This window comes from Primorskyibacter aestuariivivens, assembly GCF_028023675.1.
Lineage (GTDB): Bacteria > Pseudomonadota > Alphaproteobacteria > Rhodobacterales > Rhodobacteraceae > Marinovum > Marinovum aestuariivivens.
In genome coordinates this window covers 57,084-109,830 of sequence record NZ_JAQIOZ010000018.1, presented here as the reverse complement: position 1 = coordinate 109,830, position 52,747 = coordinate 57,084, and the positions used below count along the sequence as shown (strand labels likewise).

51 protein-coding genes (1 of these 51 running past the window's edge) are annotated in these 52,747 nt (G+C 62.8%); 28 read left to right on the top strand and 23 right to left on the bottom strand.

The window, feature by feature from the left end; translation table 11 throughout:
• The 3 genes from PGB28_RS17110 to PGB28_RS17100 all read left to right on the top strand — a co-directional run.
• Positions 1–233 (top strand): IS3 family transposase (locus PGB28_RS17110; protein ID WP_271422744.1); only part of this gene is annotated, 233 nt, incomplete at its 5' end.
• 33 nt (positions 234–266) lie between these two features.
• Entirely contained in the window at positions 267–1,697 is a 1,431-nt protein-coding gene (locus tag PGB28_RS17105) for a cache domain-containing protein (RefSeq protein ID WP_271422743.1), read from the top strand.
• On the top strand, positions 1,694–2,332 hold the full coding sequence (locus tag PGB28_RS17100) for a response regulator transcription factor (RefSeq protein ID WP_271422742.1): 639 nt from the start codon (positions 1,694–1,696) through the stop codon (positions 2,330–2,332). Before PGB28_RS17105 ends, PGB28_RS17100 begins: the two co-directional genes overlap by 4 nt.
• 9 nt (positions 2,333–2,341) lie before the next feature.
• Here PGB28_RS17100 and amrB read toward each other — a convergent pair whose 3' ends face one another.
• Positions 2,342–3,751, bottom strand: coding sequence for an AmmeMemoRadiSam system protein B (gene amrB, locus PGB28_RS17095; protein WP_271422741.1), 1,410 nt, complete (start codon positions 3,749–3,751; stop codon positions 2,342–2,344).
• A 527-nt stretch (positions 3,752–4,278) separates the two neighbouring features.
• Here amrB and PGB28_RS17090 point away from each other — a divergent pair.
• Together PGB28_RS17090 and ilvN are read left to right on the top strand one after the other, a co-directional pair.
• Positions 4,279–6,033 carry an acetolactate synthase 3 large subunit gene (locus PGB28_RS17090; protein ID WP_271422740.1) on the top strand — a complete coding sequence of 585 codons (1,755 nt, stop codon included), beginning with the start codon at positions 4,279–4,281 and terminating at the stop codon, positions 6,031–6,033.
• An 85-nt stretch (positions 6,034–6,118) separates the two neighbouring features.
• A complete protein-coding gene (gene ilvN / locus PGB28_RS17085; protein WP_271422739.1) occupies positions 6,119–6,679 on the top strand; it encodes an acetolactate synthase small subunit in 561 nt (186 codons plus the stop codon).
• A gap of 198 nt (positions 6,680–6,877) precedes the next feature.
• Here the strand turns inward: ilvN and PGB28_RS17080 are convergent, their stop codons facing one another.
• On the bottom strand, positions 6,878–7,240 hold the full coding sequence (locus tag PGB28_RS17080; RefSeq protein WP_271422738.1) for a hypothetical protein: 363 nt from the start codon (positions 7,238–7,240) through the stop codon (positions 6,878–6,880).
• Positions 7,241–7,476: 236 nt separating this feature from the next.
• On the opposite strand from PGB28_RS17080, the gene PGB28_RS17075 reads away from it, so the two are divergent.
• From PGB28_RS17075 to PGB28_RS17065, 3 genes are all read left to right on the top strand, one after another.
• Positions 7,477–8,304: a helix-turn-helix domain-containing protein gene (locus PGB28_RS17075; RefSeq protein WP_271422737.1), complete on the top strand. Its 828-nt coding sequence runs from the start codon at positions 7,477–7,479 to the stop codon at positions 8,302–8,304.
• Positions 8,305–8,419: 115 nt separating this feature from the next.
• Positions 8,420–9,577 carry an aromatic ring-hydroxylating oxygenase subunit alpha gene (locus tag PGB28_RS17070; protein ID WP_271422736.1) on the top strand — a complete coding sequence of 386 codons (1,158 nt, stop codon included), beginning with the start codon at positions 8,420–8,422 and terminating at the stop codon, positions 9,575–9,577.
• A complete protein-coding gene (locus PGB28_RS17065; RefSeq protein WP_271422735.1) occupies positions 9,574–9,786 on the top strand; it encodes a hypothetical protein in 213 nt (70 codons plus the stop codon). The genes PGB28_RS17070 and PGB28_RS17065 overlap by 4 nt, the downstream gene beginning before the upstream one ends.
• Positions 9,787–9,816: 30 nt before the next feature.
• Here the strand turns inward: PGB28_RS17065 and ccmE are convergent, their stop codons facing one another.
• The 6 genes from ccmE to PGB28_RS17035 all read right to left on the bottom strand — a co-directional run bounded on the left by ccmE (position 9,817) and on the right by PGB28_RS17035 (position 18,070).
• Positions 9,817–10,260, bottom strand: coding sequence for a cytochrome c maturation protein CcmE (ccmE, locus tag PGB28_RS17060; RefSeq protein ID WP_271422734.1), 444 nt, complete (start codon positions 10,258–10,260; stop codon positions 9,817–9,819).
• 13 nt (positions 10,261–10,273) lie between these two features.
• Positions 10,274–11,299 (bottom strand): N-acetyl-gamma-glutamyl-phosphate reductase, encoded by a 1,026-nt coding sequence (gene argC, locus PGB28_RS17055; RefSeq protein WP_271422733.1) that lies wholly within the window; start codon positions 11,297–11,299, stop codon positions 10,274–10,276.
• Positions 11,300–11,350: 51 nt separating this feature from the next.
• Positions 11,351–12,163, bottom strand: a complete 813-nt coding sequence (locus tag PGB28_RS17050) for a glutamate racemase (RefSeq protein WP_271422732.1) — start codon at positions 12,161–12,163, stop codon at positions 11,351–11,353.
• A gap of 6 nt (positions 12,164–12,169) precedes the next feature.
• Positions 12,170–13,048 carry a lysophospholipid acyltransferase family protein gene (locus PGB28_RS17045; RefSeq protein WP_271422731.1) on the bottom strand — a complete coding sequence of 293 codons (879 nt, stop codon included), beginning with the start codon at positions 13,046–13,048 and terminating at the stop codon, positions 12,170–12,172.
• 262 nt (positions 13,049–13,310) lie between these two features.
• Positions 13,311–14,594 (bottom strand): NAD(P)H-dependent oxidoreductase, encoded by a 1,284-nt coding sequence (locus tag PGB28_RS17040; RefSeq protein WP_271422730.1) that lies wholly within the window; start codon positions 14,592–14,594, stop codon positions 13,311–13,313.
• A 32-nt stretch (positions 14,595–14,626) separates the two neighbouring features.
• Entirely contained in the window at positions 14,627–18,070 is a 3,444-nt protein-coding gene (locus PGB28_RS17035) for an indolepyruvate ferredoxin oxidoreductase family protein (RefSeq protein ID WP_271422729.1), read from the bottom strand.
• A gap of 168 nt (positions 18,071–18,238) precedes the next feature.
• Between PGB28_RS17035 and PGB28_RS17030 the strand changes: the two genes are divergently transcribed.
• On the top strand, positions 18,239–19,138 hold the full coding sequence (locus tag PGB28_RS17030; protein WP_271422728.1) for a LysR family transcriptional regulator: 900 nt from the start codon (positions 18,239–18,241) through the stop codon (positions 19,136–19,138).
• 256 nt (positions 19,139–19,394) lie between these two features.
• On the opposite strand, the gene PGB28_RS17025 is transcribed toward PGB28_RS17030, so the two are convergent.
• The 5 genes from PGB28_RS17025 to PGB28_RS17005 all read right to left on the bottom strand — a co-directional run bounded on the left by PGB28_RS17025 (position 19,395) and on the right by PGB28_RS17005 (position 26,361).
• On the bottom strand, positions 19,395–20,144 hold the full coding sequence (locus PGB28_RS17025; RefSeq protein ID WP_271422727.1) for a maleate cis-trans isomerase family protein: 750 nt from the start codon (positions 20,142–20,144) through the stop codon (positions 19,395–19,397).
• A gap of 3 nt (positions 20,145–20,147) precedes the next feature.
• The gene (locus PGB28_RS17020; RefSeq protein ID WP_271422726.1) at positions 20,148–21,272 is read right to left on the bottom strand and encodes a M24 family metallopeptidase; all 1,125 of its coding nucleotides are present in this window, start codon (positions 21,270–21,272) and stop codon (positions 20,148–20,150) included.
• Positions 21,269–22,306 (bottom strand): pyridoxal-phosphate dependent enzyme, encoded by a 1,038-nt coding sequence (locus PGB28_RS17015; protein WP_271422725.1) that lies wholly within the window; start codon positions 22,304–22,306, stop codon positions 21,269–21,271. Before PGB28_RS17015 ends, PGB28_RS17020 begins: the two co-directional genes overlap by 4 nt.
• A 69-nt stretch (positions 22,307–22,375) precedes the next feature.
• Complete coding sequence (locus PGB28_RS17010; RefSeq protein WP_271422724.1) at positions 22,376–24,781, bottom strand: YbcC family protein; 2,406 nt, start codon at positions 24,779–24,781, stop codon at positions 22,376–22,378.
• A 14-nt stretch (positions 24,782–24,795) separates the two neighbouring features.
• Positions 24,796–26,361, bottom strand: a complete 1,566-nt coding sequence (locus PGB28_RS17005) for a proton-conducting transporter transmembrane domain-containing protein (protein WP_271422723.1) — start codon at positions 26,359–26,361, stop codon at positions 24,796–24,798.
• A 115-nt stretch (positions 26,362–26,476) separates the two neighbouring features.
• Between PGB28_RS17005 and PGB28_RS17000 the strand changes: the two genes are divergently transcribed.
• The 9 genes from PGB28_RS17000 to grxD all read left to right on the top strand — a co-directional run bounded on the left by PGB28_RS17000 (position 26,477) and on the right by grxD (position 34,189).
• Positions 26,477–27,367, top strand: a complete 891-nt coding sequence (locus PGB28_RS17000) for a LysR family transcriptional regulator (RefSeq protein WP_271422722.1) — start codon at positions 26,477–26,479, stop codon at positions 27,365–27,367.
• A 51-nt stretch (positions 27,368–27,418) separates the two neighbouring features.
• Positions 27,419–28,162, top strand: coding sequence for a 5-oxoprolinase subunit B family protein (locus PGB28_RS16995; RefSeq protein ID WP_271422721.1), 744 nt, complete (start codon positions 27,419–27,421; stop codon positions 28,160–28,162).
• On the top strand, positions 28,159–29,172 hold the full coding sequence (locus PGB28_RS16990; protein WP_271422720.1) for a 5-oxoprolinase subunit C family protein: 1,014 nt from the start codon (positions 28,159–28,161) through the stop codon (positions 29,170–29,172). The genes PGB28_RS16995 and PGB28_RS16990 overlap by 4 nt, the downstream gene beginning before the upstream one ends.
• A 102-nt stretch (positions 29,173–29,274) precedes the next feature.
• Positions 29,275–30,165, top strand: coding sequence for a DMT family transporter (locus PGB28_RS16985; RefSeq protein ID WP_408636275.1), 891 nt, complete (start codon positions 29,275–29,277; stop codon positions 30,163–30,165).
• Positions 30,166–30,252: 87 nt separating this feature from the next.
• The gene (gene purL, locus PGB28_RS16980; protein ID WP_271422748.1) at positions 30,253–32,412 is read left to right on the top strand and encodes a phosphoribosylformylglycinamidine synthase subunit PurL; all 2,160 of its coding nucleotides are present in this window, start codon (positions 30,253–30,255) and stop codon (positions 32,410–32,412) included.
• A gap of 17 nt (positions 32,413–32,429) precedes the next feature.
• The gene (locus PGB28_RS16975) at positions 32,430–33,284 is read left to right on the top strand and encodes a hypothetical protein (protein WP_271422718.1); all 855 of its coding nucleotides are present in this window, start codon (positions 32,430–32,432) and stop codon (positions 33,282–33,284) included.
• A gap of 74 nt (positions 33,285–33,358) precedes the next feature.
• The gene (locus PGB28_RS16970) at positions 33,359–33,589 is read left to right on the top strand and encodes a BolA/IbaG family iron-sulfur metabolism protein (RefSeq protein WP_271422717.1); all 231 of its coding nucleotides are present in this window, start codon (positions 33,359–33,361) and stop codon (positions 33,587–33,589) included.
• Between the two features lie 4 nt (positions 33,590–33,593).
• Entirely contained in the window at positions 33,594–33,830 is a 237-nt protein-coding gene (locus tag PGB28_RS16965) for a hypothetical protein (protein ID WP_271422716.1), read from the top strand.
• On the top strand, positions 33,827–34,189 hold the full coding sequence (gene grxD / locus PGB28_RS16960) for a Grx4 family monothiol glutaredoxin (RefSeq protein WP_271422715.1): 363 nt from the start codon (positions 33,827–33,829) through the stop codon (positions 34,187–34,189). Before PGB28_RS16965 ends, grxD begins: the two co-directional genes overlap by 4 nt.
• Positions 34,190–34,274: 85 nt before the next feature.
• On the opposite strand, the gene PGB28_RS16955 is transcribed toward grxD, so the two are convergent.
• On the bottom strand, positions 34,275–34,679 hold the full coding sequence (locus PGB28_RS16955) for a cell division protein ZapA (protein WP_271422714.1): 405 nt from the start codon (positions 34,677–34,679) through the stop codon (positions 34,275–34,277).
• On the bottom strand, positions 34,679–35,206 hold the full coding sequence (locus tag PGB28_RS16950; RefSeq protein ID WP_271422713.1) for a hypothetical protein: 528 nt from the start codon (positions 35,204–35,206) through the stop codon (positions 34,679–34,681). Before PGB28_RS16950 ends, PGB28_RS16955 begins: the two co-directional genes overlap by 1 nt.
• A gap of 213 nt (positions 35,207–35,419) precedes the next feature.
• Here PGB28_RS16950 and tkt point away from each other — a divergent pair, with 213 nt between their 5' ends.
• On the top strand, positions 35,420–37,441 hold the full coding sequence (tkt, locus tag PGB28_RS16945; protein ID WP_271422712.1) for a transketolase: 2,022 nt from the start codon (positions 35,420–35,422) through the stop codon (positions 37,439–37,441).
• Positions 37,442–37,871: 430 nt separating this feature from the next.
• On the opposite strand, the gene PGB28_RS16940 is transcribed toward tkt, so the two are convergent.
• From PGB28_RS16940 to PGB28_RS16925, 4 genes are all read right to left on the bottom strand, one after another.
• A complete protein-coding gene (locus PGB28_RS16940) occupies positions 37,872–38,813 on the bottom strand; it encodes a TerB family tellurite resistance protein (RefSeq protein WP_408636273.1) in 942 nt (313 codons plus the stop codon).
• Entirely contained in the window at positions 38,810–39,298 is a 489-nt protein-coding gene (locus tag PGB28_RS16935) for a hypothetical protein (protein ID WP_271422710.1), read from the bottom strand. Before PGB28_RS16935 ends, PGB28_RS16940 begins: the two co-directional genes overlap by 4 nt.
• Positions 39,299–39,464: 166 nt before the next feature.
• Positions 39,465–40,154 carry an RES family NAD+ phosphorylase gene (locus PGB28_RS16930; protein ID WP_271422709.1) on the bottom strand — a complete coding sequence of 230 codons (690 nt, stop codon included), beginning with the start codon at positions 40,152–40,154 and terminating at the stop codon, positions 39,465–39,467.
• Positions 40,151–40,540, bottom strand: a complete 390-nt coding sequence (locus PGB28_RS16925; RefSeq protein WP_271422708.1) for an MbcA/ParS/Xre antitoxin family protein — start codon at positions 40,538–40,540, stop codon at positions 40,151–40,153. Before PGB28_RS16925 ends, PGB28_RS16930 begins: the two co-directional genes overlap by 4 nt.
• A gap of 168 nt (positions 40,541–40,708) precedes the next feature.
• On the opposite strand from PGB28_RS16925, the gene bmt reads away from it, so the two are divergent.
• Positions 40,709–41,725, top strand: coding sequence for a betaine--homocysteine S-methyltransferase (gene bmt, locus PGB28_RS16920; RefSeq protein ID WP_271422707.1), 1,017 nt, complete (start codon positions 40,709–40,711; stop codon positions 41,723–41,725).
• 44 nt (positions 41,726–41,769) lie between these two features.
• On the top strand, positions 41,770–42,000 hold the full coding sequence (locus PGB28_RS16915; RefSeq protein WP_271422706.1) for an N-(5'-phosphoribosyl)anthranilate isomerase: 231 nt from the start codon (positions 41,770–41,772) through the stop codon (positions 41,998–42,000).
• A 34-nt stretch (positions 42,001–42,034) separates the two neighbouring features.
• On the opposite strand, the gene PGB28_RS16910 is transcribed toward PGB28_RS16915, so the two are convergent.
• Positions 42,035–43,120: a PA0069 family radical SAM protein gene (locus tag PGB28_RS16910; RefSeq protein ID WP_271422705.1), complete on the bottom strand. Its 1,086-nt coding sequence runs from the start codon at positions 43,118–43,120 to the stop codon at positions 42,035–42,037.
• Between the two features lie 169 nt (positions 43,121–43,289).
• On the opposite strand from PGB28_RS16910, the gene PGB28_RS16905 reads away from it, so the two are divergent.
• Positions 43,290–43,991 carry a corrinoid protein gene (locus PGB28_RS16905; protein ID WP_271422704.1) on the top strand — a complete coding sequence of 234 codons (702 nt, stop codon included), beginning with the start codon at positions 43,290–43,292 and terminating at the stop codon, positions 43,989–43,991.
• A gap of 67 nt (positions 43,992–44,058) precedes the next feature.
• Positions 44,059–44,694: a DUF1638 domain-containing protein gene (locus PGB28_RS16900; protein WP_271422703.1), complete on the top strand. Its 636-nt coding sequence runs from the start codon at positions 44,059–44,061 to the stop codon at positions 44,692–44,694.
• Positions 44,695–44,922: 228 nt separating this feature from the next.
• On the opposite strand, the gene aroB is transcribed toward PGB28_RS16900, so the two are convergent.
• Complete coding sequence (aroB, locus tag PGB28_RS16895) at positions 44,923–46,029, bottom strand: 3-dehydroquinate synthase (protein ID WP_271422702.1); 1,107 nt, start codon at positions 46,027–46,029, stop codon at positions 44,923–44,925.
• Entirely contained in the window at positions 46,019–46,573 is a 555-nt protein-coding gene (locus PGB28_RS16890) for a shikimate kinase (RefSeq protein ID WP_271422701.1), read from the bottom strand. The genes aroB and PGB28_RS16890 overlap by 11 nt, the downstream gene beginning before the upstream one ends.
• Positions 46,574–46,740: 167 nt before the next feature.
• Here PGB28_RS16890 and PGB28_RS16885 point away from each other — a divergent pair, with 167 nt between their 5' ends.
• From PGB28_RS16885 to PGB28_RS16870, 4 genes are all read left to right on the top strand, one after another.
• On the top strand, positions 46,741–46,890 hold the full coding sequence (locus PGB28_RS16885; protein ID WP_271422700.1) for a hypothetical protein: 150 nt from the start codon (positions 46,741–46,743) through the stop codon (positions 46,888–46,890).
• A gap of 7 nt (positions 46,891–46,897) precedes the next feature.
• A complete protein-coding gene (locus PGB28_RS16880; RefSeq protein WP_271422699.1) occupies positions 46,898–48,445 on the top strand; it encodes a hypothetical protein in 1,548 nt (515 codons plus the stop codon).
• A 3-nt stretch (positions 48,446–48,448) separates the two neighbouring features.
• Positions 48,449–49,381: a site-specific tyrosine recombinase XerD gene (locus PGB28_RS16875; protein ID WP_271422698.1), complete on the top strand. Its 933-nt coding sequence runs from the start codon at positions 48,449–48,451 to the stop codon at positions 49,379–49,381.
• 173 nt (positions 49,382–49,554) lie between these two features.
• The gene (locus PGB28_RS16870; protein ID WP_271422697.1) at positions 49,555–50,895 is read left to right on the top strand and encodes a S8 family serine peptidase; all 1,341 of its coding nucleotides are present in this window, start codon (positions 49,555–49,557) and stop codon (positions 50,893–50,895) included.
• A 34-nt stretch (positions 50,896–50,929) separates the two neighbouring features.
• Here the strand turns inward: PGB28_RS16870 and PGB28_RS16865 are convergent, their stop codons facing one another.
• A complete protein-coding gene (locus PGB28_RS16865) occupies positions 50,930–51,730 on the bottom strand; it encodes a metallophosphoesterase family protein (RefSeq protein WP_271422696.1) in 801 nt (266 codons plus the stop codon).
• Positions 51,731–51,799: 69 nt separating this feature from the next.
• Here PGB28_RS16865 and PGB28_RS16860 point away from each other — a divergent pair, with 69 nt between their 5' ends.
• Positions 51,800–52,747, top strand: partial view of an HlyC/CorC family transporter gene (locus tag PGB28_RS16860; RefSeq protein ID WP_271422695.1) — the 5' portion only. Its footprint extends 363 nt past the window's final position; the window shows 948 of its 1,311 coding nt (coding positions 1–948); the start codon lies at positions 51,800–51,802; the stop codon falls past the right edge of the window.

Here is a 52,747-nt window from a genome sequence, read left to right as displayed (position 1 = left end):
TCGAACGAATGAACCGCACCATCAAGGAGGCGACCGTCAAACGCTTCCACTACGAAAACCACGACCAGTTGAGAACACACCTTGCCGACTTCATGGCAGCCTACAACTTCGCCCGCAGGCTCAAGACCCTCAGCGGGCTGACGCCTTACGAATACATCTGCAAGATCTGGACTTCAGAGCCAGATCGTTTCATCCTAAATCCGATCCACCAAATGCCGGGACTGAACACCTAGGCAAGCCGGGAAATTCCGCGTATCGAATCATCCATGCGTCGTCTCTGGCCCCTGTTCCGGCTGTCCTATGGGCAAAAGCTGTTCTTTGTTGCAACCGTTCCGCTGGTTCTGGCGGCGGCGGCGATTGCGCTTTTGGTCACGGCGCAGTCGCGGCAACTGGCCGACCGGGAGATTGCGGCACTTGAGGCGCAACTGATCAGCGCCAAGCGTGAAGAGCTGAAAAACTACATCTCCATCGCGCGCACGGCCTTCATCAACATCTACGGTCGCGCCGCCCCCGATGATGAAGCGGCCAAGCTTGCCGTGACCCGCATCCTGGCATCCATGCTTTATGGTCAGGACGGCTATTTCTATGTGTTCGACTATGACGGCAACAACCTTGTCGCGCCGCGCCAGACCTATCTGATCAACAAGAACTGGTCGGGTCTCGAAGATCTCAACGGCACCCCGATCACAGATGAGCTGATCCGCATCGCCCGCACCGGGGGTGGCTATCACAGCTTTGACTGGCCCAAACCCTCGACCCGTGAAACCGCGCGCATGGTCACCTATTCCATCGGGCTTCAGGACTGGCGCTGGGTGGTGGGCACCGGTGTGTTCATCGACGATGTTCTGGAGACCGTGGCCTCTGCGCGCGCCGATGTGGAGGCCCGCATCCGCGAGACATTTGTCTATATCGGCATCATCACCGGCGTGGCGCTTCTGGCGGTCTATCTGTCTGGGCTTGTTCTCAATATCCGCGAAAGACGGCTGGCCGATGCCAAGCTCAAGGCGCTGACCCAGCGGGTGCTCGACGCGCAGGAGGATGAGCGCGGCCGCATCGCGCGCGAACTGCATGACGGCATCAGCCAGATCCTCGTTGGCATCCGCTACGCGCTCGACATCACCAAACGCCGCATGGACAAAGGCGATGCCCGTGCCTCCGAGACGCTGGACAAGGGGATCGAGCACCTGTCCGGCGCCATTCAGGAGGTGCGCCGCATCAGCCGCGACCTGCGCCCAGGTGTGCTGGACGATCTTGGCCTTGGCCCCGCGCTGCGCACATTGGTCGAGGAATTCGGCCAGCGGACCGGCATCGAAACCCATTTCGAAACCGTGCCGTTCCGCAACCGGCTGGACGCCCATGCCAAGACCGCGCTTTACCGCATCGCGCAGGAGGCGCTGACCAATATCGAACGGCATTCCGGCGCGACCCGGATCGATGTGGAGGCGCGCGGCCACAAACAGGGCGCGACGCTGCGCATCTCGGACAATGGCTGCGGTTTTGCCCCCGATGACGGCGCGGGCGGGCTTGGCCTGCGCAATATGGCGGAGCGGGTCGAACAGCTTGACGGAACCTTGCGCGTGCTCTCTTCGCGCGGAACCGGCACCGTGATAGAAGTGGTTGTGCCCCTGTCGCGCATGCTGCCGCCCGAGACCGCCGACACAGACAGTACATCCGCCCAAGGAAAGGCAAGCGCATGACCAGAAAAACGCGCGTTGTGATTGTGGACGACCATCCGATGGTTGCCGAAGGTATCGAAGCGTTGCTCGACAGTTTCGATGATATCGAAGTGCTCGCCACGCTCTCCAATGGCCGCGAGATCGTCGATCAGGTGGGCGAATTGAACCCCGATGTGATCCTGCTTGATCTCAACATGCCCAATGTGGGCGGGTTGACCGCGACCGAGATGATCCTCGAACGTCGCCCGCAGACCCGCATTCTTATCCTGTCCATGCATGACAGCCCGGAATATATTTCCACCGCGCTGGGCCATGGCGCGATGGGCTATGTGCTCAAGGATGTGCCCACCGATGAGATCAAACACGCCATTGACGTGGTCATGACCGGCGAACGCTATCTCTGCGTCGGGGCCAAGGGGTCGCTGGAACCCTCACCGGGGCGCGAGCAACTGACCAACCGCGAACAGACGATCCTTTTGCAACTGGCGCAGGGCAAATCCAACAAGGAAGTGGCGCTTGCGCTGGATATCTCGGTACGCACGGTGGAAACCCACCGCAAGAACATCAAGCGCAAGCTTGGCATTTCCTCGACCGCCGGGCTGACCCGCTACGCCATGGAGCATGGCGTGTTGCAGGGCACCGGCGTGGCGTTCTGAGCCTTTGGTTCAGGCGGTTGCCGCCTCGGCCCGCATGACCCGCGTTCTGGGCCGGTCGGCATCGTCAAAACTTTCGCTGGTAAAGGCGAACAGCCGCAGACTGGCACTCCAGTAATCCTCCGGCAGGCCCGCCTTGCGTTTCAACGCCTTCAGGAAATCTGTCTTGGTCCCGATCTGGTCCCAGACCTGTGGCAAGAGCACGCCGCGATGCTTCCCATCCGTCAGGATCAGACCATGTGCGCCCTTGTCAAAGGCGCGGCGCGCGCTGGCATCGCTGGAAAAGCTCAGCTCTGCCGGGCGTGACAGTACCGAGATTTTGATATCCAGATGTGGTAACTCCTTTGCGGTGATCGGCTGAAAACGTTCATCGCGGAATCCGGCCCTGAGCGCATTGTCCACCACATCCTGCACCAAGGGCCGATGCGCCGCCATGGAGCCGATGCAACCGCGCAACCGTCCGTCGCGCTGCAAGGTCACGAAACTGGCTGCCACGGTATGCAGGCGCGGGGAAAAGCTGGACATGTCCAGCGTGGCGCTTGGCCGCCCATGACAGGCCAGATGCAGCACATGCCGCGCCGCCCGCAGCAGGTCGTGGCGATGGGCATCGCTCAGCACGGGTTCTGCCGGATCGCTGAACCGCCAGGCGCCATATCCGACAACCCGGTCGATATCGCCACTATGATGGCTCGAATTATACAGACCCAGCCGCAGCGCCCGCGCCCCGCGTCCGGACTTGGACGCAAGATACCCGGCAATCGCGCGGATGCCACAGGCATCGCTGGCGCGCATCGCGGCCAGATCACCCCGTTCGATGCGTGACGCGGTTTCCAGATCGCGCAGGCCGCCGGTTTTCAGATCATGGAAATGGCTCAGATCGCTGGACAGCACAAACAGCGTCGCCTCATCGGCCAGATGATCGACCAGCTCCGCCACACGCGGCACCGGGCAGTCGCCGATTACCACCGGCACCAGCCGCGCCTTGGGGTGCAGGTGATGCAGGAACGGCAATTGCGTTTCGATCCCGTGTTCGGCCTCATGCGCGGCGTCCAGTTCCGTCACCAGCCCTGCACCGATCAATTCCTTGCGCGCGCCCTTGTGCAGCGCCACCGAAAAGCCCGGCATGTCATACCCGTCCTGTGACGGCACGGCCATGCCGTCAAAGGCGTGTTTATGCGACGGTGACAGGATGACAACCCGGCGATAACTGTGCCCCGCGGTCTCGGTATGGGCCAGCGCGGCAATATCGGCGGAATAGGCATAGCCCGCATGCGGCGCGATGATCGTACGTGGTTTGGCCAAGGATGGCGGTGCCACCCGCTCGGCGCGCGCAAAAGCGGTCTGAACAGCCTTGGACAGTGCATCCGCCTCTGCCGGATAAAAACGACCGGCGGCAACCGGGACACGATGGATTTGCGTCATGGCATTTCCTTTCACTCGAACATGTAGGGGCACGCGGTCCCCCGCCTGCCCTTGCAAAACTGAGACACGCGTAACCGCAAAATGCGGCTGTTCTGCGGCCCCAAATGGACCGGTTTCCGGAATTCGCCCGGCCTTTTGTTCAATGCCTCCGCTTACGGGTCACGCGCACACGGCAGCCCATGCAGGGCCAAATCCGGTTCAAACCGCGCTGATTTCCGCGAATCCCCGCCCGCATTTACCGAAAATGTCGCCAGCACCGCCACACCCCGCAACTAATGCAAAGATTTCTTGCATTTCGGAGCATAAAAATCGGCCCCTTTTGCTTGACGCTCCCGAAAGCCTCGCCTAGTGTCTCGCCACGCTGAACTTGGGAAGCCACGATGACCAATCTTATCGTACTTGTAGGGAAATGGCGCATGGGCCGGTAACGGACACCATAACGGTACCCCATGCGCCCTCGGAAAACCGGGGGCTTTTTTATGCGGCGTGAGAGAAGAAGAGGATGACGTCATGAACGGAGCAAAGCGATGACACGTCAGATGACCGGAGCAAAAATGGTAGTCCAGGCCCTTAAGGATCAGGGCGTGGATACGGTATTCGGCTATCCGGGCGGCGCGGTGCTACCGATTTATGACGAGGTGTTCCAGCAAAACGAAATCCGCCATATCCTTGTGCGGCACGAACAGGGCGCGGTGCACGCGGCCGAAGGCTATGCGCGCGCCACCGGCAAACCGGGCGTTGTGTTGGTGACATCCGGCCCCGGCGCGACCAACGCGGTGACGGGATTGACCGATGCGCTGATGGATTCGATCCCGCTTGTCGTTCTGACCGGCCAGGTGCCGACATTCATGATCGGCTCGGACGCGTTTCAGGAGGCCGACACCGTGGGCATCACCCGCCCCTGCACCAAGATGAACTGGCTGGTAAAGGACACCAAAGACCTGTCCTCGACCATCCATGAGGGGTTCCATGTCGCCACCAAGGGCCGCCCCGGCCCGGTGCTGATCGATATCCCCAAGGATGTGCAGTTTGCCAGCGCGCAGTATACCCCCCCGGCCAAGGCCGATCTGGGCCATTACCAGCCCCGCGTCAAAGGCGATATGGACACCATCACCGAACTGGTCGAAGCGCTGGAAACGGCTGCGCGCCCGGTCTTCTACACGGGTGGCGGCGTGATCAATTCCGGCCCCGCAGCCAGCCAGCTTCTGCGTGAACTGGTGGAAGCCACCGGCATTCCGATCACTTCGACCCTGATGGGGCTCGGCGCCTACCCGGCCTCGGGCAAGCACTGGATCGGCATGCTGGGCATGCATGGTCTCTACGAGGCCAACCTGGCGATGCATGGCTGTGACCTGATGATCAATGTGGGCGCGCGGTTCGACGACCGGATCACCGGGCGGCTGGACGCGTTCAGCCCCAACAGCCGCAAGGCGCATATCGACATCGACCCGTCCTCTGTCAACAAGGTGATCCGCGTCGATATGCCGATCATCGGCGATGTGGCGCATGTTCTTGAAGATGTGCTCAAGGTCTGGAAAGCGCGCGGCCGCAAGGTCAACCGCGAGGGATTGCAGAAATGGTGGGCGCAGATTCAGGATTGGCGTGCGGTGGACTGCCTGAAGTTCAAGCAGGAAGGCCCCGGCATCAAACCGCAATATGCGCTGTCGCGGCTTGAGGCGCTGACCAAGGGCATGGACCGCTATGTCTGTACCGAGGTGGGTCAACACCAGATGTGGGCGGCGCAGTATCTGGGCTTTGAAGACCCCAACCGCTGGATGACCTCCGGCGGCCTCGGCACCATGGGCTATGGTTTCCCGGCCTCCATCGGCGTGCAGATCGCGCATCCCAAATCGCTGGTCATCAACGTGGCGGGCGAAGCGTCCTGGCTGATGAACATGCAGGAAATGGGCACCGCGGTGCAATATATGCTGCCCGTGAAACAGTTCATCCTGAACAACGAGCGCCTTGGCATGGTGCGCCAGTGGCAGGAATTGCTGCATGGCGAGCGTTATTCGCATAGCTGGTCCGAGGCGCTGCCCGATTTCGTCAAGCTGGCCGAGGCGTTTGGCGCCAAGGGCATCATCTGCAAGGACCCTGACAGCCTTGATGACGCGATCATGGAGATGATCGAATATGACGGGCCGGTGATCTTTGACTGCCTTGTCGAAAAGCACGAAAACTGCTTCCCGATGATCCCGTCGGGCGAGCCGCATAACAAGATGCTGCTGGGTGAAGCCTCGACCAAGGATGCCATCGGCGCCAAGGGCGCGGTGATGGTGTGATGAGCCTGCGGTGCGCCGGGACGGCGCACCCTACTAACCCGCGTAGGGTGCGCATTCACTGCGCACCGTATTCAAGGAAAAGAACATGTCTGCTCTAAAGATCAAAAAAGGCTCTTCCAAACATTCCGCCTATAACCTGCGTCCGAATTTTTCCGATGTGCAGGAAACTCATACGCTGGCCGTGATCGTCGACAACGAACCTGGCGTTCTGGCCCGTGTGATCGGGCTGTTTTCCGGTCGGGGCTACAATATCGACAGCCTGACCGTGGCCGAGGTGGACCATACCGGCCATCTCAGCCGCATCACTATCGTCACCACCGGCACGCCGCAGGTGATCGAACAGATCAAGGCGCAGCTGGGCCGCATTGTTCCCGTGCATGAAGTGCATGACCTGACGGTCGAGGGCGCCACGGTCGAGCGGGAGCTGGCGCTGATCAAGGTCGCGGGCAAAGGTGATGAACGGGTCGAGGCGCTGCGCCTGGCGGATGTGTTCCGCGCCAATGTCGTGGACAGCACATTGGAAAGCTTTGTGTTCCAGATCACCGGCGCACCGGAAAAGGTGGACGCCTTTGCCGACCTGATGCGGCCTCTTGGTCTTGTCGAAGTGGCGCGTACCGGCGTCGCCGCGATCAGCCGCGGCGCATAAACAGACTTCGCGATCAGCCGCGGCACGTTCTGGCCTGTCGCGGGGGCCTGTAATTGCGTGCCATGGCCGCGCGCAGCTCTTCTCCCAGCTGTGCCACGCATGAAAACGCCCCCCTCGTTGCCGAGGGGGGCGGCCCACACCCATAACCGATGTCGCGTCCCTCGGGAGGGTGAGGACTCCCGGAGCGCGATGCGGCTGCTAGGCTGTTACGTGAGTGGCCATCGGCGTGTACCAGTCCTCTTTCTTGCGGAAAGGCACAACGTTATCCGTCGAACCCTGCTCTGATTGCTCAGATCTGTTTGCACAGCGATCAAGCTGGCGGGCAATCTCGGGCGCCGCATCCTGACACAGCAGCGTCGGGTTGGTGACCCGGCGCAATTGCCGCTCCTCTCGAAGCTCGAATTCAATAAGATCGCCGGCGTCGAGTGACACGCCATTCATCCCATCGTGATCCGGTTCGACATAATAGGCCAGGTGTCCCTGGTCTTCGCACCAAACGACCGCTTTCCGGTCATCCGGGTTGCTCCAGAGTACAACGCCGCACATGCGCCTAAGTGACATCGTATTCACCTTTATTGCGTCCCAACGGCTTTAATGTGGCACAAATTGCGATCTTGCGAATGTGCTGCTGAGCGCAGCAAGGGTTGTAATTTGTGCCAGCTTTGGGCAAACCTGTACCTAATCCGCGTCTTGTGTCGCTAACTAGCATCAAATCTGGTCCCGACCGACCGGTTTCGTGAGTTGTCAGCGGAGAATTGAACTGGAATGTGAACCCTAACACCTCAAGGTGGCAAACTGTGTCAAAATCCGCAAACGCCGGTCGCAAGGCCAGTAAATCCCCCGCCGAACTGCGCGCCATGTTTGGCGCGAATCTCAAACATTTGTGCCGCGACGCTCACGCTCAGTCGATTTCGGCCCTGTGCCGCGATCTCGGGATCAACCGCACCCAATTCAACCGCTACCTGAGCGGCGAGAGCTTTCCGCGCCCCGATGTTCTGCATCGCATTTGCAGCTTCTTTGACGTGGATGCGCGTATTCTTCTCGAACCGGTGAGCGAAATCGCGACAACCTCGGGCTTTGTCATGCAGCACCCGGAGCTGGCCGGATTTCTGGGCCCGCAGATCACCGAGATTTCCGAGGATCTGCTGCCCACTGGCTTTTTCCGCTTTATCCGCCGCTCCTTCATGGATCAGCAGAAATTCGTCGAGGCGCTGGTCTATGTCTATCGCAAAGGGGACTTCACCTTTATCCGCGGCCACGAGGCACGCGAAGCCATGACGCGCGTCGGCCTGCCGGAAAGCCCCCGTCAACGGGAATTCGGCGGCTTTTTCTTCAAACAGGAACGCGGGGTTGCTGCCATTGTTGCGCGGCGCGGGGCCACGACCGGGTCCTTCACCTTTATCCACCGGGTGCCATCGCTGTCGAACAACCTGTGGACCGGCTACACCGCGCGCATCACCCATGAGAGCGAGAACTCGCACAGGATGACGCGCATTGTCTGGGAACATCTGGGCCGGGGGATGAACCCTGCCCTGCGCGTGGCCCGGAATGCCGGTTTCCGCAGCTACAGCCAGCTGTCCGAGAGCGATCAGGAATTGCTGCGCCCGGACAAGCCCTTTGCGTAACGACGGGGCGCCGCATCATGTCGCCTTGAGACAAGAGCGGTCGCGCGCGAACCTTCACGCAGCGTGAAATTGTGTCAGGAAAGCTCATCCGCGAACCCGTGCGAGGAGTGTTCCCATGACCAAAGTGACCGATCTGTCATCCGTCCGCCGCCCTCTGGCCGAAGCCAACGGCCTGCCCAATGCGCATTACACCGATCCCGAGGTCTTTGCCGAGGAACGTAACGCGCTGATCTTTTCGCAATGGGCGGGGCTTGCCGTGGCCTCTGATGTGCCGGAAGCCGGCGATGCCAAGCCGATCACCTTTCTCGGCATGCCGCTGCTGCTTCTGCGCGGCAAGGATGACACGGTCCGCGTGTTCCAGAATATCTGCCGTCACCGCGGCATGATCCTTGTCGAAGAGGCCCGCAAGATCGAAGGCGCGATCCGCTGCCCCTACCATTCGTGGTGCTATGGCAGCGACGGGCGGCTCGTCTCGACCCCGCATGTGGGCGGCCCCGGCCAGAACACACATGACGCCATCAAGCGCAACGAACTGGGCCTGATCGAAGTGCGCAGCCATATCTGGCGCGACGTGGTCTGGATCAACGTGTCCGGCGACGCCCCCGCCTTTGAAGACGCGATGCGCCCGGTCATGGAACGCTGGGCCGAGTTTGAAAAGCCGCTCTATCACGGCGGGTTCGACAGCGTCTTTTCGCTGGAAGTGAACACCAACTGGAAGCTGGCGGTGGAAAACTACTGCGAAAGCTATCACCTGCCCTGGGTCCATCCGGGTCTGAATTCCTATTCCCGTCTGGAAGACCATTACAATATCGAAGAGCCGGGCCAGTTCTCGGGTCAGGGCACGCTGGTCTATCGCCAGGTCACCAATGAAAACGGCGAACCTTTCCCGGATTTCGAGGGGCTGTCGAACAAGTGGGACACCGCCGCGGAATATATCTCGGTCTTTCCCAACGTGCTGCTGGGCGTGCATCGTGACCATGCCTTTGCCATCGTTCTGGTGCCCGAAGGCCCCGAAAAGACGGTCGAGAACATCCACCTCTATTACGCCCGGCCCGACACCGACAGCGGGCTGCGCCAGCGCAACACCCAGCTTTGGAAAACCGTGTTCGAGGAAGACATCTTTGTCGTCGAAGGCATGCAGCGCGGTCGTCATGCCACCGGCTTTGACGGCGGGCGGTTCAGCCCGGCCATGGACGGGCCGACCCATATCTTCCACGACTGGGTGGCAAGCAAGGTCGAAACCTGGCGCGCAAGCGCAAAGGCGGCGGAATGAGCGCGCTGGACACGCGCCTGCTGGACGCCCATGCGCGTGACGATCGGCAGGCGCTGATCTCGCTCTATGAGGAAGCGGCAGAGGTGGCCAACCGCGAAGAGGCGCGCAGCTTTTACCTGACCCATGCCTATATCTATGCGCTTGAGGCAGGGGCACCGCACGCACGCGCCCTGCATGCGCGGCTGGTGTCGATGGGGCGGGAAAGCTAAGCCGCCCCGCAGCACCGCAACGCCGGGTGGTTAGCTGCCCGGCTCCTGATAGACGCCCTGCTCTTTCAGCGCGTCGATCACCTCGCGCGGCATATAGGTCTCGTCATGCTTGGCAAGGATCTCGGTCGCCTCGAACACGCCATCCACATAGGTCCCGGTGCCCACCATGCCCTCATTCTCGGCAAAGAGGTCGGGCAGGATGCCCTGATAGCGTACAGGCACCACGGCATTGCCATCGGTCACGCGGAACTCGACCTTGTTATCCGCGCCCTGCCTGAGCGAGCCTTCCTCGACCAGCCCGCCGATGCGGAACACTTCCGAGGCCGAGGGCGGCTCCGTCACCACCTGTGTGGGCGAGCGGAAGAAATTGATGCCGTCGCGCATCGCATAGCCGATCAGCGCAGTAGACAGCACCAGCGCGACCACGGCCACGGCAATCACTTGAATGCGGCGCTGTTTCTTGAGGTTTTTCATCGCGGCCTCCTGTTTACGGGAAGAGCGGCGCCAGCATCAGGCCGGCGGTTTCCTCGATCCCCAACATAAGATTGGCATTCTGCAGCGCTTGTCCAGAGGAGCCCTTGGTCAAATTATCAAGTGCGACAATAACAATCGCCCGCCCGTCGATCCGGTCCCCGGTCACGCCCACATGCACAAAGTTCGATCCGCGCACATTATGGGTGCTGGGGGTCTGGCCCATGGGCAGCAGCTCGATAAACGGCTCATCGGCATAGGCCGTGGCAAAGGTCTTGTGAATCTCCGCCGCATCTCCGCTCACATAAACAGTGGCAAGGATGCCCCGGTTCGCCGGGATCAGATGCGGGGTGAACTGCACCCGGACCTGACGCCCCGCGATCTTCGAGAACTCCTGATCGAACTCGCCCAGATGCCGGTGTGTGCCACCCACCGCATAGGCGTTGTAGCCCTCGGAAAGCTCCGCATGCAGCAGGTTTTCCTTGAGCGACCGCCCTGCCCCGGACACCGCGCATTTCAGGTCGAGGATAATGTCATCCAGCCCGATCACCCCCGCCGCAATCAACGGCCGCAGCGCAAACTGCCCGGTGGCCGCGTTGCAGCCCGTGCCCGCCACGAGCCGCGCGCTGGCAATCTCATCACGGTAGAACTCGGTAAGGCCATAGACCGCCTCGCCCTGCATCTCGACGGCGGCATGGGCGTTGCCATACCATTTCTCGTATTCCGCCGGGTCGCGCAGCCGGAAATCGGCGCTGAGGTCGACGATCTTCAGATCTTTCGGCAGGTCGCGGATCACTTCCTGGCTGGTCTTGTGCGGAAGGGCACAGAAACACAGGTCCACATTTGCGAAATCAATCTCGCCAATGGTCACCAGTTTCGGCAGGTCCAGATGGCGCAGATGCGGGAACACATCGGCCATCTCCATGCCCGCCTTGCGTTCCGCGGCCAGCGCCACGATCTGCATCTCTGGATGGGTGGCGATCAGCCGGACAAGTTCCGCGCCGGTGTAGCCGGACGCACCAAGGATTGCGATTTTCTTCATGGTCTTCCCTTTCAGGGGTCGGGCGCACAGGGCCCGGAATTTCAACGTCGATCAGGCTTTCACAAACTCGATCCGTCGTCGGAGAAACTGCGTCGCCCCGTTGGACACCTTGGCCGGGTCGCCGGTGGTCAGGAACATCGACTCCGTGCCGCTGCCATACATGTTGGGATGGCGCGTCAGGTAATCGGCCAGGCTTTCGGCGACCAGATTGGCCTGCGAATAGACCTCGACCTCCGCCCCCAGCGCATCCTGAAACACGTCCTGCATGAGCGGATAATGCGTGCAGCCAAGGATCGCGGCCTCGGGGTTGGGCATCTTGCGCTTGAGCGCGTCCACATGGGACCGCACCAACGCCTCGGCAAGGATCAGGTCGCCGTCTTCAATGGCATCCACAACGCCGCCACAGGCCTGCGCCTCGACATCCACACCGATGGCGCGGAACGCCAGTTCGCGCTGAAACGCGCGGGAGGACACGGTGGCGGGCGTTGCAAACAGCGCCACATGCTTTACCGCCACTTCGCGCGGCGGAGAGTTGTCCCCCCATTGCCGTTCCGTGAGCGCCTCGATCAGCGGCACGAACACGCCCAGCACCCGCTTTTCACGCGGAATCCAGCTTTCCTGCATCCGCCGCAGCGCCGCCGCAGACGCGGTGTTACAGGCTAGGATCACCAGATCACAGCCAGCCTCCCAAAGCCGCGACACGCCCTTGGTGGTGAGATCATAGATATCATCGGCATCGCGCACCCCATAAGGCGCATGGGCCGAGTCGGCGTAATAGGCCAAGGGCATATCCGGCAGCCGTTTTGCCACCGCGTCCAGCACCGTGAGCCCGCCCAGCCCACTATCGAAAATTCCAACTGCCATAGGCTCTTACGACTTGCGCCGCTCCTCGAACTCGAAGCCGTAATCATACGTCTTCAATGGTATTGGAGACAGGTCATACGTCGCTTTGCGCAGGAAATCCATCATTGCGCGACTGTCTTTTGCACGCGCGTCCAATTCGGCACGATCAATCGGCGCGCCAATGACCACCCGCACGGGCGTATCGACCCGTTTGCGGAACTCCTTGATCAGCAGCCCCATGCGCAGCGTGACATGTAAATGACTGGCAAGCTGGAACAATCTGGACGTATGGCCATCAAAATAGATCGGCACCACCGTGGCATTCGATTTCGCCACCATGCGCGCCGTGAATGTACGCCAGCCCGGGTCCATCGGCTTGGAAAACGGCTTGGCCGCCGTCGACACCGTGCCGCCCGGAAAGATGCCAATCGCCCCGCCCGCATCGAGATAGCGCAGCGCCTCCTTGCGGGTTTCCAGGTTTTCCTTCACCGCCTCTTTCGATTCCTCGAAATTGACCGGCAGGATGATCTGGTCCAGCTCCTTGGCCTTGCGGAAGATGCGATGCGCCAGAATGCGGAAATCGCCCCGCACCACCGACAGGATATGGCCCATCATCAACCCATCGAGAATACCGTAAGGGTGGTTCGCAATGAGGATCAGCGGGCCGTCCGTGGGGATATTGTCCAGCGCCCCGCCCATGACCTCAAGCTGCAGCCCGTAGCGTTCCACCATGACCTGCCAGAAATCGCGCCCCTGCGCGACCTCTTCCTCATAGCCCTTGGCGCGTTTGATGAGGCTCACGCGTCCGGTGGCGTTTTCCATGAGCCGGATCATCGCCCGCCCGCCGCGGGTTTCGGCGGAATAGGCGTAAGAAATATCGCGTGCAGCGTGCCGTTGGCTGGGCATCGGGCGGGTCCTCTGAAAGTCGATGCTCTTTATGACGGTTGGAGTTTATAATCCAGAGGATGTGACGGGACTGTGACATGACGGCCCGGAGGTGAAGCGCTGGCGCGAAACAACGGCGAAGCCGCCGCGCATCGCCAGACCGCCCCCCGGGCTGGCGATTTGTTGACGTCAGCGTCTCGTTCAGAGGTCAATCGGATGTGGCGAACATAAAGTGCCTCGCGCAAGCGTTGGATCGCCATCCCACGGTCTGACGCCGCGCGGCTCATCCCCCAGCCAACACCTCCTTGTACATCTCCGACGCCGCGTCCTCGCCCAGGTCCACATCCGCCAAGGCCACAACCGAACCCTTGGCCACATCCCGCACCATCCGCACCCCATGGGCCAGCCCGATGGGCAACGCGTTGCCCGCCACCGCCACGGGCAGCGCCTTGCCCCAGACGGTGTAGCCGCCTTCGCCATCCAGCATCTCACCCGCCTTCAGGTTCTTCTTGGCCACGCTCGCCACCGTCCCGCGCATCTCGCGCGCCTGCCCCGTGGGTTCCCCGCGCAACGCCGCGCTGAGCACCGAGACGGACAATTCCAACCCGATCAGGTGAAAGGGTTTGTACATCGACGCAAAGCGCCCGGTGGCATCGGTGGGCAACCCATATTGCGCGAAACAGGCCGCGGCATAATCATTGGGTGCCTCGATCACCACATACACGCCCCAGCGCAGATCGCGGAACACCGGGCGACCATCGCGTTCCAGAGACGAGATCGTCTCGACCATGCCGCGTCCTTCCAATACGCCACCCAGATCGCGGGGCCGCAGAACATGGGACAGGTCATCGACACCGCAGGCCGGGAAGCCCAGCCCGCCTGACGGCACATCCAGCCCGCAGGCATTGGCAATCGCCACCATCTCGATCGCGCTCTTGGTGCCATCGAGGAACGAGTTGAACATCTGCGGGTTCATACCGGCCTTGGCCGCCTCTTCAGGCGTCAACCCGTAATGCGCCCAGACATCATCCGGCGTCACCTGATGATAGGCAGGCAGGTATTTCGTGCCCTTGCCTGCTGCCGTCACGGTGAACCCTGTGGCGCGCGCCCAATCGACCATCTCGGCCACCAGCGCGGGCTGATCGCCATAGGCCATGGAATAGACCACGCCAGCCGCCCGCGCCCGTTGCGCCAAAACCGGCCCGACCATGGCGTCGGCCTCGACATTGACCATGACCACATGTTTGCCCGCCTCAAACGCGGCCAGCGCGTTGCTGATGCCTGCGCGCGGATTGCCGGTGGCCTCGATCACCACCTCCACATCGTCGCGCGCGGTGAGCGCCGCGCCATCCTCTACAAAGGCGGTCGCGGCGATGCGTTCCTCGTCCCACCCCACGGCGCGGCAGGCATTCATCGCCTTTTCCGGATCCAGATCGGCGATTGCCGTGACCTCAAGCCCGGCAATCGTCGGCACTTGGCTAAGGAACATCGAGCCGAATTTGCCCGCCCCGATCAGTCCCACGCGTACCGGTGTGGCGCGTTCCGCCGCCAGCCTTGCAAGGTTCATGTCCTGTCCTCCCTTTTCAAGAGATTAGGACATCACTCAGCCGCCTTGGCAAGCGTCGGTCCGCCGTCGCGGATCACCGACAATAACTCTTCGCGCCGCTTCGCCGCCTTGGCCTCGTTCGCCGCCTTGACCGGGCCAAAGCCGCGAATGTCGAGCGGTAGGCGCGCCAGCGCGATGATGGGGTCGCGGGTCGCGGCATCCAGCTTGGGCAAAACCTCGTCCAGATCGCGTTCATATTGCTTGATCAGCGCGCGTTCCATCTTGCGCTCGGCACTGTAGCCAAAGGGATCAAACGGCGTGCCGCGCAGCCCCTTGAGTTTGGACAACAGCTTCATCAGCCGCAGCATCCTCTCGCCATAGGTTTTCTTGACCGGGCGGCCATCGGGGCCCTCCTTGCTCAACAGAGGCGGTGCAAGGTGGAAACTCATCTTGAAATCGCCCTCAAAGGTTTCAGCCGCTTTCTCGCGGCTGTCGAGCATGAGCCGCGCGACCTCGTATTCATCCTTGTAAGCCAAGAGCTTGTGATACCCCAGCGCCACCGCTTCGCGCAGGCCCTCATCCTCGATGGCCTCCACCCGTTTCAGGTAGCGGTTGGCCAGCCGCTTGCCCTGATAGGCGCGCAGATGATCGGCGCGGAAGGCGATGCGCTCGGCCAGTGTCTTGGGCATCTCCACGACCGCGTCATGCACGACCATCTCTGCCGCGTCCGCCGGATGCAGCACCGCCCAGCGACCCACGTCAAAGGCGCGCAGGTTGCGCTCCACCGCCTGACCGTTCAGCTTGATCGCCTGAACAATCGCGTCGCGGCTCAGCGGCACAAGCCCGCGCTGCCACGCCGCGCCAAAGATCATCATGTTGGAATAGATCGAATCCCCCATGACCACGCGGGACAGTTCCGTGGCATCGAACAGGCTCAACCGCTCCTGAAGCCGCGCTTCAAGAGCCAGTTCCAACCTGTCGGATGGTATGGAAAATTTTGTATCGCGGGTGAAATCCCCGGTGATGATCTCATGGCTGTTGACCACCGCGCCCGAGCGTCCCGGACGCAGCAGACCCAGTGTCTTGGCCCCGGCGGACACCACCAGATCGCCGCCGATCAGCGCGTCGCATTCTCCGGTGGCCACGCGGATCGCCGAGATGTCCCCGGGCCGCTCCGCCAGACGGCAATGCACCAGCACCGCGCCACCCTTTTGCGCAAGGCCCGCCATCTCCATCATGCCGGCACCCTTACCGTCGATCTGCGCCGCCTGTGCCATCACCGCACCGATGGTCACAACGCCGGTGCCGCCCACACCAGTCACCACCACATTCCATGTCCCGTCAATGGCGGGCAGGTCCGGTTCGGGCAGGTGCGGCAGGTCCAACTCGCGGGTCGCGCCTTTCTTGACCGTGGCACCCTCCAGCGTGAGGAACGACGGGCAAAACCCTTTCAGGCAAGAGAAATCCTTGTTACAGGCGGATTGGTCAATCGCCCGTTTGCGGCCCAGTTCGGTTTCCTCGGGCACGATGGCGATGCAGTTCGACTGCACCCCGCAATCGCCGCAGCCTTCACAGATATCGGTGTTGATGAACACCCGCTTGTCCGGGTCCGGGAAGGTCCCACGCTTGCGCCGCCGCCGCTTTTCCGCCGCGCAGGTCTGGATATAGACGATGGCGGAGACGCCGGGAATGTCGCGGCAGCGCTCCTGCACCGCCTGCATTTCCGATCTTTCATGCAATTCAACGCCTTGCGGGAAAGACTTCAGGTCAACATCTTCCTTTTCATCATAGACCGCAAAGACATGTTCCACCCCCATGGCGCGCAGTTCCCGGGCGATCTTCTGCGGGGTCAATCCGCCTTCATTGGGCTGCCCGCCAGTCATGGCTACGGCGTCATTATAGAGGATCTTGTAGGTGATATTGGTGCCCGCCGCCAAAGCCGCCCGGATCGCCAGCGTGCCGGAATGGTTATAGGTGCCATCGCCCAGGTTCTGGAACACGTGGTCACGTTTGGAAAACGGCGCTTCCCCGATCCAGTTCGCCCCCTCGGCCCCCATATGCGTTGATCCGATGGTGCTGCGATCCATCCATTGCGCCATGTAGTGACAGCCAATCCCGGCATAGGCACGGGAGCCTTCAGGCAGTTTGGTCGAGCTGTTATGCGGGCAACCGGCACAGAAATACGGGAGCCGTGCGGCGATTTCCTCGGCATTGTCGCCCGCGCGCGCGGCCTGCAATTCGGCCAATCCTTCGCGGATGCCATCGGTGCCGCGCCCCTCTTCGATGAGGATTTCGCCCAGTTTCTCGGCAATCCAGATCGGGTCCAGCGCGCCGCGCGTCGGGAACAGCTCTTCGCGATGCATGCTGCCCGCGCCGCCCTTGTACCAGCCATAGACGCGCCGCCCGCGCCGGTCATCGAAAATGGCTTCCTTGACCTGCACCTCGATCAGCTTGCGCTTTTCCTCGACAATCACGATCAGGTCCAGACCTTCAGCCCAGTCGTGAAAGCCCTTCATATCCAACGGAAATGTCTGACCGACCTTGTAGGTGGTGATGCCCAGTCGCTCGGCCTCGTCTTCGGTGATGTTGAGCAGGCTCATCGCATGGGTCAGGTCGAGCCAGTTCTTGCCCGCCGCGACAAACCCGATCTTGGCGCCGGGCTTGCCCCAGACGCGTTTGTCCATCTTGTTGGCATGGGAAAACGCCTCGGCAGCGAAGCGTTTGTAGTCGATCATGCGGGCTTCCTGCTCATGCGGCCCCGTCAGCAAGTCGCGCGTGGTCTCTGCCAGCCGGATGTTCAACCCGCCCGGAGGCATGTCGAACGCGGGCGTAACAAAGCTCAGTCGATGCGGATCGCCATCCACCACCGCCGTGGTCTCGATCGTGTCCTTCATGGTCTTGAGCCCCACCCAGAGCCCGGAAAACCGCGACAGGGCAAAGGCATAGAGCCCGTAATCAAGGATTTCCTGCACACCTGCGGGGCTGACCACGGGCATATAGGCATCGACCAGCGCCCATTCGCTCTGATGCAGCACGGTGGAGCTTTCGCCGGTATGGTCATCGCCCATGGCCATGATCACGCCGCCCAGCGGCGAGGTGCCTGCCATATTGGCGTGGCGCATGGCGTCGCCCGAGCGGTCCACGCCCGGCCCCTTGCCGTACCACAGACCAAAGACACCGTCATATTTGCCCTCGCCGCGCAGCTCGGCCTGCTGGCTGCCCCAGAGCGCCGTGGCGGCAAGGTCCTCGTTCAGGCCGGGATTGAAGAGCACATCGCTCTCGGCCAGCCATTTGGCGGCGCGGGTCATCTGGATATCGACCCCGCCAAGCGGTGATCCGCGATAGCCCGTGACGTAACCGGCGGTGTTGTGCCCGGCTTTTACGTCGCGGGCCTTTTGCGCCAGCATCAACCGCACAAGCGCCTGGGTCCCGTTCAAAAGGACCGGCGATTTCGTCAGGTCGAACCTGTCATTCAGGGAAATCTGTTGCTCGCTCATGACCCCTCCCAAGGCTGATGTGCTGTTATTCATCATAGCTCAACATTAGGTCATAATTACTGACCTTGCGAGGGAAAATTTACGTGACTTCCCCGTGTTAGCGCTAGAACGACATGTTACAGGTTTTTCTTGCATTTCGCGCGAACACCCATCACGAAAGTTATCAATATGGATTGGGACAAGCTCAGAATATTTCATGCGGTGGCCGATGCGGGCAGCCTCACCCATGCCGGTGACGTGCTGCATCTGTCGCAATCGGCGGTCAGCCGGCAGATTCGCGCGCTCGAAGAAAGCCTCAACACCACGCTCTTTCACCGTCATGCGCGGGGACTGATTCTTACCGAACAGGGGGAATTGCTGTTTGACGCCACATCAGCGATGGCAAAACGGCTCGATGCGGCCTCGGCGCGCATCCGCGACAGTGAAGAAGAAGTGTTTGGAGAATTGCGCGTCACCACGACCACCGGTTTCGGGTCGCTCTGGCTGGCGCCGCGCCTGCCCAAGCTTTATGAAAAATACCCCGACCTCAATATTGACCTGATGCTGGAAGAACGCGTGCTTGACCTGCCCATGCGCGAGGCGGATGTCGCCATTCGCATGAAGGAACCCAGCCAGGCCGACCTGGTGCGCAAGCGGCTCATGGCCGTTCATATGCGGCTCTATGCAACGCCGGAATATCTCGCGGAGAACGGCACGCCGGAAACGCTTGACGATCTGGCGGGGCACCGGCTGATCTGTCAGAACACCACCTCGACGCAAGTGGGGGCCGGGCAGAGCTTTGTGCAGATGCTGCTCACCTATGACGTGCGCAACACACTGACCGTAAACAACTATTTCGGGGTATTGCAGGCGGTCATCAGCAATCTGGGTATCGGCGTCCTGCCCGATTACGTGACCGAGGATTTTCCCGGCGTGACCCGCGTGCTCGAAGAGATCGAGAGTAATGAAGTGCCGGTCTTCCTTGCATTTCCCGAAGAACTCAGGCAATCAAAGCGCATCGCTGCTTTCCGCGATTTCGTACAGGAAGAGATCATCGCCCATCGCCGGTTGATACGGGAAAAAAGCTGAAATCATCATCACCACCGGGATGACCGCACATTTTTCACGCGAAAAATGCAGGTTGAAAAGTGAGGCATGCGTGCAACGCATAGCGGCCATGCTGCATGTGCGGCATTATTGTTCTTGATCGACTCAAACCTGCCGATTATTTCATCCTCATGGAGATTGATTGCGCATCGCGCTCATCTTCATACCTCCCTGTTGGACTTCGGCCGAGCTTAGTGCTCGGCCTTTTTTTTGGCGAAACGGTTGCGCGGCCTTCTCCCTATGCGTGAAAGAGCCGCCCATACCCATCGTGATGGCACGCCACTCCGGCCCGCCGCATGAGGTCCCAGGCCAGCACCTGATTGCTCGACAAGACCGGTTTGCCGATCTCGGCCTCGATCTCGGCGATCACGTCCAGCGTACGCAGGTTCGTGCAGCTCATGAACAAAGCATCCGCCTCACCATCGGCCATCAACGCCCGCGCTGCCGCCTTGATCGACCCGCCGTCGATGCGCGCCACGCGGGTTTCCTCGGCCTCGTCGAATGTGCCGAAAACCGGCGTTTCCACCCCGTCCTGCGCCAGCACATTGCGCAAGTGCGATGACACCGCCTCGACATAGGGCGACAGAAAGGCCAGCCGCGTAATGCCCAGATGGTGACATGCCGCCAGCAGCGCGCTGAGCGGTTCGGTCACTGCCTCGGTCTGGCAGCCCGATTTGACCAGTTCCGCCACCCGACGCGCCCCGATCACCGATGTGCCCGAGGTGCAGCCATAGCCTACCGCATCAAACCGCACCGGGCGCGGCAGCAATCCGGCAGCGCGCGGCATCTCGGCCTCCATCTCGGCAAGGCTGTCGGTGGACACTTCTGCCCCGCTGGGAATGCGCGAGGTATAGAGCGCCACACCACGTTCGGGCAGCAGCCTGCGGAAATCATGTTCCAGCGTCTCATCCGATTGAAGGACGATCACGCCCAGCGTCGCCTGTTCCCCGATGGGCGGACCAAGCGTGAAATCGAAAACCCGTGTCATCTTTCAAATCTCCGGCAATCTGTCGAGGACCTTGGGCGACAGCTGTTCCGCGCCCGTCTCGGTCACCACGATCACGTCCTCATGTACCATGATCCCGCCCCCGGGCAGCGCCACACCGGGCTCCAGCGTCAGCACCATACCCGGCTCCAGCATTGTGTCGTCCCCGGCGATGAAAGACGGTCCCTCGGTCAACTGCATCCCCAGCCCATGCCCCAGCCGCCCGGCATCGCCACCACCGACAATGGCGTCCATGGCGCGGAACACGTCACAGGCCCGCGCACCGGGCTGTGCCGCGTCGAACCCGGCCTGCGTGGCCCGCATGAGCGTCTCCCAGGCGCGATGCGCGGCGTCGTCGACCGGACCGACCGCGTAGTTGCGGTCATAATCGCAGAAATACCCGTCCCGCACGAGGCCGGTATCCAGCATCAGCACATCGCCGCGCGTCAGCGGCGTTTCGCTGGCCGGGGAAATTACATCGTCATAACCCAATGGCCCCGCGCCACCGGCCAGATAGGGCACCCAATCCGCGCCTTCCTCAAGGCAGAGCCGCTGGAAATCGCGGAACACCTGGCTCAGCGGCGCGCCCGCGCCCGCAATCCCACCCACCCGGTCAAAGGCGCGCCCCGCAATGGCGCAGGCGGTGCGGATTTTGTCGATCTCGGCCGCGGACTTCACCATGCGTAAGCGGCGCATAATGCCGTGATCATGGGTGATCTCAACCGCGCCCCGGACCCTATCGAAATCCGCCAGCGGCATGCGCAGATGGGTTTCATGGCCCATCGGGACGCCCACCGGCCCCGCCGCTACTTCGCGCAGCGTGTCGATCAACAGCGAAACGCCATCATCGACCAGATCAGGTGCCGACCATGTGCGGATATCCTCCACCCATGTCTTGCCCATCAACGCCGCCCCGATCGAGGGGATCACCGCCACCGGCTTGCCGTGACGCGGCACGATCAGGAACCAGGGCCGCGAGGGACTTTCCCAGAACCGGGTGAGATAGCCGGTGAAATAACGGACCTCGGGTTCCGTGGTCAGAAGCAGCGCCTCCAGCCCGGCCCGCTCCATGAGTGCCTGCGCGCGGCTGAGCCGGCCCTCGTATTCGGCAACCGGAAAGCCGCGACTCACGCCTCGGCCTCTTCGCTGAGGATGCAGAGCACGCGGGCCCCGGCGGGAAGCGTGTCCAACAGTGCCGCAGCGACACCCGCGCCGCCCGATGTGGTGGTCGCCAGCCCGGCGCCCGCCAGTACGGGCAGTGCCGCCTGCGCTTCCTCCTCGGAGATCAGTGCAAAGGCATCCGCGTCCCGCGACAACCCCGCAAGCGCGATCATCGACGGCGTCTTGCAATCGAGCCGCCCCATATCGGAGACCGGCCCTTCGGTATCAACCACCCGGCCCGCGCGAATGCTTTCATAAAGCGCGGGCGCGGCGTCCGGCTCGACCACGATGATGCGCGGCGCGTTACCCCAGATCTTGCGGAAATAGGCAGCACAGGCCCCGGCCAGCCCGCCAACCCCGGCCTGCAGGTAGATATGCGTGGGCGTCTCCCCCACCTGCTCCGCCGCCTCGGCGGCCATGGCAAGGTAGCCCTCCATCAACCGATGCGGCAGGTCCATGTAGCCGGGCCAGGAACTGTCCGAGAGCAGCGTCCAGCCATTGTCCGCGGCCGCCTGTTGCGCCGCCTCCATGCTGGCCTCGTAATCCGCGCCCGCGCGCACCACCTCGGCCCCCTTGGCGCGCAGCCGCTCGGCAAAGCCCTCTGGCACCGTGTCCGACAGGTAGATCACCGCCCGCGCGCCGAACACTTTCGCACCCGCCGCGACGGACAGCCCATGATTGCCCGCGCTCGCGGTCACATAACAGCGCCCGTTGAGTGTGGCGGACAAATCCCCGGCCCCGGTCGCCACCGCCTCATGGGCGATCACGTAAGCCGCGCCAAGCGCCTTGAACGAACCCAGCCCCATGCGGGTGCGCTCATCCTTGACCCAGACCCGCTCCACGCCGACCCGTTCGGCCAGCGCTGTCGCGTCTACCAGCAGCGTCTCGCCCGCTGCCGGGCATTGTGCCAGCAGTGCGCGCACGGTCTCGGCATCGGTGCTGGGCAAAGGCGTGTCGGGCAGGTCGATCCCCTGCCCGCGCCATGGATTTTCCAGAGTTTGCATACTCCCTCCCCGGGATCTGTTTTCGCCACAGAAACCGGAAAGGGAGGCTCGGTCAATAGACGCGCACGATTACTCTGCCGCGATGGCGGTCTCGCCCTGTGTGGTCTCGAAGCGCGACCATTTCAGATCGCCGTCATAGCGCCAGGCCAGACGCCCCTGATCGCCCATGGCAATCAGATGCAGCCAGCGATTGTCGAACAGCGCCCGCACCTGCGGGTGACGTTCGAGGATATCGGTCATCGCCTCGCGCGGGGCCTCGATCACCACCGAGAGCCGCAGCGGATCATGCTGAAACCCCTCGCCGTCATGCACCGACTGCCAGGGCAGGCCGGGACGCAGGGAACCGCCATTGCCCTCCAGCACGCCGATACCACCGGCCACGTTATGCAACAGCTTGTTGCCGCCGCCAAACAGCGTGGGCGCCACGGTCGAGCCGTAATATTGCAGGCTGATCCAGCTGGCCACCACCACCGGCGCGGTCATGATCAGCTCCAGCACGCCAAAGCCTTCATCCGCCTGCCAATCGTAATTGTGCAGGAAGGTCTGCCCCGACAGGCCCGTGCCCTCGGTCCGCGCGCGCGGCGCGGCGATAAAGGCGCGGCAGCCCGCCAGCCCCCATTCCGGGCGCAGTTCGGCCCAGTCCTGCGCACGGCGGGTGATGTCATCTCCGCCCTGTGCGCGAGGCAGACGGGCGGCACGCTCGGACCGTGCCAGCGCGCCCGCCGCCTTGAGCCAGCCCTTGAGCCGGGACAGGCCCGCCGTCCAGTCGCCCGCAGGCAGGTCCTGTTCATAGAGCGTGACCTGATCAGTGGTCGTGTGATGCAGCGCGGGCAGGAACACGGTGTCCTTGGGGATGTCGATGCCGGTATCGCGCAGCCCGGCGCGCACCTCGGGGTCATTCAACAGACCCGCCAGAAGCCGCGCATTCACATCCCCCGCATAGCCCCCGCAGGCGCCGCATTGCAGCGCGCTTTCATGGGGGTTGTTGGTCACATCCGCGCCGTGGCCCGCCAGCATGACGATGGGCGCAAACCCCTTGGTCAGCGACATGGCCCCCAGCACGGCCTTGGCCGTTTTCACCCGGTCGGCCAGCCCGATTGCCGGGTCCAGCTGCGGTGCGGGGTCCTGGGCGTGTTTGCCACTGATCCCCAGCGCATCGCGCAGAAGCTTGCCCGCATAGACCGGGCCGGTTGCTTCGACAAAGGCAAAAGAGGACACTGCGGCCAGCTTGAACCGGCCCCAGGCGCGTTTGGCCCGCGCGGCGTAACGCCGATCCAGGTCAGCCTGTTCCGGCTCGGCGGCTTTGGAGCACACCCCCGCCTGCAACAGCACCGGGCCGCGTGCCTCGGTCACGTCCGAGCCTGCCGCCTTATGCGCGCTGGCAAGGCCAAAGAACCCGGCAAAGCCGATGGTCTCGATGCCTGCGTCCTGCGCCTCCAGCGCGCGGCGGAACACCTCGGAGCGCACGTCGATGCAGAACGCCGCCTGCACATCGGCGCGTTTATTGGCCCGGCGCGGTTTCGCGCCTGTGACGATGCCTGCAAGCTTGCGCTGTGCGGCGCGTTCGCCGGCCTCCTGCAACACCGCGTCGATGACCAGATCGCGGGTGGGCGTGACCGGGGTTTCATGCGTGGCAACCACATCGGCCCAGCGTTCGGCGATCTGCTCTTTGTACAGACCGTAAAGCGCCTCGTCATAGACCATGCGGATGGCCAGAAGCTCGGTCACGGTCTTGTCATGCCCGCCATTCAATTCGGCCTGCCACAGCAGGTAACGGGCATATTGCGCCCAACCGCCCAGCCGCATCAGCCAGGTGTGAAACGCGGTCCCGGCGGCCTCGGTCGAGACGCCCATGGTCTCGCAGGCGCGGCCAATGGCGCGCCAATGCGACCGGTTGGTGCCCGCCACAAAGGATGCAAAGCCGCTAAGCCCGTGGATTTCCGGCGTCAGGTCACGGCTGGCAAACTCACGCCACGCGGCAAAGGTGCCGCCCGCGCGGCTGGGTTGCCAGAGCGCCTGTCCCTGATCGAAATGGCTGGCGGCAAAGGCACCGATGCGCTCTTCGATCAGACCGGGCCAGTTGATGCCCGAGACCTCGGCGGCCAGCTCCGCCACCGTGGGCAGGCCCTCGGGCAAAGTGCCTTCGGTCATCAGCGCGGCGGTCACATCGTCCAGCGTGGGCCGGTCAAAGGGGCCGTCCACCGCATCGAGCGCAGCCCGGATGTCATCCTCGGTGATCTCGCCTGCATCCAGTTTCTCGGCCCAATGGGCGCGCTCCGGCGTGACCCGCTGGCCCGAGACCCGTGCCAGACGCGCGGCGGTCACGGGCAGCGGCTCTTCGCTCTGACCCAGGAAGGGATTGACCGCGACGCTGGAGGACAGCGGAAAGAGCGGCGGGATGGCGCGTGCGGCGCTGTCAGCCTCGGCAACCAGTTCCAGAAGGGCGGCGGGATAGGTTTCCAGTTTCATGAACATGTCGTGTCCCCTTCTCAGGCCAGAGTTTTGGAGGTTGAGGTTTTGCCCCGCGACCAGCCGCCCAGCAGCCGGTCAAAGAGCGCATTGGCATAAAGCCCGTTGGACAGGTGCACGCGCAGCCCCGACGCTGCCGGATGGTTGGCCCAGAGCGGGAAGGTTGCCTGTGCCACCGCGACCACGCCGAAGCTGATCAGCGCCAGCACAATCAGCGCCCATTCCAGCGGACCGGGTGCGGGGGTGGCGGGCAATGCGCCTGCGGTCAGCGAGAGCGCCGCCATCTGCAGCAGGAAGTAGCTGACCGAGGTCACGGCGGCATAGATCACCGTGCGCCGGGTCAGCGCCATGGGCGCGGCATCGGCAAAACCCTGGGCCAGGATATAGGCCACGCCGAAGATCAGGATCACGCCAAGCGCAATCGCCTGCACCGATTTGCCGTCAAAACCGAACACCGCGCCCACGAGGATGTAGATCACGATACCGATACCAAAGGCCTGCAGCACGTTGCGCCCCGAGGGCACCGCCACCGGGCCGGGCCGCCTGATCGCCGCCACGTTGCGCACGGCTTCACCGGCACTCAGGAAGGCATGCGCCTTGTAAAGCGAATGGGCCACGATATGCAGCAGCGCCAGCGGGAAAAGCGCCAGACCGCATTGCATGATCATGAAAGCCATCTGCGCGATGGTGGACCAGGCCAGCGAGGTCTTGACCGCCGGTTGCGTGAGCATCACCAGCCCGCCAAACAGCGCCGTGAAGCCCCCCAGCATGACCAGAACCGCCATGACCCCGGGCGCGGCCAGCATCACATCGGCAAAGCGGATCAGCAGGAAGCCACCGGCATTGATCACACCCGCATGCAGCAGGGCCGAGACCGGCGTGGGCGCTTCCATCACCTCGGTCAGCCAGCCATGCACCGGGAACTGCGCCGAGGCGAGCACAGCGGCCAGCGCCAGCAGGAGCGCTGCGCCGATGGTCCAGAGATCCGCCTGTGCCGCGCCCAGCAGCGTCGCGATATCGGTGGTGCCATATCCCGTGATCAACAGCACCACTGCGCCCGCGAGTGTCACTTCGCTCAACCGGGCCACCAGCGCCTTTTTGCGCGCCGCGCGCCGGGCGGTGTCACGGTCCGGGTAGAACAGCAGCAATTTGTTCAGCGTCAGGCTGGTCACCGTCCAGGCGACAAGCAACTGGATCAGGTTGCCCGACATGACCAGCAGCAGCACCGAGGCAAGCGTCGCCGCCATCCAGCCGGTGAACGCGCCCTGCCGCGCCTCGCCATCCATATAGGTGGCCGAGTAGCGCAGCACGATCCAACCGATGAAGCTCACCAGCACCAGCATCGTGGCGCTGACCGCATCCAGCCGCACCGAGATCCCGACACCGAGGGCGCCGATCAGCGCCGAAGTGCCGGGGCCATTCAGAATGAGCAGCCCCGCAGACACCGCCGCCACGGCAAAAGCGGCCAGCGCGCCGTATTCGGCCAGTTTCGGCAGGCGCCCGGGGCGCATTCCCGGCGCGCGGCTGGCCTGCCACGCCACGGCCAGCAGAATCAGTGGGCTGAGAAGCGGTAGGAGATATATCATTGTGCAATTCCCTCGGATCTGGCGGGCACGCGGCCCTTTGACGGGGAGATACGAGGTTCACTCACTTAATAAAAATTCATTGTTTGCGAATTAACGTTCGCATAAATAGAACGATATGCCCCTGAACTATCATCACCTACGCTATTTCTGGGCCGTGGCCCATGACGGCAACCTGACCCGCACGGCGGAGCGGCTGAACCTGTCGCAATCGGCGCTGTCGGTGCAGATCAAGCAGCTTGAGGAACGGCTGGGCCATGCGCTGTTCGACCGGCGCGGGCGGCAATTGCACCTGACCGAGGCGGGGCGCATCGCGCTGGACCACGCAGATGCGATTTTCGCGACGGGACAGGAGCTTGTCGCTACCTTGCAGGAAACCGGGCTGACCCGTCAGGCGCTGCGTGTCGGTGCGTTGGCGACGCTCTCGCGCAACTTCCAGATCGGGTTCCTGCGCCCGATCCTGAGCCGCATGGATGTGGAGGTGATCCTGCGCTCGGGCAGCCCGACGGAGCTGATGGAGGGGCTGGAGACGCTGAACCTCGACCTCGTTCTGATGAACCACCCGCCGCAGGGCGACAGCCTGACGCCGTTTGAAACCCACCAGATCGCCGATCAGGAGGTCAGCATCGTGGGCACGCCCGACCGGCTTGATCCCGACCTGCCCCTGCGCGACCTGCTGGAAACACAGCCCTTTATCCTGCCCACCACCGACAACACCGTGCGCACCGCCTTTGACGCGCTGGCCAGCCGGCTTGGCGTGCGCCCGCAGATCGCCGCCGAGGTGGACGATATGGCGATGATGCGGCTCATGGCGCGCGAGGATATCGGGCTGGCGCTGGTGGCACCCATCGTGGTGCGTGACGAGCTGGCCTCGGGGCGGCTGGTCGAGGCGCGCGAACATCCCCGCATCCGCGAGACATTCTATGCCGTCACCCTGCGCCGCCGCTTCCCCAACCCGCTGGTGCAGGAGCTTCTGGGCGCACGATCGGACACCGCATTCCTGCCCTGAGTCATTTCCCGGCTTGTGCCCGACGGCAGAGCGCCTAGGGTCGGGGCCGCCATGAATGATGCGCAGGATCAAAACTGGCCGCAGATCCGCACCGCCGGATATGACGGTTTCCTCGTCAGCTTTGCCGACCGGCTCAGCGAACAGGCCAACCGCGCCGCGCTGGCCTTTCGCGATGCGGTGGAGCACGCAGGCTGGGAGGCAGTGCGCGAGAGCTCGACCTCGCTGGTCTCGACCTATCTGCGTTTCGACCCGCTGCGCCGGTCGCATGCGGAGATGCGCGCCGATCTTGAGGCTCTGGCCCATGCGCAGAACTGGTTCGCCGCCGATCTGCCCACGGGACGGCGGCTTTGGCATGTGCCGACGGTTTTTGGCGGCGACCACGGCCCGCAGATGGCCGAGGCCGCCTCCGCCGCGGGGTTGACCGAGGCGGAGGCCATTGAAGAGCTGTCCCGGACGCAGGTCCGCGTGCAGACCATCGGCTTTGCCCCCGGCATGCCCTATCTGGGTGCCCTTTCCGAAGCATGGGATATTCCCCGCCTGACAAAGCTGACTGCCGAAGTGCCCGCCGCCGGGCTCTGCGTCGCGATCCGGCAATTGGTGCTGTTTCCGGTGGCCACCCCCACCGGCTGGCGGCATATCGGGCAGACGCGGTTTCGCCTGTTCCGGCCGGGGGACGAGACCCCCTTTGTCCTGCGCCCCGGCGACGAGGTGCTGTTTTATGCGGTCACGCCCGAAGAGCTTGCCCGGTATGACGATGACCCCGATGGCGGCGCCACATCCGAGGTGATCGCATGAGCCGCGCGCTGATCGTCCACCGCGCGGGGCCCGGCGTCACGGTGCAGGATATAGGCCGTCCCGGCTACCTCGCCTTTGGCCTGTCGCGCGGCGGCGCGGCGGACCGGCTGGCGCTGTGGGAAGGCGCGGCGTTGCTTAACCAGCCCGAGACCTGCGCGGCGCTGGAACTGGCCGGGATGGGCGGCACGTTCGAGGCGCGCGAGGATATGCGCATCGCGCTCACCGGCGCGCCGATGCGCGCCACGCTGGACGGATCGCCGCTGGTCTGGAACGCCAGCCATACGCTCCCCGCCGGGTCAAAACTGGAGGTCGGCGCGGCGGAACGCGGCAGCTATGGCTACCTGCATCTGGGCGGCGGCATTGCCACGCCCGAACAGCTCGGATCACGCGCCGCGCATCTGGCGGCGCGGATCGGGGCGGCGCTGGCCGAAGGAACGCAACTGCCCGTTGGCGCGGATACGCGAACCGACACCGGACTGACGCTCGACCCCCTGCCCCGGTTCGATGGCGGCACGGTGCGGCTTGTGCCCAGCCTTCAGACCGATGTGTTTGCCCAAGCCGAAATCACCCGGTTCGAGGCCACCACCTTCCGCCGCGACACGCGCGGCAACCGCATGGGCGTGCGGCTCTTGCCCGACGGCGAGGGCTTCGGCACCGACGCCGGATTGAATATCCTGTCCGAAGTCATTGTCCCCGGCGACGTGCAGGTCACCGGCGACGGCACGCCTTTCGTTCTGCTCAGCGAATGCCAGACCACCGGCGGTTATCCCCGTATCGGCTCGGTCCTGCCTGCCGACCTGCCCCGGGTGGCACAGGCCCGGCCCGGGGCGGAGCTGTGCTTTCAATTCGTCACGCTGGACGAGGCGGTCGAGATTGAGCGTCGCGAGGTCGAGCGCCGCCGGGCCTTGCGCAAGGCCACCCGCCCGTTGATCCGTGACCCGCATGACATGAGCGATCTGCTGTCCTACCGGTTGGTCGACGGGGTAATCGCCGGGGATGAAGACAACTGAACAGGTCGCAAACAGTGGGGCAATGTCGCAATTGCGCTGTTAGCCAAGGGGAAACCCCAACTGCCGGACCCGCCAGTGACCACGCTTACCCCGCCCGCCCAGATGAGTGACACGCATAAATCCGGCGTGCTCTTTGTCTTTGCCGCGGGCGTCTTGTGGTCCACGGTTGGGCTTGGCATCCGGTTGATCGACGACGCCGTGGTCTGGCAGATCCTGCTCTATCGCTCCATCGCATTGTCGCTGTTTCTCTATGTGGTGATCCGCCTCCGCTCGGGTGAAAGCCCCTTTGCGCAAATCCGGCGCATCGGCTTTCCGGCCGTAATAGCCGGGCTGTCGCTGGTGGCGGCCTATTCCGGCGGGATCTACGCCATTCAGGCCACATCCGTCGCCAATGCCATGCTGCTCTTTGCCACTGCGCCGTTCATGGCGGCGGTGCTGGGCTGGGTCGTGCTGCGCGAACCGGTGCGGTTGGCGACCTGGGTGTCCATCGCCGTGGCCATCGGCGGCATCGCCATCATGGTCGCCGACAAGACCGGCGGCGTGGCGCTGTCCGGGAGCCTTGCCGCGATTGGCTCGGCCTTTGGCTTTGCCGTCTTCACCGTGGCGCTGCGCTGGGGCAAATCGGGCGAGATGCTGCCCTCGGTCTTTCTGTCGGGACTGTTTGCCATCGTCATGACGACGGTGATCTGCCTGTCGCTCTCCCTGCCGCTGCTGCTCACACCGCGTGATGGCGGCATCGCCATGGGGATGGGCGTGTTTCAGGTGGGCGCGGGGCTGATCCTTTATACGCTGGGATCACGCAGCCTACCGGCGGCGGAACTGGCGCTTTTGTCACTAGCCGAGGTGCTGCTCGGGCCGCTCTGGGTGTGGCTTTTCCTTGGGGAGACCGCGACCGCCAACACGCTGATCGGCGGCGCGATCCTTCTGGCCGCGATCATCGGCAACGCGGTGTCGGGCAAACGGCGCAAACCGCCCGCCATAACGGCACCCTGACGCGGCTTTCCCCTGCAAAGGCGCATTGCCCCCGCGCCTCCCTTGGCGTAAACGGTGCGCAAATCTGATCTGGGGAAGTTCATGACCATGCAAGAGCCCGCCATCACACCCGACCTGATCGCTGCCCACGGCCTGAAGCCGGACGAATACGAGCGTATCCTTGAGATCATCGGGCGCGAGCCGAGCTTTACCGAACTGGGCATCTTCTCGGCCATGTGGAACGAGCATTGTTCCTACAAATCGTCGAAGAAATGGCTGCGTACCCTGCCCACCGAGGGCCCGCAGGTCATTTGCGGCCCCGGCGAGAATGCGGGCATCGTGGATATTGGTGATGGTCAGGCCGTGGTCTTCAAGATGGAGAGCCACAACCACCCGTCTTATATCGAACCCTACCAGGGGGCTGCGACCGGCGTGGGTGGCATCCTGCGTGATGTCTTCACCATGGGCGCGCGCCCCATCGCGGCGATGAATTCGCTGAGCTTTGGCGAGGTCAGCCACCCCAAGACCAAGCAGCTTGTGAATGGCGTGGTCGAGGGCGTGGGCGGCTACGGCAACTGTTTCGGCGTGCCGACCGTGGGCGGCGAGCTGCGCTTTGACCCGGCCTATAACGGCAATTGCCTTGTAAACGCCTTTGCCGCCGGTCTGGCCGATACGGATGGCATCTTCTATTCCGCCGCCTCGGGCGTGGGCATGCCGGTGGTCTATCTGGGCGCCAAGACCGGCCGCGACGGTGTGGGTGGCGCGACCATGGCCTCGGCCGAGTTCGACGACACCATCGAGGAAAAACGCCCCACCGTGCAGGTCGGCGACCCGTTCACCGAGAAGCGCCTGATGGAGGCGACGCTGGAGCTGATGCAGACCGGCGCGGTGATCTCGATTCAGGATATGGGCGCGGCAGGCCTCACCTGTTCCGCCGTGGAAATGGGCGACAAGGGCAAGCTGGGCATCCGGCTCGACCTTGAAAAAGTGCCCTGCCGCGAAGAGAACATGACCGCCTATGAGATGATGCTGTCGGAATCTCAGGAACGCATGCTCATGGTGCTCAAGCCCGAGAAAGAGGCCGAGGCCAAGGCGGTGTTCGACAAATGGGATCTGGATTTTGCCATCGTGGGCGAGACGATCTCCGAGGATCGCTTCCTCATCATGCACAACAATACCTGCAAGGCCGATCTGCCGCTGTCGCAGCTGGCCTCGACCGCGCCGGAATATGACCGCCCATGGGTGGAAACACCGGCTGCGGAACCGCTGGCGGATGTGCCCGAGATTGACGGCATCGACGGGCTCAAGGCGCTGCTCGCCTCGCCCAACTATTCGGCGCGCAACTGGGTGTTCGAACAATACGACTCTCAGGTCATGGCCGACACGATGCGCATCCCCGGTCAGGGTGCGGGCATCATCCGCGTGCATGGCACGAAAAAGGCGCTGGCCTTTACCTCGGACGTGACGCCGCGCTACGTGCAGGCCAACCCGTTCGAAGGTGGCAAACAGGCCGTGGCCGAAGCCTATCGCAACCTGAGTGCCGTGGGCGCGAAGCCTTTGGCCACCACCGACAACCTGAATTTCGGCAACCCTGAAAAACCCGAGATCATGGGGCAGTTCGTGGGCGCGATCAAAGGCATTGGCGAGGCGGTGGCCGCGCTGGATATGCCCATCGTGTCGGGCAACGTGTCGCTCTATAACGAAACCGACGGCAAAGGCATCCTGCCCACCCCCACCATCGGTGCCGTGGGTCTGATCGAAAACGCCGACGATGCGATCACCGATACCGCGCGCGAGGGGCATGTCCTTTTGATGCTGGGCGCTTGTGCGGGTCATCTGGGTCGCTCCGCGCTGCTGGCCGAGGTGTTCAACCGCACCGATGGCGACGCACCACATGTGGATCTGGCGGCCGAGAAAGCCGCGGGCGATTTCATCCGCGCCAATCACGACTGGATCAAGGTCTGCACCGATATCTCGGATGGCGGTCTAGCGCTGGCAGCCTATGAACTGGCCGAGGCGGGTGATGTGGGCGTGGTTCTGGACCCCACTGACACTCCCACGCTCTTTGGCGAGGATCAGGGTCGCTACCTGATTGCCTGCAACTTCGATCAAGCCGAGGCATTGATGATCAATGCGGGCAAGGCGGACCTCCCGCTGGTCACGGTGGGCAAGTTCGCCGGGTCGGACGTGGTGATCGGTGGCTCTTCGGCCCCGCTGTCAGATCTGCGCGACACCTCCCGCGCCACACTGCCACAGCTCTTCGGCTAAACGAAATGCGCCGCCGGTTGAGCATATTGATCGGCGCGCACAAGACCGCGTCCACCCATCTGCAGCGTTCGGTCACCGACAGCCGCGCAGCGCTGGCCCCGCATGGCGTCGGCGTGATCGGGCCGATGCCGATTGGCGCGGATGTCCTGCCGCTCTCGGGCCTGCTCAGGGGGCGGGCCGATCCCGAGCTTCTGCGACTGGCGGCCGAGGGGTTTCTGAGAAAGCATGTGGGCGATGCGGAGCGCGTCGTCCTGATGAACGAGAATATCCTTGGCTCGCTCGCGCCGAACATGCTGCTTCAGGATGACCGGCTCTACAAATTCGCGCCCGGGCGGGTGAAGCGTGTCGTGCAACTCTTTGAAAATCATGACGTACAGGTGGGCGTGGCCATCCGCGCGCCCCGGACTTTCCTTGTCTCCGCCTGGCAGGAAAACATGAAGGGCCACGCCTTCCACAGCTTCCGACAGTATCTTGGCCATACGGATCTGAGCGGGCTGCGCTGGCACCGGATGATCAAACGCCTGCAACAGACGCTGAGCGAGGTGCCGGTCTTTGTTTGGCGCTACGAGGATTATCCGGGTGTTGCCTTGAGCGTGCTGCAACACGCGATGGGCGACGCGGCCCAGGCCGTCACCCTGCGTGAAAGCGCCGCCAATCCGGGTTTTTCCGGCGCCGCCATCAACTGGCTCGCCGCGCATGGAGAGGTCAGCAAGGAAAGCACGCGCGAGGCACTCCAGAGGTTCCCCAAAGGCACGGAGTTCCCGGCCTATGACCCCTGGAGCGACGACGAGCGCGGCCTTTTGGACCGGACCTATGACCAGGACTGCGCAAAGCTCGCGGAAATGCCCGGCGTGACGCTGATCCGTCCCTGATTGGCACCTTGGCCGCCCTTGCCATTGCGCCATGTCAGACATACCTTTTGCGGCAAACAACAAGGACACCCCGCATGCCCATTGACGCAACAGAAATCGAGACCCTGATCCGCCAGAGCTTTCCCGAGGCCAAGATCATCGTACAGGGCGATGATGGCCAGCATTTCGCCGCCGAAGTGATCGACGAAAGCTTTCGCGGCAAGAACCGGGTGCAGCAGCAGCGCGCCGTGAACGCCGCCATTCGTGAAAAGCTCGACAGTGGCGAATTGCACGCACTGGCACTGACCACCAAAGCGCCGGACTAGGCAAATGGACTGGCTGCTCATCCTCGTGCTGATCGTGGCCATCGCTGTGGTGGTCACCATCCTGGCCCGCCGGGCCATCGCCGAGGATGAGGGCCGGAAACGCGGCTCGGAACCGGGCGAAGGATATCACACCCTGCATTCGCATTACTCTTCGGGACTGGGCGGGCAAAGCCGCTCCTACAAGGTCCCCCGCGATCCGCAGGAATACGCCAAACACTTCATTCCAAAGGACAAAAGATGACCGACGTCAAAGACCAGATCAAGGAAACCGTGGACGCCAATGACGTGGTGCTGTTCATGAAAGGCACCAAGGAAATGCCGCAATGCGGGTTCTCCAGCCGCGTGGCGGGCGTGCTCAACTACATGGGTGTCGAGTTCAAGGACATCAACGTGCTGGCCGATGAGGCGGTGCGCCAGGGCATCAAGGAGTACTCCGACTGGCCCACCATCCCGCAGCTTTACATCAAGGGCGAGTTCGTGGGCGGCTGTGACATCATCACCGAGATGACGCTCTCGGGCGAGTTGGACGAGATGTTCGAAACAAACGGCGTTGGGTTCGACAAGGACGCGGCCAACAAGATCCGCGAAGCCAACAGCTGAAGTGCGATGGGCGGGGTGTTGCCCCGCCCGCTCCACACCCGAAATCTTCACAAGATTTCGGACCGATTTCCTTCAGGGAAATCGTTTATTCCCGGGATTGTCCCGCCTTTTCCTCGATCTCACCGGCCAGCGATTCCGCCCGCGCGGCGATCTCGGCCAGCGTGTCGGTCACGCTTTGCGGCACCACCGGCACCTCGACCCGTTGCGGTTCCGGCGCGGGTTGGTTTTGCAGCGCGTCGCGCTCGCCCACCAGTTGGGCAATCCGGTCTTCCTGTTCGCGGACCTTGTCCTCAAGACCCGCGGTCTTGTCCGCCAGCATCAGCCCCGCCATGAGCAGCATGCGCGCCTCGGGCAAACGCCCGATCTGGTCGCTCAGCACGCGCGCTTCGGTATCCAGCATTTTTGCGGCGGCGTGCAGGTAATGTTCTTCGCCGTCCTGACAGGCCACCTGAAAGGTCCGGCCACCCACTGTGATTGCTACTTCGGGCATCAGGCGTCCTCCTCGGTGGGTGTCGCGGCGGGCGCAGCCCCGTCCAGAAGCTGTTCCAGCTCGACCGCGATGGCACGGCTCTCGGCCATCTCGGCGGCGCGCGCCGCGTTCAGCGCTTCGAGCTCTGCGCTCATCGCCTTGTTGATCAGATGCGGATCGGCAATCCCGGCCTCATTGGCCTCGCGCAGGGCGCGGTTGTTCTCGCGCAATTGCTCGTTCACCTTGCGCAGGCGCTGCAACTCAAGGTCGATCTGTGCCGTGGCCTCGGATTGGGCGTCGATGCGGGATTTGACCGTCGCCTCGTCCTGTTCCAGGCGCTGTTTGAGCGTTTTGACCCGTTCGGTCAGTTGCTCATTGGTCACCCGCTCATCGCTGAGCTGTTCCTCAAGCGTTTCCACCTGCGCCGCCAGACTCGCAATCTCGTCCGGGTCGGCCGCTGCCGTGCCCGCATCAAGCGTGTCCACGCCCTTTCCTATCCGTTCCAGCGCAGCCGTTATCCTGCGTTGAAGCTCCTCGATATCCGCCATTTCCTCGCCTTTCTTGCTGTCGGCCCGCGCCGCCCCCTGTCCCCGGGTGCGGGCGAATCGCCGTCTGAGGACGTTCTGCCCAAGTTTACCCAACCCTGTGGAAAAATGCGCCCCTTTTGAGTTCAAGCACTTAGAGGACGATGTCAGCGCTATCTTGCACTTCGAACCGGGGCTGGTATTGAGCACACAATCTCGCCAGAAAGGAACGATCCCTTGGATATCGACGCGCTCAAATCCGCCTTCCCCGACCACTGGTCCAAGGCCGCCGCCATCCGTGCTTTGACGCTGGACGCCGTGCATGCGGCCAATTCCGGCCATTCCGGCATGCCCATGGGTATGGCCGACGTTGCCACGGTGCTGTTTGAAAAACATCTGAAGTTTGATGCCGCGCGTCCCGACTGGCCCGATCGCGACCGGTTCATCCTGTCCGCCGGTCACGGCTCGATGCTGCTGTATTCGCTGCTCTATCTTGTCGGTGACGCGGAAATCACGCTCGATCAGGTCAAGAATTTCCGCCAGCTGGGCGCGAAAACCGCCGGTCACCCGGAAAACTTCCTTGCCCGGGCGATTGAGACCACCACCGGCCCGCTGGGTCAGGGCATTGCCAATTCCGTCGGTTTCGCCATGGCCGAGGAAATCCAGCGCGCGCGTTTCGGCGCCAAGATCGTCGATCACTATACCTACGTGATCGCCGGTGACGGCTGCCTTATGGAGGGTGTGAGCCAGGAAGCCATAGGCCTTGCCGGACGGCATGAGCTGTCCAAGCTTGTGGTGTTCTGGGACAACAACAACATCACCATCGACGGCAAGGTGTCACTGTCGGACCGCACCGATCAGGTGATGCGCTTCAAGGCCTCGGGCTGGCATGTGCAGGAGATCGACGGCCACAACCCCGACGAGATCGATGCGGCCATCGCGGCGGCGAAGAAATCCAAAAAACCGTCGATGATTGCCTGCAAGACCCATATCGCGCTGGGCCACGCCGCGCAGGACACGTCCAAGGGCCACGGCGCGCTGACCGATGCGGACCAGATGGCCGCCGCCAAACAGCTCTATGGCTGGACCACCGGCCCGTTCGAAGTGCCCGCCGACATCAAATCGCAATGGGAAGCCATTGGTGCGCGTGGCGCGAGCGCGCGTGAAGAATGGGAGGCGCGTCTTGCCTCGGTCTCCGGCGCCAAACAAAAGGAATTCGCCCGTCAGCAGGCTGGTGAAGCGCCCAAGAAACTGTCGGCCACCATCAAGGCGCTGAAAAAGCAGATCAGCGACGAAGGCCCGAAAGTGGCGACCCGCAAGTCGTCCGAGATGGTGCTGGAAGTAATCAACCCGATCATGCCGGAAACCGTGGGCGGTTCAGCCGACCTCACCGGGTCGAACAACACCAAGGCCGGGGATATGGGCGTGTTCGACGTGGACAACCGCGGCGGGCGCTATGTCTATTGGGGCATTCGCGAACATGGCATGTCCTCGGCGATGAACGGTATGGCGCTGCATGGCGGCGTGCGCCCCTATGGCGGCACCTTCATGTGTTTCACCGACTACGCCCGCCCGGCGATGCGTCTGTCGGCGCTGATGAAACAGCCGGTGGTCTATGTCATGACCCATGACTCCATCGGTCTGGGTGAAGACGGCCCCACGCACCAGCCGGTCGAACATCTGGCCATTTCGCGCGCCACGCCCAACACGCTGGTCTTCCGCCCCGCCGACACGGTCGAAACCGCCGAGGCCTGGGAGATTGCGTTGACGCAGGATGCCACGCCGTCTGTGCTGTCGCTGACCCGTCAGGGCCTGCCCACCGTGCGCACCGAACACAAGACCAAGAACATGACCGCGCAGGGCGGCTATGTGCTGGCCGATGCCGAGGGCAAACGTCAGGTGATCCTGATCGCCACCGGCTCCGAAGTGTCTGTTGCCATGGAGGCCCGCGCGACGCTGCAGGCCGAAGGTATCGGCGTGCGCGTTGTGTCCATGCCCTGCATGGAGCTTTTCGCGGCGCAGGACGAAGCCTATCGCAAGCGCGTGCTGCCGGGAGGTCCGGTGCGTGTCGGCATCGAGGCCGGTATGCGCGCCGCGGGCTGGGACCGCTGGCTCTTGGGCGAGCGGGGCCGCGAGGCCAAGGCCGGGTTCATCGGCATGGACAGCTTTGGGGCCTCTGCCCCCGCGGAAGAGCTGTTCGAGCATTTTGGCATCACGGCCGAGGCGACGGTGGCCAAGGTCAAGGAATTGCTGGGCTAAACGGCCTATCCCGGAACGGATTGAAACCGGCTCCTTCGGGGGCCGGTTTTTTTGTGGTGCGGATGGGGATAGCCCGGCATGAGCGGTCAGCAGGTTGACCGGTTACTCTGTGCGGGTGCCAGTATAGGCTATCGCGTATGACCGCTTTGCGCAGTGAGCGGGGTTTGCAAAGCTGGCGGCGTGTTGCAACAGCCGACCTTCGTACAAGATGCGGCTCATGACAGCAGGGAGCCCGCATTGGCGGGTGCCGCTATGTGCGGCCATATCCGCTATCATCAGGGCACCAAAACTTCAAAAACTTCTTAGGTTTCGAACCGCGGCTTTGCAGGCGTCGCCTACAGACGTTTCTATACGCCCCGCCCAAAAAAACGCGATTTGGGAGCGATCCTTGCTCTGCACAACGATGCGTCCTTTTTGCCTCCCCAAGGCGTCAGCCGCGTGGCCAAATCTTCGCACTAATATAGCTCGCTGTTACCTTGCGAGCGCGGACTGCCATATCCGCTGCACCGAAAAGCGCAGTGGAGGTCGTTTTTCCAACAGTTTGGGCTGTTGAAGTCGTCGTATTTCTCACGCCCGTCGCCGCTTCTGAAATCGCTCTGATAGTTGAGGAAATAATAGTGTTGCGCTCTCGTAATGCACACTCAATCCGCTCAATTGCCATTTCCTCACGCTCATCCAAATACCCGTCTGCTTCAGCAATTTCTGTCAAGAGCTTACGCAGTTCCGCTTGAATGAGCGGAAAATTGCAATCAGGGTTTTCGTGTGCAAACGAAGCAAGCGAAGTTGCCATTTCGGACAGAAGGGACTTATCAACATTCTGCTGCAGGACATCCAAAGCATGTGTTACATAGTCAGGATCGTAACCCCACTCCTCGACGAAGTATTCCTCCATTGCAACCCGTTCAGAAGCGTCAATGTGACCGTCTATGGCCGCTATTTCTAAGGAAAGACTACCAAGAAGGTCCAATGTCGTTGAGGCCAGCACATCCAAGCCGGTATTCAAGAACCGGGGAACCTCGTCAACGCGGGTAGAAGAGTAAGTTTTGAACAGATGTGATACACCGTAGTAGACACCTCCTGAAGCTGCAGCGGCCCCAACGATCCAACCAATCGGATTGGAAGTCATACCAAAAGAAACCAACAGAGCTCCCCATACAGTGGAAGAAGGAGCAGTCGCTGCGAAGGCAGCACCCGCACCGGCCCCTGCAGCAGAGCTGACCTGTACTAACCGACCAATCAAATCTCCTGCTTTGATCGACGCAAAGGTATTTCTCCCCGCTCCGAGCTTCAGCTTGAACCGGTCTTCGTTTCCCAAAACCCTCACAACGTCGTCAAAAAGGTGGATTTGTTGCTCGTTCGTCAAGGAGGTCATGATTGTACAAAACCCATGCCAAGAGCATTAAATTGCGCAGACACACGGTCCATTTCAGCCTTCGCAGCATTGTTGCGCAGGTCGTCTATGAAGCCTTTCCCGACGCCGAGAAGAACGACCAACTTTGATAAAAGGGCTGCGAGACCAGCAAATGGCGTTGCGCCTGCAATTGACATCGCACCAAGGGTGCCGCCGAGTAAAGTTGCAATAACCAGCCCCACAAGAGTGCCGATGGTCAAATTTGGGAATTTTGAGGCCAAAGCGGACGCGATCTCGAATATGCGCCGGCCAATAAAGATAACCGTCGTGCCTATTTTTACGGTCACTCTGGCAATATCATACAACAGCGCTTTCATGTCTGCCGATAGGTTTGATTTGTCCAAAAATGACTTAATTTTTCGCAAGCTCGGCGTAGCCTGAACCAACTGAAGTGCTTCTGCAAATGTTTTGGGCTGAGCGTCTAAATTAGTTTCCATAGCTGTCATATCCCGTGAGGTAGTTGTCACATCCCGTGAGCTGGTATGGAATTTTCTTGAACAGCTCAAACTGGAGACTGTACCGGTCCTTCATCGCTTGCAAGGCAGAACTGCTGAATAGGGCTGACTACAGACATTGGTCAACCTCCACCGACCATGCATCTCCCTCCCCCCCTCACACCCCTTCGATACTGAACTCCGGTGCCCCGTCCCAGACCAGCTCCCAACTCGCCCCCGGACGCACATTCTGGATAATCCCCGGATCAAACGCCACGAAACAGCGCCCGCCCGCATGGCGCAGGGACGGGTAAATCAGCCCGCGGTGCCCCGCACGGCGCAGGTCCTGTGCCAGCGCCTGCCCCGCCGGATATCCCCGCGCCGGATCGGGATCGAGCGCGGGATGCGTCGCGCCCGTCAGATCGGGAAAATCGCCGATGAAATCCGCCAGCAATTCGACATAACGCGCCCGGTCCTCATAGACCCCGATGAATCCCAATTCCCGCGTCCGGTGAAAACCCACTTCCTGCGCGCTGGTCATCAACTCCCACGCAGAATACCACGCCCCACGATCACCGCTGTTAAAGCGGTTGCCGGTGGGGCGCGTATAGGCAAAGGCCGCGTTGATATGGCTTTGGCCGTAAAGCTTCAGGTCATGGGAGCGGCGGGCAAAGGCCAGTTCGCGGCGGTCGATCCCCGGGCTGCCTTCACGCTCGGCCATCAGGCGCGCGCTTGTTTCGCCCTCGATCTCGGCCAGGATCGCCGCCTCTTCGTCACTGTCCACCAGCCCGCGCAGCACGGGCGGTTTGTGATGGGTCTCGGAGATCAACCGGACAAGCGCGCGGATGTTGAGCGCGGTGGTCTTCACATGCCGCCCCGAAGCGCATCGACATAGGACCGCACCCGCAGGATTTTCGGCAATCCGCCCGCGATCATTGCGTCGACCGGGCGCGCGCCGTCGAATTCCGGGCCCTGGTTGGGCAATTTCACCCAGTCCCGTGCCAATGGCCGGCTGAAATACAATTCGAGCGATTTGTAGAGCCCGATCAATGCACTGAGCCGCAGCATCTGGTCCCGGGTCAGATCGCCGGAAAACCCCGGCTTTTTCGCACGTTTCCAAGTAGATACCGACATATCCGCCAGCCCCGCGGCCTCGGGCTGGGTCAAAGACCACGCCTCGGCAATCCGACCAAAGGCTTTGAGCGCGATGGCCTGACGATCCGGGACATGGTGATCAGAAACGGTTTGAAGCATGGGGACCTCCGGGTTAAAATTTAGACCATATAGCCCAAATTTCAAGATCATATGATCCATTAAACACAAATCGCTCCACAAGCTCATAATCATCTTGAGAATTATGAATTTGCCTCAAGACACCACCTGTGGCACCCCGCTCCCAAACCATTATCAACGGAGGCCGACATGGCCGACACCCCCAATCTGCTCTCCGATCTGCTCGCCAAACGCGACTGGCTTCTGGCCGATGGGGCCACGGGCACCAACCTGTTTGACATGGGGCTGATGTCCGGTGACGCGCCCGAGCTGTGGAACGTGGACGCCCCGGACAAGATCCGCGCGCTCTATCGTGGCGCGGTCGATGCCGGGTCGGATCTGTTCCTGACGAACTCTTTCGGGGCCAATGCCTCGCGTCTGAAACTGCATGACGCGCAGGACCGGGTGCAGGAACTGAACCGCATCGCCGCCGAACTGGGCCGAGAAGTGGCGGATTCCGCCGGGCGTCCTGTTGTGGTGGCGGGGTCGGTGGGACCCACGGGCGAGATCATGGAGCCGGTGGGATCGCTGTCGCATTCTGCCGCTGTCGAGATGTTTCACGAACAGGCCGAAGGGCTGAAAGCGGGCGGGGCCGATGTGCTCTGGGTCGAGACGATCTCGGCCCCCGAGGAATTCCGCGCAGCGGCCGAGGCCTTTGCGCTGGCCGGCATGGACTGGTGCGGAACGATGAGCTTTGACACGGCCGGGCGCACCATGATGGGCGTGACCGCCGCTGACATGGTGGCGCTGGTGCAGGGCCTGCCGAACCCGCCGCTGGCCTTTGGCGCAAATTGCGGCACCGGGGCGTCGGACCTGCTGCGCACTTTGTTGAGCTTTGGCGCGCAATCCCCTGAAATACCTATGATTTCCAAGGGGAATGCAGGCATCCCGAAATATGTCGACGGGCATATTCACTATGATGGCACGCCGGACCTGATGGCCGATTACGCCGTGCTGGCGCGGGACTGCGGCGCGAAGATCATCGGCGGTTGCTGCGGGACCAAGCCCGAGCATCTGCGCGCCATGCGTGAGGCGCTGGAAACACGCCCGGCCAACGGGACACCAACGCTGGAGCAGATTGTTGAGGCGCTGGGGCCTTTCACCTCGGACAGTGACGGATCGGGCGAAGCCACCCCCACGCGCAAACGTCGCCGTCGCCGCGCCTGAAACGCTTCACCGGACGTTAACCAGGATAGGAATAAAGTCGTGGCATGTCCTTCCTGCCCGACCAAATCCGCCCCGATGACTGGCTCTGCGCGCCGTTTTCCGCGCGTGCCGCGGCACAGGGCGGCGTGGTCCGGCGCAAGACACGCGATATCGAACGGATCGTCGGCATGGACCGGTTCCTGGCAGAACTGGACCGGCGCGGCTTTCGTGCCGTGGAAAATGCCGGTCAAACGATCGCTTTTTGTAACCGCGAAGAGATCCGCTTGTTACGGTGAGGGCACATTCCACCAGCCGAACGTGCCATCCGTCTCAGAACAAGGACAGCTGATCCCCCGACATGTCGGGGCGTGTGAACAGGTCACAACGCAACTCTGGCAGCCCCCGGTCAAGCCCCAGCTTGCGCGCCGCCCGTTCGAACCGCGCCTTGATCAGCGCCGCGTAATGCCCCTGCCCGCGCATCCGGTGGCCCCAGCGCGCGTCATAATCCTTGCCGCCATGCATTTCGCGCAGCCGCGCCATGATGCGCCCGGCGCGGTCCGGATAGTGCTCGGCCAGCCATGCCTGCCACAGCGGCGACACTTCCCTGGGCAAGCGCAGCATGATCCAGCTTGCCGCCTCCGCGCCCGCCTCTGCCCCGGCCTCCAGTATCGCCTCAAGCTCGGGATCGGTCAGCGCGGGCACCACCGGCGACACCATGAGCCGCACGCCAATCCCTGCCTCCGCCAGCCGCTTGATCGTCGCCAAACGCCGTTTGGGCGACGGCACACGCGGCTCCATCCGCCGCGCCAGATCCGCATCCAGCGTGGTGATCGAGATGCCAACACGCGCAAGGCCCTTTTCCGCCATCGGCGCAAGCAGGTCGATATCGCGCTCCACCAGCGTGCCCTTGGTGACAATGGCCACCGGATGATTGCAATCGCGCAAAACCCTCAGGCAGTCCCGCATGATGCCGCGATCCCGCTCAACCGGTTGATAGGGATCGGTATTCGTGCCGATGGCAATCGGCGCGACCTTGTACCTGCGCGCCCGCAGCTCCCGCGTCAGCACCTCGGCAGCGTTGGGCCGCGCCACCAGCCGCGTCTCGAAATCCAGCCCCGGCGACAGCCCCAGATACGCATGGCTGGGCCGCGCGAAACAATAGATGCAGCCATGTTCGCAGCCCCTGTAGGGATTGATCGAGCGGTCAAAGGGCAGATCGGGCGACCGGTTATAGGTGATCAGGCTGCGCGCCGTCTCCTCGGTCACCTCGGTGCGGATCATGGGCCGCTCTTCTTCAATGTCCCAGCCATCGGGCACCGTCACCCGGGTCTCGCGTTCAAAGCGCCCGGTCTCGTTCCGCGTTGCCCCGCGGCCGGGCCGTCGCGCCGCGTCCACATGCAAGATCGGCTCATCCATTCTCAAGAATTAGAACATAAAGAGAACAAATGCAATTCCCGCCCCGCCGCAAGGATCACGCGTCGGTTGCGGGTGGCCCTATGTCGCAATCCGCCAAGTGGGTCTGCGACAAAACGGCAAAAGCTGATGAAAACCCGGGCAACACAGCCCAAGGCAAAGGAATCGCGCAATGTCCGATGAAGAAGACGACATCATCCTCTCCGAACTCGACGACGAGGAACTGGTCCAGCAGATGTTCGACGACCTCTATGACGGTCTCAAGGAAGAGATCGAAGAGGGCGTGAACATCCTTCTCGAACGCGACTGGGCGCCTTATCGCATCCTGACCGAGGCGCTTGTGGGCGGCATGACCATCGTCGGCAAGGATTTCCGCGACGGTATCCTTTTCGTCCCCGAAGTGCTGCTGGCCGCCAATGCGATGAAGGGCGGCATGGCCATTCTCAAACCGCTGCTGGCCGAAACCGGCGCGCCCCGCGTGGGCAAGATGGTGATCGGCACGGTCAAGGGCGATATCCACGACATCGGCAAGAACCTTGTGTCGATGATGATGGAAGGCGCGGGTTTCGAGGTGGTCGATCTGGGCATCAACAACCCGGTGGAAAGCTACATGGAAGCTCTGGAAGCGGAAGAGCCCGATATTCTCGGCATGTCCGCCCTTCTGACCACCACCATGCCTTACATGAAAGTCGTGATCGACACGATGGTGGAACAGGGCAAGCGCGATGATTACATCGTGCTGGTGGGCGGTGCGCCGCTGAACGAGGAGTTTGGCAAGGCCATCGGTGCCGACGCCTATTGCCGTGACGCTGCAGTGGCTGTGGAAACCGCCAAGGAATTCGTGTCGCGCAAACACAACCAACTGGCGGGCTGAGCTCGAGCCATTCGGACAAGGGCCCGCCTCCATCCCGGAGCGCGGGCCTTTTTCATGGGGGCATGACATGCTTGACGATGTGACCTTGACCGAGGACGGTCTGCCGCCAAAGGGCCGCGGGCGGGTGCTGCTGATTGCCTGCGGTGCGCTGGCGCGGGAAATCCTAGCGCTGAAATCGGCCAATGGCTGGACCCATCTGGACCTGACCTGCCTGCCCGCCAAGCTGCATCTCTACCCCGAAAAGATCACCGAGGCCGTGACCGAGGCGGTAGAGAAACACCGCGCCGATTATGAAACGATCTTCGTCGTCTATGCCGATTGCGGCACCGGCGGACTGCTTGAAGCGCGCTGCAGGGAGCTGGGCGTCGAAATGGTCGAGGGCCCGCATTGCTACAGTTTTTTCCAGGGCAATGACGATTTCGCCCGCACGAGCGACGCCGACATGACGGCGTTTTTCCTCACCGATTTTCTGGTGAAACAGTTCGACGCCTTCGTCTGGCGGCCCATGGGGCTGGACCGGCACCCGGAACTGCGTGACATGATTTTTGGCAATTACACCAAGCTGATATACCAGGCCCAGACAAAAGACCCGGCGCTTGAAGACAAGGCGCGCGCCTGTGCCGAGCGTCTCGGGCTGGACTATGAATACCGCTTTACGGGCTACGGGGAACTTGAGACGTCGTTGGCCCAACTGGCCCCGTGAGTCGGCTGGGGATCAAGGATCGGCGCAGCCGACCGCCAAAGGCGGCTTGTCCTTGACGCGCAGGCGACTCACACCACACTTGAAAAGGCGTCTTGAGGGGCACAAAGCCCCCTCAAGCGCGTCTCAGCAAAAAGTCATCCCCTCGCCGGACGCGCCACAGCAAATTCCCTGACACCACCATGACCACCCGCGCCCAAATTTGCAAATTCTGTCGACAGAATTTGGCGTTTACGAGAGTCCGTCGTGCAACACGTCCAGCACCGCCTCGCGCGGCACGTCCGAGGTGACAAAGGCCTGCCCGATGCCGCGCGCGAGGATAAAGCGCAATTGCCCGTCCACGACCTTTTTGTCCTGTCCCATCAACTCCAGCAGCGCCTCGGCCCCCGGCAGATCGCCGGGGATGTCGGACAGGTCGCATTTCATCCCCATCGCCTTGAGATGGGCGCGCACCCGGCTGGGATCTTCCTGCGCACACAGCCCCAGCCGCGACGACAACTCAAAGGCCAGCGCACAGCCCACGGCCACGCCTTCGCCATGCAACAGCCGGTCGGAATAGCCCGTTGCCGCCTCCAGCGCGTGGCAGAAGGTATGGCCGAGATTGAGCAACGCCCGGTCGCCTTGCTCCGTCTCGTCGCGCACGACGATCTCGGCCTTCATCTCGCAGGAGCGGCGCACCGCATAGATGCGCGCATCGTCATCCCCGGCGGCCAACGCGGGTCCGTTCTCTTCCAGCCATTCGAAAAACGCGGCGTCGCCAAGCAACCCGTATTTCACCACCTCGCCATAGCCCGCGAGGAAATCGCGCGTCGGCAGGGTCTTGAGCACATCAGTGTCCGCCAGAACAAGGCTCGGCTGATGAAACGCCCCGATCAGGTTCTTACCCTGCGGCGCGTTGATGCCGGTCTTGCCACCCACGGAACTGTCGACCTGCGCCAGAAGCGAGGTCGGGATCTGCACAAAGCGCACGCCCCGGCGCAAAACGGCGGCGGCAAAACCCACCAGATCGCCGATCACCCCGCCACCAAGCGCCACCACCACGTCGCGGCGTTCGACCTTTTGCTCCAGCAGCCATTCGACCGCGCGCGAAAACTGCGGCCAGCCCTTGGTGGACTCCCCCGGCGGCAAGGCCAGTGACACCATCTCGATCCCCTCGGCCGCCAACCCGGTGCGCAGGGTGTCCAGATGCCGCGCACCGACATTTTCGTCCGTGATCACCGCCACGCGCGAACGGTGCAGCAGCGGCGCGATCTCGGCCCCGGCGCGGCCCAGTAGACCGCCGCCGATGCGAATGTCATAGGCCCTCTCGCCTAGCGGGACATGCACCTCAGTTATCATCGACTTTCTCCAACACATCCGGCCGGGTAAGCAACGCGTCGATGACGCGGCCCGCCATGGCCTCGATCGTCACATCGCGGTCTGCATCCACCCGCAGATCCGCCTTGGCATAAAGCGGCACGCGCGCGTCATAGATCGCCTCAAGCGTGGCGCGGGGGTTTTCCGTGCGCAACAGCGGCCGCGTGTCTTTATGTTTCACACGGCTCCAGAGCAGGTCGATATCGGCATTGAGCCAGACCGACACGCCCTTGTCCGAGATCATCTGGCGGTTGCCCTCGGCAAGAAACGCGCCGCCGCCGGTGGACAGGACACAGCGTTCGCTGTCCAGAAGCCGGTCGATCACCTGACTTTCCTTGGCCCGGAAAAACGCCTCGCCATCGCGCTCGAAAATCTCGGCGATGGACATGTTGGCGGCGTCCACAATCTCGGCATCCGAATCGAGAAACGGCACGCCAAGCCTGTTGGCGAGCGCCCGGCCCACGGCGGTTTTCCCCGCTCCCATCATGCCGACCATCACGATTGTCTTCTTGACTTTCCAGTGCATGGATTCGCCGATTTCGCCCCTTCGTGTTCAAATATTTGCTTATTGACTGTGAATGACGTGAACTCATCGAAAAGGCTAGGTATAAGAGAGAAAAAAGCACCGGCGACACGAGCGGCGAATGCGCACGCCGGGCGACACGGCAGATGACAAGGCAGAGGCAGCACCCTATGGTCCGATTGATCAAATACCTGTTTTATCTGGCGATTCTGGCCGGGATCGGCCTTGTGGGATATGCCTATATCGGCCCCTATTTTGGGGTGGATTTCTCGCCCCCCGCTCAGGAGATTCGCGAGCCGGTGGTGCTTGATGCCGGGTAGCGTCGCAATGCGTGTGTCCGGCTGCGCCATTCTGGCAGTGTTGGGGCTATCCGGCCCCGTGGCGGCGCAGGATCCTTTGTCGGCCATCGACTGGCTTGACCAACAAGCGGGCCAGCCATCGGATTTCGGCGTGCTTGCCCCGCATAGCAGCCTGCCGCTGGAAGAGCCCCCGGTGTCGAACGGAGTGACCACGCCCGAGGTCAGCGTCACACCGCTGGACGACGCGCCCAAGGCGGATGCGGTGGGGCTGTTGCCGGGCCATGTGACGGGATTTCCCCCCACGCTCTGGAAGGCCAGCGATTCGTCCGTGATCACCGATCTGATCACCGCGCAATCGGTCGACGGGCAACCGGCCATGCAATCGCTGCTCTTTGCCCTCTTGCTGGCCGAAGCCCTGCCCCCGAAAGAGGCCGATGGCCGGTTCTTGCTGGCGCGGATCGACCGCCTGATCGATCTGGGTGCGGTTGCGCAAGCGGCCGAGCTGGTGGCGCTGAGCAACCCCACATCAGACCCGGCGCTGTTCCGCCGCGCGTTTGATCTTGCCTTGCTCGCGGGAGCCACGGACCCGGCCTGTGCCGCGGCCCTGGCCAGACCGCATCTGGTGCCGGACCTGTCGTCACGCATCTATTGTCTGGCCCGCGCCGGGCAATGGGGCGACGCGCTGACCACGTTGGAATCGGGCCGCGCGCTTGGCGATATCAGCGCGGCGCGCTACGGGCTTTTGCTGAATTTCCTCGATCCGGAAATGGCCGAAGACCTGCCGCGCCTGCCGCCTGCAGCGCGCATGACGCCGCTGGAATACCGGTTGCATGAGGCGCTTGGCGAACCCCTGCCCTCGGCCAGCCTGCCGCGCGCCTTTGCCAATGCCGACCTGTCCGGTCACAGCGGTTGGAAAGCCCAGATCGAAGCCGCCGAACGGCTGGTACGTGCCGGGGCGCTGCCCGAACAACGGCTGTTCGCGTTCTACACCCAGGGACGTCCTTCGGCCTCGGGCGGGGTCTGGGACCGGGCCGAAGCGGTGCAGCGTTTCGAGACTGCGCTCAGTGCCCGCGATCCCGGTGCCGTGGCCAAGACGTTGCAGCGGGTCTGGCCCGCCATGGCGCAGACCGGGTTGAAAACCGCCTTTGCCAAAACCTATGCCGAACGTCTTGCCGCCCTGCCCCTGACCGGCAGCGCAGCGGCGATACGGTTTGAAATCGCCATGCTGTCCCCGCAATACGAGACCCTGGCGCGCGATCTTGAACCGAGCGGGCTGACCCAGTCCTTTGCCAGGGCGCTGGCCGCAGGCGCGCCCGATACCGCCCCCGCCCCCACCGCGCGCGCACGCGCCATCGTGGACGGGTTCAGCGGGCCGACGGCGCCGACGCTGCGTGTCCTGCTGGAGGACGACAAGCTGGGCGAGGTGATCCTCCGCGCCATGTCCCTGGGCTATCAGGCGCATCTCGGCGATGACGGCGCGCTGAGCGTGGCGCTGGCCACGTTGCGGGCCGTGGGGCTGGAAGACACGGCGCGGCGCACCGCGTTGCAGGCGCTGTTCCTCACCGCCGAGGGCTGAACGATGGGCGACGACCACCGCCATATCTCGGCATTTCTCGACGCGCAGGCGGCCGAACTGGGCGCAGCTGGCAACACGCTTCTCGCCTATGGCCGCGACCTGCGCGATGTGGCGGACTGGCTGGCCGTGCAAGGCAGCGGTTTTGAACGCGCCACGCGGGACGATATCGAATCCTACCTGATCCATTGCGAAGCACAGGGGCTGGCGCGCGCGACCCGGGCGCGACGGCTGTCGGCGATCAAACAGCTTTACCGCTTTGCCTTTGACGAAGGCTGGCGCGACGACAATCCGGCGATCCAGATTTCCGGTCCAGGCAAGGACAAGCGCCTGCCCAAGACGCTGTCCATCGACGATGTGGAAAAGCTGCTGAACGCAGCCGAGACACATGGCAAGACCGCGTCCGAGCGTGCGCGCCATGCCTGCCTGATGCAGGTGCTCTACGCCACCGGGCTGCGGGTCACGGAACTGGTCTCTTTGCCGGTTGCGGCGGTGCGCGGTGATCCCCGACTGATCCTTGTCAGGGGCAAGGGGGGCAAGGAACGCATGGTGCCGCTCTCGCCGCCCGCTCGCGCCGCCGTGCAGGACTGGCTGAGCCACCGCGACGCCGCCGAGGACGAGAAGCGCACCAAGGGCAAACCGCCCTCGCCCTTCCTGTTTCCATCGCGTGGCAAGGACGGGCATCTGACGCGGCACTGGTTCTTCAACCTTATCAAGACGCTGGCCGCGCAGGCCGGGATCGACCCGGCCCAGGTCACGCCGCACACGCTGCGCCATGCCTTTGCCACGCATCTGTTACAAAACGGTGCAGACCTGCGCGCGATCCAGACGCTTCTGGGCCATGCGGATGTGGCCACGACCGAGATCTATACCCATGTGCTGGAAGAACGGCTGCGCGATCTGGTGCTTGAGCACCACCCGCTGGCCCGCGACGGCTAGGCCGCAGGCGCAACAATGACCGGCAAAATTTGACACTGTTTCCGCAGGCGCGACAGTGCCGTCAAATTAGACGGATTGCCACAGAATCGCCGTAATTAGATTGGTTAAATTTTGCCTGAAACACACGAATTTGTTATTGTCTGACAATCTTCGCATTCTGGGAGCCCCACGCCATGAAACGTCATTCCCTTACAATTGCCGCTGTATGTTTTTCCATTTTCACCAGCCCTGCCCTTGCCCAGGGCCGAGGTAATAGCGGCGAGACGCTCGAACAGCTTGTGGCGAACAGCTACATCGTCCGGCTTCCCGATGGACTCAGCGGCGAGGATGTAAGAGGCAAGGCGCGCGGCGCGGCCGTGCGGTTCAACGGCACGCTGCGCCATGTCTATACCGGCGGGTATAACGGTTTTGCCATCCGCATGAGCGCCGTTCAGGCCAGCCGCATGAGCGCCGATCAAAGCCTTGGCGCGATCCAGATCACCCGGGACAGGATCCTCAGCCTACCGCCCAATGAGGGCGAGTTCGGTGTCAATGCGAAACCAGATAATCCAGGTGGCGGCAAAGGCGGCGGCAATGATGGAGGGGACGACCCCGACACCGGCACGCCCCCCAGCTGTGCCGAGAACCAGACCACGCCCTGGGGCGTGACCCTGGTGACGGGCGTGGCCGATTTCTGCGCTGAAACAAATGAGGATTTCAGCGGCAATCTATTGGCCTGCGTGATCGACACCGGGATCGACTACACCCACCCCGACCTGAATGTGCGGCAGGACCTGTCGGCCACGTTCGTTCGTCGGACAGACGACGCGAATGATGACAATGGCCATGGCAGCCACGTCGCAGGCACGATCGGTGCCATCAACAACGATGAGGGCGTGGTCGGCGTTGCCCCCAATGTCGAACTTGTTGCGATCAAGGTTCTGAACCGCCGGGGCAGCGGATCGGAGGCCGATGTCATGGCCGGGATCGAGCAAGCCGGGATCATTGGTTGCGATGTGGCCAATGTGAGCCTGGGCGGTGCCACCAGCAGCAGCGCACAGGATGGCATATCAGGGATGGTGCAATCCGTCGCCGCGACCAAAGGTGTGATCTTTACTCTTGCGGCGGGCAATTCCTCGGCGGACACCAATTTTTACACTCCGGCCAAGGCCAGCCGCGTCGGCGAGACCGCCAACAGTTCCACCAGCGACAGGGTGATGACCATCGCTTCGATGAACCAAAGCCGGCAATGGTCCTATTTCTCGAATTATCAGGGCGTGCTTGGTGCGGATGTCGATTTCATCCAGCCGGGTGAAAACATCTATTCGACCTACAAGAATGGTGGCTACTACACCGCCAACGGCACCTCCATGGCCGCCCCGCATGCCGCCGGTCTGGTGATCCGCTACCTGTCCCAGAGCAGCCTCCTGCCGGGCACCTACCATGACATCGGCTGCGTGACGCGTGCCGGGCTCGATTACCCGATCATGGCGGACAGAGCATTGGGTACGGCCGGCGGATGCCCGGACAGCTAAGCCCGAGTTTGGGGAACACAGCGATGCGCCGGCCTCAGCCCCGGCGCATCGCCACGGGCAACACATCCTCGGATGGCCAGATGCCCGCGCTGAGCGCCTCGTGGTAGCCCTGCGTCAGCCCAGCCGCGACCATCGCGGTCCGCGCCGTCTGCCAATCATAGTCCAGCCGCTCGATCCGCACCCTGCCCGCGTCCAGAACGGCATAGCGCGTCGCGGGCCGCCCATCATGCGGCGGCATGCCGATCACGCCCGCATTGATCCAAGAGACCCCCGCCATGTCGCGCGTGAACGCCACACCGCAATGTCCGGCGATCACCCCGTCCACCGGGCCGATCAGATCAGTGATCCCGGCAATCTCTTCGGTAAAGTCCGCTTCCGGCGATGACGGCCAGAGAAACCGCGCCACATCCGATGCCCCGCCATGGATCACGGCGAAGCGACGTCCGGCATGTTCAAACACCCCGATATCCGGTAGGTCCGCCATCCAGTCGCGCGCGGCGTCGTCAACCGCAGCGTTGGCAAACCCGTACCACCCGTCTGACAGGAGATCACAGGCCGAGCCATCCTCGAACCCGCACCCGCAATCCAGCGCGCGGGCGGCAAGCTGCTGTTCCACATTCCCGGCAATCACCATGCCGCCGCCCTGCTCAATCCTTTGCGCCATCGCCACGCAAGCCCCCGGTGCCGCGCAATAGGCTACCACGTCGCCGGTACAGATCATCCGGCCGCGCGGCCAGCCCAGTTCCATCAGCGCGCCAAACGCTTCGGCGTTGGAATAAGGCCCGCCAAACAGCAACACCGGCCCGGCAATTCGTCCCAGATCGGCTATCTTCACACCCGTCTCCCTTGAACGGGGCGCGAACGCACCCCATAACGCGCTCAAGCGTATAGGAAACACAGGCTCATGGAACCCACACAAACCGTGCTGGACGGTGCATTCTGGATCACTTCTGCGGCAATCCTGCTGCTGCTTTTGTTGTCGGGCTTTTTCTCCGGCTCGGAAACCGCGCTGACCGCCGCCTCGCGCGGCAAGCTGCGCACGCAAGCCGACAAGGGCAATCGCGGCGCGCAGCGTGCCCTGACCATCACCGAGGATAATGAGCGGCTGATCGGTTCGGTTCTGCTGGGCAACAACCTCGTGAATATCCTTGCGGCTTCGCTCGCCACGGCGCTGTTTACACGCGTTTTCGGCGAAAGCGGTGTCGCGCTGGCAACGCTCGTCATGACGCTTCTGGTGCTGATCTTTGCCGAGGTGCTGCCCAAGACCTATGCCATCACCAATGCTGAACGCGCCGCGGCGCTTGTGTCACCGATCATTCAGGTGGTCGTGCTGGTCTTCTCGCCCATGGTCTCGGCCGTGCGTCTTCTGGTGCGCGGTATTCTCAGCCTGTTCGGCGTGCAGACCGACCCCGACAGCCATATCCTTGCCGTGCGCGAGGAAATCGCAGGCGCGCTGCATCTGGGCCATTCCGAAGGCGTGGTCGAGAAGGAAGACCGCGACCGGATCCTTGGCGCGCTGGACCTCAGCGACCGCACCGTGGAAGAGATCATGCTGCATCGCTCCGGCATCGAGATGATCGACGCCGACACGCCGCCGCGCGACATCCTCAATCAATGTCTCGAAAGCCGTCACACCCGCCTGCCCGTTTTCAAGGAAGACCCCGAGAACATCATCGGCGTGATCCATGCCAAGGATCTGTTGCGCGCCATGTACAAGCTGGTGGACGGCACCGGCGAAGAGATCAGCGCGATCGACAATTTCGACATCACCTCGGTGGCGATGAAACCCTATTTCGTGCCCGACACCACGTCGCTGGACGACCAGATGCGCAACTTCCTGCGCCGCCGCACG

Excerpts from the sequence above, each read along its gene's own strand:
- PGB28_RS16940 (WP_408636273.1), bottom strand. The coding sequence starts at position 38,813 with ATGACCTCCTTGACGAACGAGCAACAAATCCACCTTTTTGACGACGTT.
- PGB28_RS17045 (WP_271422731.1), bottom strand. The coding sequence starts at position 13,048 with ATGCCCAGCCAACGGCACGCTGCACGCGATATTTCTTACGCCTATTCC.
- PGB28_RS16900 (WP_271422703.1), top strand. The coding sequence starts at position 44,059 with ATGCTTGACGATGTGACCTTGACCGAGGACGGTCTGCCGCCAAAGGGC.
- PGB28_RS17035 (WP_271422729.1), bottom strand. The coding sequence starts at position 18,070 with ATGAGCGAGCAACAGATTTCCCTGAATGACAGGTTCGACCTGACGAAA.
- PGB28_RS17025 (WP_271422727.1), bottom strand. The coding sequence starts at position 20,144 with ATGACACGGGTTTTCGATTTCACGCTTGGTCCGCCCATCGGGGAACAG.
- PGB28_RS16965 (WP_271422716.1), top strand. The coding sequence starts at position 33,594 with ATGGACTGGCTGCTCATCCTCGTGCTGATCGTGGCCATCGCTGTGGTG.
- PGB28_RS16880 (WP_271422699.1), top strand. The coding sequence starts at position 46,898 with ATGCGTGTGTCCGGCTGCGCCATTCTGGCAGTGTTGGGGCTATCCGGC.
- PGB28_RS16870 (WP_271422697.1), top strand. The coding sequence starts at position 49,555 with ATGAAACGTCATTCCCTTACAATTGCCGCTGTATGTTTTTCCATTTTC.
- ccmE (WP_271422734.1), bottom strand. The coding sequence starts at position 10,260 with ATGAAAAACCTCAAGAAACAGCGCCGCATTCAAGTGATTGCCGTGGCC.
- PGB28_RS17090 (WP_271422740.1), top strand. The coding sequence starts at position 4,279 with ATGACACGTCAGATGACCGGAGCAAAAATGGTAGTCCAGGCCCTTAAG.
- PGB28_RS17000 (WP_271422722.1), top strand. The coding sequence starts at position 26,477 with ATGCCCCTGAACTATCATCACCTACGCTATTTCTGGGCCGTGGCCCAT.
- argC (WP_271422733.1), bottom strand. The coding sequence starts at position 11,299 with ATGAAGAAAATCGCAATCCTTGGTGCGTCCGGCTACACCGGCGCGGAA.
- grxD (WP_271422715.1), top strand. The coding sequence starts at position 33,827 with ATGACCGACGTCAAAGACCAGATCAAGGAAACCGTGGACGCCAATGAC.
- PGB28_RS16985 (WP_408636275.1), top strand. The coding sequence starts at position 29,275 with ATGAGTGACACGCATAAATCCGGCGTGCTCTTTGTCTTTGCCGCGGGC.
- PGB28_RS17030 (WP_271422728.1), top strand. The coding sequence starts at position 18,239 with ATGGATTGGGACAAGCTCAGAATATTTCATGCGGTGGCCGATGCGGGC.
- PGB28_RS16885 (WP_271422700.1), top strand. The coding sequence starts at position 46,741 with ATGGTCCGATTGATCAAATACCTGTTTTATCTGGCGATTCTGGCCGGG.
- PGB28_RS16950 (WP_271422713.1), bottom strand. The coding sequence starts at position 35,206 with ATGGCGGATATCGAGGAGCTTCAACGCAGGATAACGGCTGCGCTGGAA.
- amrB (WP_271422741.1), bottom strand. The coding sequence starts at position 3,751 with ATGACGCAAATCCATCGTGTCCCGGTTGCCGCCGGTCGTTTTTATCCG.
- PGB28_RS17080 (WP_271422738.1), bottom strand. The coding sequence starts at position 7,240 with ATGTCACTTAGGCGCATGTGCGGCGTTGTACTCTGGAGCAACCCGGAT.
- PGB28_RS16905 (WP_271422704.1), top strand. The coding sequence starts at position 43,290 with ATGTCCGATGAAGAAGACGACATCATCCTCTCCGAACTCGACGACGAG.
- PGB28_RS17005 (WP_271422723.1), bottom strand. The coding sequence starts at position 26,361 with ATGATATATCTCCTACCGCTTCTCAGCCCACTGATTCTGCTGGCCGTG.
- PGB28_RS17065 (WP_271422735.1), top strand. The coding sequence starts at position 9,574 with ATGAGCGCGCTGGACACGCGCCTGCTGGACGCCCATGCGCGTGACGAT.
- PGB28_RS16995 (WP_271422721.1), top strand. The coding sequence starts at position 27,419 with ATGAATGATGCGCAGGATCAAAACTGGCCGCAGATCCGCACCGCCGGA.
- ilvN (WP_271422739.1), top strand. The coding sequence starts at position 6,119 with ATGTCTGCTCTAAAGATCAAAAAAGGCTCTTCCAAACATTCCGCCTAT.
- aroB (WP_271422702.1), bottom strand. The coding sequence starts at position 46,029 with ATGATAACTGAGGTGCATGTCCCGCTAGGCGAGAGGGCCTATGACATT.
- purL (WP_271422748.1), top strand. The coding sequence starts at position 30,253 with ATGCAAGAGCCCGCCATCACACCCGACCTGATCGCTGCCCACGGCCTG.
- PGB28_RS17050 (WP_271422732.1), bottom strand. The coding sequence starts at position 12,163 with ATGGCAGTTGGAATTTTCGATAGTGGGCTGGGCGGGCTCACGGTGCTG.
- PGB28_RS17010 (WP_271422724.1), bottom strand. The coding sequence starts at position 24,781 with ATGTTCATGAAACTGGAAACCTATCCCGCCGCCCTTCTGGAACTGGTT.
- PGB28_RS17105 (WP_271422743.1), top strand. The coding sequence starts at position 267 with ATGCGTCGTCTCTGGCCCCTGTTCCGGCTGTCCTATGGGCAAAAGCTG.
- PGB28_RS17040 (WP_271422730.1), bottom strand. The coding sequence starts at position 14,594 with ATGAACCTTGCAAGGCTGGCGGCGGAACGCGCCACACCGGTACGCGTG.
- PGB28_RS16990 (WP_271422720.1), top strand. The coding sequence starts at position 28,159 with ATGAGCCGCGCGCTGATCGTCCACCGCGCGGGGCCCGGCGTCACGGTG.
- PGB28_RS16935 (WP_271422710.1), bottom strand. The coding sequence starts at position 39,298 with ATGACAGCTATGGAAACTAATTTAGACGCTCAGCCCAAAACATTTGCA.
- PGB28_RS16910 (WP_271422705.1), bottom strand. The coding sequence starts at position 43,120 with ATGGATGAGCCGATCTTGCATGTGGACGCGGCGCGACGGCCCGGCCGC.
- PGB28_RS16890 (WP_271422701.1), bottom strand. The coding sequence starts at position 46,573 with ATGCACTGGAAAGTCAAGAAGACAATCGTGATGGTCGGCATGATGGGA.
- PGB28_RS17070 (WP_271422736.1), top strand. The coding sequence starts at position 8,420 with ATGACCAAAGTGACCGATCTGTCATCCGTCCGCCGCCCTCTGGCCGAA.
- PGB28_RS16875 (WP_271422698.1), top strand. The coding sequence starts at position 48,449 with ATGGGCGACGACCACCGCCATATCTCGGCATTTCTCGACGCGCAGGCG.
- PGB28_RS16915 (WP_271422706.1), top strand. The coding sequence starts at position 41,770 with ATGTCCTTCCTGCCCGACCAAATCCGCCCCGATGACTGGCTCTGCGCG.
- PGB28_RS16955 (WP_271422714.1), bottom strand. The coding sequence starts at position 34,679 with ATGCCCGAAGTAGCAATCACAGTGGGTGGCCGGACCTTTCAGGTGGCC.
- PGB28_RS16925 (WP_271422708.1), bottom strand. The coding sequence starts at position 40,540 with ATGCTTCAAACCGTTTCTGATCACCATGTCCCGGATCGTCAGGCCATC.
- PGB28_RS17015 (WP_271422725.1), bottom strand. The coding sequence starts at position 22,306 with ATGCAAACTCTGGAAAATCCATGGCGCGGGCAGGGGATCGACCTGCCC.
- bmt (WP_271422707.1), top strand. The coding sequence starts at position 40,709 with ATGGCCGACACCCCCAATCTGCTCTCCGATCTGCTCGCCAAACGCGAC.
- PGB28_RS17100 (WP_271422742.1), top strand. The coding sequence starts at position 1,694 with ATGACCAGAAAAACGCGCGTTGTGATTGTGGACGACCATCCGATGGTT.
- PGB28_RS16970 (WP_271422717.1), top strand. The coding sequence starts at position 33,359 with ATGCCCATTGACGCAACAGAAATCGAGACCCTGATCCGCCAGAGCTTT.